The sequence below is a fragment of the Streptomyces sp. IBSNAI002 genome (assembly GCF_052244475.1).
GTDB lineage: Bacteria > Actinomycetota > Actinomycetes > Streptomycetales > Streptomycetaceae > Streptomyces.
Genome location: NZ_JBQPXG010000002.1, coordinates 8,381,598 through 8,439,268, shown reverse-complemented (window position 1 = coordinate 8,439,268; position 57,671 = coordinate 8,381,598). Strand labels below are relative to the sequence as shown.

49 protein-coding genes and 5 pseudogenes (1 of these 54 only partly in view) are annotated in these 57,671 nt (G+C 70.4%); 19 read left to right on the top strand and 35 right to left on the bottom strand.

Translation table 11 applies throughout. From position 1 onward, the window contains the following. Positions 1–136 precede the first annotated feature (136 nt). Positions 137–586, top strand: coding sequence for a hypothetical protein (locus ACTVZO_RS39130; RefSeq protein WP_443302916.1), 450 nt, complete (start codon positions 137–139; stop codon positions 584–586). A 218-nt stretch (positions 587–804) separates the two neighbouring features. Next, positions 805–2,196 carry an MFS transporter gene (locus ACTVZO_RS39125; protein WP_443302915.1) on the top strand — a complete coding sequence of 464 codons (1,392 nt, stop codon included), beginning with the start codon at positions 805–807 and terminating at the stop codon, positions 2,194–2,196. Between the two features lie 742 nt (positions 2,197–2,938). Here ACTVZO_RS39125 and ACTVZO_RS39120 read toward each other — a convergent pair. After that, on the bottom strand, positions 2,939–3,832 hold the full coding sequence (locus tag ACTVZO_RS39120; protein WP_443303411.1) for a YncE family protein: 894 nt from the start codon (positions 3,830–3,832) through the stop codon (positions 2,939–2,941). Between the two features lie 617 nt (positions 3,833–4,449). On the opposite strand from ACTVZO_RS39120, the gene ACTVZO_RS39115 reads away from it, so the two are divergent. Then, positions 4,450–5,268 carry a class I SAM-dependent methyltransferase gene (locus tag ACTVZO_RS39115; RefSeq protein ID WP_443302914.1) on the top strand — a complete coding sequence of 273 codons (819 nt, stop codon included), beginning with the start codon at positions 4,450–4,452 and terminating at the stop codon, positions 5,266–5,268. Positions 5,269–5,335: 67 nt separating this feature from the next. Beyond that, positions 5,336–5,770, top strand: a complete 435-nt coding sequence (locus ACTVZO_RS39110) for a VOC family protein (RefSeq protein WP_443302913.1) — start codon at positions 5,336–5,338, stop codon at positions 5,768–5,770. Between the two features lie 87 nt (positions 5,771–5,857). Here ACTVZO_RS39110 and ACTVZO_RS39105 read toward each other — a convergent pair whose 3' ends face one another. The 3 genes from ACTVZO_RS39105 to ACTVZO_RS39095 all read right to left on the bottom strand — a co-directional run bounded on the left by ACTVZO_RS39105 (position 5,858) and on the right by ACTVZO_RS39095 (position 9,141). Then, positions 5,858–6,619 (bottom strand): SDR family NAD(P)-dependent oxidoreductase, encoded by a 762-nt coding sequence (locus ACTVZO_RS39105; protein WP_443302912.1) that lies wholly within the window; start codon positions 6,617–6,619, stop codon positions 5,858–5,860. Positions 6,620–6,659: 40 nt separating this feature from the next. Then, positions 6,660–7,817, bottom strand: coding sequence for a serine hydrolase domain-containing protein (locus ACTVZO_RS39100; RefSeq protein WP_443302911.1), 1,158 nt, complete (start codon positions 7,815–7,817; stop codon positions 6,660–6,662). 220 nt (positions 7,818–8,037) lie between these two features. Continuing rightward, on the bottom strand, positions 8,038–9,141 hold the full coding sequence (locus ACTVZO_RS39095; protein ID WP_443302910.1) for a hypothetical protein: 1,104 nt from the start codon (positions 9,139–9,141) through the stop codon (positions 8,038–8,040). Between the two features lie 466 nt (positions 9,142–9,607). Here ACTVZO_RS39095 and ACTVZO_RS39090 point away from each other — a divergent pair, with 466 nt between their 5' ends. From ACTVZO_RS39090 to ACTVZO_RS39080, 3 genes are all read left to right on the top strand, one after another. Then, positions 9,608–10,912 (top strand): MFS transporter, encoded by a 1,305-nt coding sequence (locus ACTVZO_RS39090; protein ID WP_443302909.1) that lies wholly within the window; start codon positions 9,608–9,610, stop codon positions 10,910–10,912. A gap of 194 nt (positions 10,913–11,106) precedes the next feature. Further along, positions 11,107–13,152: a PIG-L family deacetylase gene (locus ACTVZO_RS39085; protein WP_443302908.1), complete on the top strand. Its 2,046-nt coding sequence runs from the start codon at positions 11,107–11,109 to the stop codon at positions 13,150–13,152. A 172-nt stretch (positions 13,153–13,324) separates the two neighbouring features. Beyond that, positions 13,325–13,462, top strand: coding sequence for a hypothetical protein (locus ACTVZO_RS39080; protein ID WP_443302907.1), 138 nt, complete (start codon positions 13,325–13,327; stop codon positions 13,460–13,462). A 5-nt stretch (positions 13,463–13,467) separates the two neighbouring features. On the opposite strand, the gene ACTVZO_RS39075 is transcribed toward ACTVZO_RS39080, so the two are convergent. Then, complete coding sequence (locus tag ACTVZO_RS39075; RefSeq protein WP_443302906.1) at positions 13,468–14,343, bottom strand: hypothetical protein; 876 nt, start codon at positions 14,341–14,343, stop codon at positions 13,468–13,470. A 268-nt stretch (positions 14,344–14,611) separates the two neighbouring features. Here ACTVZO_RS39075 and ACTVZO_RS39070 point away from each other — a divergent pair, with 268 nt between their 5' ends. Beyond that, positions 14,612–15,850, top strand: a complete 1,239-nt coding sequence (locus ACTVZO_RS39070; protein WP_443303410.1) for a sensor histidine kinase — start codon at positions 14,612–14,614, stop codon at positions 15,848–15,850. 596 nt (positions 15,851–16,446) lie between these two features. Here the strand turns inward: ACTVZO_RS39070 and ACTVZO_RS39065 are convergent. The 8 genes from ACTVZO_RS39065 to ACTVZO_RS39030 form a co-directional block, all read right to left on the bottom strand. Beyond that, positions 16,447–17,616 carry a hypothetical protein gene (locus ACTVZO_RS39065; RefSeq protein WP_443302905.1) on the bottom strand — a complete coding sequence of 390 codons (1,170 nt, stop codon included), beginning with the start codon at positions 17,614–17,616 and terminating at the stop codon, positions 16,447–16,449. A gap of 117 nt (positions 17,617–17,733) precedes the next feature. After that, positions 17,734–19,272 carry a class I adenylate-forming enzyme family protein gene (locus ACTVZO_RS39060; RefSeq protein WP_443302904.1) on the bottom strand — a complete coding sequence of 513 codons (1,539 nt, stop codon included), beginning with the start codon at positions 19,270–19,272 and terminating at the stop codon, positions 17,734–17,736. Positions 19,273–19,275: 3 nt separating this feature from the next. Next, positions 19,276–19,599: a hypothetical protein gene (locus ACTVZO_RS39055; RefSeq protein WP_443302903.1), complete on the bottom strand. Its 324-nt coding sequence runs from the start codon at positions 19,597–19,599 to the stop codon at positions 19,276–19,278. A gap of 17 nt (positions 19,600–19,616) precedes the next feature. Further along, positions 19,617–20,615 (bottom strand): D-2-hydroxyacid dehydrogenase, encoded by a 999-nt coding sequence (locus ACTVZO_RS39050; RefSeq protein WP_443302901.1) that lies wholly within the window; start codon positions 20,613–20,615, stop codon positions 19,617–19,619. Continuing rightward, on the bottom strand, positions 20,606–21,439 hold the full coding sequence (locus ACTVZO_RS39045; RefSeq protein ID WP_443302900.1) for a thiamine pyrophosphate-dependent enzyme: 834 nt from the start codon (positions 21,437–21,439) through the stop codon (positions 20,606–20,608). Before ACTVZO_RS39045 ends, ACTVZO_RS39050 begins: the two co-directional genes overlap by 10 nt. After that, positions 21,436–22,539, bottom strand: coding sequence for a hypothetical protein (locus tag ACTVZO_RS39040; protein WP_443302899.1), 1,104 nt, complete (start codon positions 22,537–22,539; stop codon positions 21,436–21,438). The genes ACTVZO_RS39045 and ACTVZO_RS39040 overlap by 4 nt, the downstream gene beginning before the upstream one ends. Then, entirely contained in the window at positions 22,536–22,769 is a 234-nt protein-coding gene (locus ACTVZO_RS39035; protein WP_443302898.1) for a 4Fe-4S dicluster domain-containing protein, read from the bottom strand. Before ACTVZO_RS39035 ends, ACTVZO_RS39040 begins: the two co-directional genes overlap by 4 nt. Further along, positions 22,766–23,347: a 2-oxoacid:acceptor oxidoreductase family protein gene (locus ACTVZO_RS39030; RefSeq protein ID WP_443302897.1), complete on the bottom strand. Its 582-nt coding sequence runs from the start codon at positions 23,345–23,347 to the stop codon at positions 22,766–22,768. The genes ACTVZO_RS39035 and ACTVZO_RS39030 overlap by 4 nt, the downstream gene beginning before the upstream one ends. A gap of 140 nt (positions 23,348–23,487) precedes the next feature. Here ACTVZO_RS39030 and ACTVZO_RS39025 point away from each other — a divergent pair, with 140 nt between their 5' ends. After that, positions 23,488–24,207: a TetR/AcrR family transcriptional regulator gene (locus tag ACTVZO_RS39025; RefSeq protein WP_443302896.1), complete on the top strand. Its 720-nt coding sequence runs from the start codon at positions 23,488–23,490 to the stop codon at positions 24,205–24,207. 511 nt (positions 24,208–24,718) lie between these two features. On the opposite strand, the gene ACTVZO_RS39020 is transcribed toward ACTVZO_RS39025, so the two are convergent. Then, positions 24,719–25,486, bottom strand: a complete 768-nt coding sequence (locus ACTVZO_RS39020; protein ID WP_443302895.1) for a type 1 glutamine amidotransferase domain-containing protein — start codon at positions 25,484–25,486, stop codon at positions 24,719–24,721. A gap of 377 nt (positions 25,487–25,863) precedes the next feature. Between ACTVZO_RS39020 and ACTVZO_RS39015 the strand changes: the two genes are divergently transcribed. Further along, a complete protein-coding gene (locus tag ACTVZO_RS39015; protein ID WP_443302894.1) occupies positions 25,864–27,486 on the top strand; it encodes a hypothetical protein in 1,623 nt (540 codons plus the stop codon). A 155-nt stretch (positions 27,487–27,641) separates the two neighbouring features. Then, a complete protein-coding gene (locus ACTVZO_RS39010) occupies positions 27,642–29,048 on the top strand; it encodes a PIG-L family deacetylase (RefSeq protein ID WP_443302892.1) in 1,407 nt (468 codons plus the stop codon). Here ACTVZO_RS39010 and ACTVZO_RS39005 read toward each other — a convergent pair. Then, positions 29,018–29,212, bottom strand: a complete 195-nt coding sequence (locus ACTVZO_RS39005; RefSeq protein ID WP_443302891.1) for a hypothetical protein — start codon at positions 29,210–29,212, stop codon at positions 29,018–29,020. The genes ACTVZO_RS39010 and ACTVZO_RS39005 overlap by 31 nt on opposite strands. Positions 29,213–29,887: 675 nt before the next feature. Here ACTVZO_RS39005 and ACTVZO_RS39000 point away from each other — a divergent pair. The 4 genes from ACTVZO_RS39000 (at position 29,888) to ACTVZO_RS38985 (ending at position 32,740) form a co-directional block, all read left to right on the top strand. Then, a complete protein-coding gene (locus tag ACTVZO_RS39000; RefSeq protein WP_443302890.1) occupies positions 29,888–30,208 on the top strand; it encodes a GYD domain-containing protein in 321 nt (106 codons plus the stop codon). Between the two features lie 180 nt (positions 30,209–30,388). Further along, a complete protein-coding gene (locus ACTVZO_RS38995) occupies positions 30,389–31,123 on the top strand; it encodes an isochorismatase family protein (protein WP_443302889.1) in 735 nt (244 codons plus the stop codon). A gap of 148 nt (positions 31,124–31,271) precedes the next feature. Then, on the top strand, positions 31,272–32,054 hold the full coding sequence (locus ACTVZO_RS38990) for a hypothetical protein (RefSeq protein ID WP_443302888.1): 783 nt from the start codon (positions 31,272–31,274) through the stop codon (positions 32,052–32,054). Next, positions 32,051–32,740, top strand: coding sequence for a class F sortase (locus ACTVZO_RS38985; RefSeq protein WP_443302887.1), 690 nt, complete (start codon positions 32,051–32,053; stop codon positions 32,738–32,740). The genes ACTVZO_RS38990 and ACTVZO_RS38985 overlap by 4 nt, the downstream gene beginning before the upstream one ends. A gap of 51 nt (positions 32,741–32,791) precedes the next feature. On the opposite strand, the gene ACTVZO_RS38980 is transcribed toward ACTVZO_RS38985, so the two are convergent. Continuing rightward, the gene (locus ACTVZO_RS38980; RefSeq protein WP_443302886.1) at positions 32,792–34,519 is read right to left on the bottom strand and encodes an FG-GAP-like repeat-containing protein; all 1,728 of its coding nucleotides are present in this window, start codon (positions 34,517–34,519) and stop codon (positions 32,792–32,794) included. Positions 34,520–35,042: 523 nt separating this feature from the next. Between ACTVZO_RS38980 and ACTVZO_RS38975 the strand changes: the two genes are divergently transcribed. Then, positions 35,043–35,975, top strand: coding sequence for an NADP-dependent oxidoreductase (locus tag ACTVZO_RS38975; RefSeq protein ID WP_443303409.1), 933 nt, complete (start codon positions 35,043–35,045; stop codon positions 35,973–35,975). A gap of 47 nt (positions 35,976–36,022) precedes the next feature. Next, entirely contained in the window at positions 36,023–36,325 is a 303-nt protein-coding gene (locus tag ACTVZO_RS38970) for a putative quinol monooxygenase (protein WP_443302885.1), read from the top strand. Positions 36,326–36,387: 62 nt separating this feature from the next. Here the strand turns inward: ACTVZO_RS38970 and ACTVZO_RS38965 are convergent, their stop codons facing one another. From ACTVZO_RS38965 to ACTVZO_RS38890, 16 genes and pseudogenes are all read right to left on the bottom strand, one after another. Then, positions 36,388–37,350 carry a hypothetical protein gene (locus ACTVZO_RS38965; RefSeq protein WP_443302884.1) on the bottom strand — a complete coding sequence of 321 codons (963 nt, stop codon included), beginning with the start codon at positions 37,348–37,350 and terminating at the stop codon, positions 36,388–36,390. A gap of 301 nt (positions 37,351–37,651) precedes the next feature. Beyond that, positions 37,652–38,110, bottom strand: coding sequence for a YbhB/YbcL family Raf kinase inhibitor-like protein (locus ACTVZO_RS38960; protein ID WP_443302883.1), 459 nt, complete (start codon positions 38,108–38,110; stop codon positions 37,652–37,654). A gap of 52 nt (positions 38,111–38,162) precedes the next feature. Beyond that, on the bottom strand, positions 38,163–40,349 hold the full coding sequence (locus ACTVZO_RS38955) for an FUSC family protein (protein ID WP_443302882.1): 2,187 nt from the start codon (positions 40,347–40,349) through the stop codon (positions 38,163–38,165). Between the two features lie 206 nt (positions 40,350–40,555). Next, on the bottom strand, positions 40,556–40,864 hold the full coding sequence (locus ACTVZO_RS38950) for a hypothetical protein (RefSeq protein WP_443303438.1): 309 nt from the start codon (positions 40,862–40,864) through the stop codon (positions 40,556–40,558). 178 nt (positions 40,865–41,042) lie between these two features. Next, positions 41,043–41,730, bottom strand: a pseudogene (locus ACTVZO_RS38945) (IS256 family transposase); the annotation flags it as partial. A 126-nt stretch (positions 41,731–41,856) separates the two neighbouring features. Further along, positions 41,857–42,175 (bottom strand): annotated as a pseudogene (locus ACTVZO_RS38940) (IS5/IS1182 family transposase); the annotation flags it as partial. Between the two features lie 28 nt (positions 42,176–42,203). Further along, complete coding sequence (locus ACTVZO_RS38935) at positions 42,204–43,292, bottom strand: ISAs1 family transposase (RefSeq protein WP_443302881.1); 1,089 nt, start codon at positions 43,290–43,292, stop codon at positions 42,204–42,206. 696 nt (positions 43,293–43,988) lie between these two features. Further along, on the bottom strand, positions 43,989–45,797 hold the full coding sequence (locus ACTVZO_RS38930) for a hypothetical protein (RefSeq protein ID WP_443302880.1): 1,809 nt from the start codon (positions 45,795–45,797) through the stop codon (positions 43,989–43,991). Between the two features lie 86 nt (positions 45,798–45,883). Then, entirely contained in the window at positions 45,884–46,441 is a 558-nt protein-coding gene (locus ACTVZO_RS38925) for a hypothetical protein (protein WP_443302879.1), read from the bottom strand. Between the two features lie 173 nt (positions 46,442–46,614). After that, on the bottom strand, positions 46,615–47,910 hold the full coding sequence (locus ACTVZO_RS38920) for an ISAs1 family transposase (RefSeq protein WP_443302878.1): 1,296 nt from the start codon (positions 47,908–47,910) through the stop codon (positions 46,615–46,617). Between the two features lie 226 nt (positions 47,911–48,136). Continuing rightward, on the bottom strand, positions 48,137–49,693 hold the full coding sequence (locus ACTVZO_RS38915) for an IS1380 family transposase (protein ID WP_443302877.1): 1,557 nt from the start codon (positions 49,691–49,693) through the stop codon (positions 48,137–48,139). Between the two features lie 118 nt (positions 49,694–49,811). Further along, positions 49,812–49,964: pseudogene (locus tag ACTVZO_RS38910) on the bottom strand (transposase); the annotation flags it as partial. Positions 49,965–49,996: 32 nt separating this feature from the next. Next, entirely contained in the window at positions 49,997–50,947 is a 951-nt protein-coding gene (locus ACTVZO_RS38905) for an IS3 family transposase (RefSeq protein WP_443302876.1), read from the bottom strand. Beyond that, positions 50,923–51,222 (bottom strand): transposase, encoded by a 300-nt coding sequence (locus ACTVZO_RS38900; protein ID WP_443296350.1) that lies wholly within the window; start codon positions 51,220–51,222, stop codon positions 50,923–50,925. The genes ACTVZO_RS38905 and ACTVZO_RS38900 overlap by 25 nt, the downstream gene beginning before the upstream one ends. A gap of 18 nt (positions 51,223–51,240) precedes the next feature. Then, entirely contained in the window at positions 51,241–52,560 is a 1,320-nt protein-coding gene (locus ACTVZO_RS38895) for an IS30 family transposase (protein ID WP_443302875.1), read from the bottom strand. A 67-nt stretch (positions 52,561–52,627) separates the two neighbouring features. Further along, positions 52,628–53,304, bottom strand: a pseudogene (locus tag ACTVZO_RS38890) (IS3 family transposase); the annotation flags it as partial. An 87-nt stretch (positions 53,305–53,391) separates the two neighbouring features. Here ACTVZO_RS38890 and ACTVZO_RS38885 point away from each other — a divergent pair. Continuing rightward, positions 53,392–53,640: pseudogene (locus ACTVZO_RS38885) on the top strand (DUF6444 domain-containing protein); the annotation flags it as partial. Positions 53,641–53,895: 255 nt separating this feature from the next. Then, entirely contained in the window at positions 53,896–55,662 is a 1,767-nt protein-coding gene (locus tag ACTVZO_RS38880) for an IS1634 family transposase (RefSeq protein ID WP_443302874.1), read from the top strand. A 252-nt stretch (positions 55,663–55,914) separates the two neighbouring features. On the opposite strand, the gene ACTVZO_RS38875 is transcribed toward ACTVZO_RS38880, so the two are convergent. The 3 genes from ACTVZO_RS38875 to ACTVZO_RS38865 all read right to left on the bottom strand — a co-directional run. Beyond that, complete coding sequence (locus ACTVZO_RS38875) at positions 55,915–56,820, bottom strand: amino acid ABC transporter permease (protein WP_443302873.1); 906 nt, start codon at positions 56,818–56,820, stop codon at positions 55,915–55,917. After that, entirely contained in the window at positions 56,817–57,491 is a 675-nt protein-coding gene (locus ACTVZO_RS38870; protein WP_443302872.1) for an amino acid ABC transporter permease, read from the bottom strand. The genes ACTVZO_RS38875 and ACTVZO_RS38870 overlap by 4 nt, the downstream gene beginning before the upstream one ends. A 78-nt stretch (positions 57,492–57,569) precedes the next feature. Beyond that, a protein-coding gene (locus ACTVZO_RS38865) for a glutamate ABC transporter substrate-binding protein (RefSeq protein ID WP_443302871.1) crosses the window boundary here: on the bottom strand, positions 57,570–57,671 show its end. It continues 750 nt past the right edge of the window; only the last 102 of its 852 coding nucleotides appear in the window; its start codon lies beyond the right edge, outside the window — the gene reads right to left on this strand; its stop codon occupies positions 57,570–57,572.

Sequence of the window (57,671 nt, the reverse complement as noted above, 5' to 3'; positions counted from 1 at the left end):
ACCGGCGGGACGCCGCGCGTGTCTGCTCCCGCCTCACGGACGCGGTGTGAAAGAGCTGGCTCCCGACAGGCAAGCCGACGAAAGGATCCGGATCGTGTTCTCTGCTACCCAGCGTGGTGCCGCGGCAGCGGTAGTATTGTCCGCCGCCGTTCTCGCGTGGCCCGCGGTCGCGGCCGAAAGCGGGCCGGCCGCGGACAAGGACAAGCCGCGCACCGAGGTGATCAGGCTGACCTCGACGCCCGCGACGACCACGCGGATCGACCTCGGTCAGCCGACGGGCATCGGCAACCAGATCATCAACACCGCAGACCTCCTCAGGGACGGCCAGGCCTACGGGACCGAGGCGACGCTGTGTACCCAGGTGTCGGCCACGCCGGGCGCGGAACTGTGCTCGGGCTCCTTCCGGCTGCCCGACGGTGAGGTCACCTGGCAGCACCTCGAGCCGTCCCACACGACGCCGCCCACCGACGTCGACAACGCCATCACCGGCGGAACGGGGGCCTACTCCACCGTCCGCGGCTACGCACACATCACCCGTACCTCCATCGGAGGCCCCGGCGAGTACACGCTGTACCTGGTGCGCTGAGAGGGCGTGTTCCGGACCAGCTGCGTGGACGTTGCCGCCTCCCGTGGCGGCAGCCTCCCGCCGCTGCCCCGACGCGGAGAGGAACCGCTGCACGCAGGGCGCGCGGGCTCTCGATCCACCGGGTGAACCCTCCGATCGGAGGACCAGACGGGACCGCTTTCCTGGCTAGCTGGAGGCAGGTTTGACCGTTTGATTCACCTAGATCCGCGGGGTAGGCCATGACTGACTACATGAGGGCGCCGTCCACGGTTCCCTCCTCCGAGGGCACTGAGCAGGGGCGCATGCGCCGGATCAGCGCTGCCAGCTTCTTCGGCACGGCCATCGAGTTCTACGACTTCTACATCTACGGCATGGCGGCCGCCCTCGTCTTCAACCACGTGTTCTTCCCGGACCTCTCCACGACGGGCGCCCTGCTCGCCTCGTTCTCGACGTTCGGCGTCGCCTTCGTGGCCCGGCCTTTGGGCTCGATGCTGTTCGGACACTTCGGCGACCGCCTCGGGCGCAAGTCCGTCCTGGTCATCTCACTGCTGATGATGGGTCTGTCCACCGCGTGCGTCGGCCTCCTGCCCGGCTACGCACAGTGGGGGATCGCCGCGCCCCTGGTCCTCGTACTCCTGCGTTTCGTCCAGGGCGTCGGACTCGGCGGCGAATTCGGCGGCGCCGCGCTGCTGGCCGTCGAACACGCTCCGCCCGGGCGCCGCGGCAGGTTCGGCTCCGCCGCACAACTGGGCGCGCCGCTCGGCCTGCTGATCGCCACCGCGGTGTTCTGGGCCATGTCCTCCGCCCTGCCCAACGGCGCGTTCATCGAGTGGGGCTGGCGGATACCGTTCCTGCTGTCCTTCGCCTTCACCGCCGTCGGCCTCGTGGTGCGGCTGAAGGTGGCCGAGACACCCGTCTTCCGGGCGATGGCACAGGCGCAGGGCCTCAGCCGGGTCCCGGTCAAGGACGTGCTGCGCAAGAACCCTCGGGAGCTGCTGCTGGGTGCCGGCGCCATGGTCGTCGTCTTCTGCACCTTCTACACGGGCTCGGCCTTCTGCCTGTCCTACGCCACCGGTGCACTGAAGATCGCACGCGGCGACATGCTCGCGATCTCCCTGATCGGCTGCCTGACGTTCGCCGCAGGAATCTGGGTCTCCGCCACGGCATCCGACCGCATCGGGCGCAAGCGGATGATGCTCGTCGGAGCGGCCGTGACCGTGCCGTGCGCCCTGGCGGTGTTCCCGATGATGGACACCCGGCAGATCGTCCTGATCGCGCTGGCGCTCGGCGCACTGAACTTCTGCACCGGCCTGACGTACGGGCCGATCGGCGCCTACCTGCCGGAGCTCTTCGGCGCGTCGGTGCGGTACACCGGAGCGAGCCTCGCCTACAACCTCGGCGGGGTGCTCGGGGCGGCGGCCGCGCCGCTGATCGCGACCCACCTGCAAGCCTCGTTCGGCTCGTTCTCCGTGGGCCTCTACATGGGTGCGGCCGGCCTCGTCTCCCTGGCCTGCATCTGCTTCCTCCCGGAGACCAGTCGGCGCGGTCTCGGCCACCGGCCGGAGACGGCCGGGCCGGTACCGGAGCAGGAGAACGAAGGCTCTCCGGTCCGCGCCACTGCTTCTCGCTGAACATGGCGGTACCGCAATGACCGCCGCCCAACACCTCGCCGAACCGGCCGGACGGCCGGCAGCACGTGGACGTGCCGGCCGTCCGGTGTCGCGGCTCGCGCGGGGGCGCGGTGCCGCTACGGAGCCGCGGGGATCAAGACGGGCGGCCCCGTGACGACGAAGGTGAAGATGCTGCCGGGGGGACCAGGCGGGCCCGCAGGTCCGGCTACTCCCTGGGGTCCGGCGGGCCCGGCCGCTCCCGGGGTGCCGGCCGGGCCGGCGACACCCGGAGTGCCCTGGGCTCCAGAAGGACCGGGGGCACCCTGGGCTCCAGAAGGGCCGGGGGCTCCCGCCGGCCCGGCCGGTCCGGGAGGACCGGGGGGTCCAGGAGGACCGGGAGGAAACGGCGGTCCTCCGTGGTGGGGCTCGCACGACTCGGACCACGGCGGTCCGTCGGCGCATTCCTCGTGCGGCGGAGGCGGATTCAACGTCACGTGCGGCGGAGGAGGATTCAACGTCACGTGCGGCGCGTCCGCCGGGTCCTGCGGTGTGGCGGCGGCTGCGGGCGCCGCGAAGCCGGCACCTGTGAGGACCAGGGAGACAAGGGCTCCGGCGACCCATCCGGTCCGGCGTGGCGGACCGCTCCGACGCGTTCCCGCTGTGCTTTCAGACGACATGCACTTCGCTCCTGATCATTGTCCGCTGGAAGTGGATCCGGGCCCGTGGGCAGCCGGCGGCGGCCCCTGGGCCGTCCGCGAGGCGGTCACGGCGTGGCACAGACGGCATGCGGGGTGAGGGTGACGTCGTCCCGCGTCCTGTTCTGCCCGCTCACCTCCCAATCGTTGGTGCCCGGTACCGGCCTGCTGACGAGCTGATCTGGCGCGGGTCCCCTAGATCCGAAGCCGCCGCCCGTCAGCACGCTGCCGACCGGGCAGGACACCTTCGAGGTCCCCGGCACCGAGCCCAGGTCGATCCCGATGAACGCGCCTTCGGGGCTGTCGATGGTCGCGGAGACGGAGTTCGTGGCGAGGTCGATGACGGACACTGCGTCGTCGCCGTTGGGGTGGCTGACGTAGAGCCGGGCTCCGGTGGGAGAAACCGCCATTTCCGCGGGATCCAGGGAGGTCGGGATCGAGGTGACGACGCTGTTCGTGGCGGCATCGATGACGGTCACCCGGCCGTTGTTCCGCTCGGCGACATAGACGCGTCTTCCGTCCAGCGAGACCTTCACCCCGTCCAGTCCCTGGTTGAGCGGAATCGGCACCACGACCGTGTTGGTGGCGGTGTCGATGACCGACACCTCGCCCGAGGTGTTCTCGGTGACGTAGACACGTGCCCCGCTCGGCGAGATGGCCACCTTTCGCGGTGCACCCGGACCGACGTCCACCGTCGTGATCAGCGTCATGGTCGCGGAGTCGATCACTGCCACCACATTCCCGCCCCGGTAGGCGACGTAGAGGCGCTTCCCGTCCGGGGATACCGCCAGCCCGTTCGGGAGGGTGTCCGCCCCCGTCTCGAGCGTGCCCACGATGGCATCGGTGGCGGTGTTGATCGCCACCACACGGTTGGCCAGTCCCTGACCCTCTACCGTGACATAGGCTCGACTGTCGTCCGGCGAGATGGCCACGCTCTCCGGAGTGCCGTTCCCCGTGGGGATTTCGGCCCACCACGGTGTTGGTGAGGGCGTCGATCGCCGACACGGCGCTCGAATCCCGCTCCGTCACGTAGACCTTCTTGCCGTTCCGGGAAGCGGCCACTTGCAGGGGCCCGCTGCCCACTCCGGTGTCGATGCTCGTGACGAGGGCATTGGTGGCCGTGTCGTACACCCGGACCGTGCCCTGACCCGTGTTGGCGACGTACGCGTACGTGCCGGGTGCGGCAGGAGCCGCCTGGGCGAGGGACGGCGTCAGAACGACTGCCGCAGCGAGTGCCGTGCACGATGCCTTCCAAAGGCCCTGCTTCGACGCATGCCCCCAGACGCTCCCCGCAAGCGGTTTCCCGCGGACGGCGAAGTGCTGCATGGATCCTCCTCGAACGACTCGGTCAGGGGATGTCCCTGTTCGAGTTGTGAGGAGAGTCATAGTGGTACGTATTTACGATTATCAACTACCAGATGTCGCTAATGCCTCAAATATCACCATCTGGCCCATCAGAACGGCCAACCCTCTGGTCCACCGATCGGATGAGCGGGCAGCGGCATGACCGGGACCATGCTGGACATGCGACCACCCGCCTCGGCCCAGCCCGGGCTTCGACGAGCGAGGACTTCGACTGATGAGCACGGCATGCGAAACGCAGTACGCCTTCCACGGAGCGGTGGAGGTGAACGACCAGCTCGACGCGCTGGAGACCATGCTGGACCCCGGGACCGCCGAGTGTTTCCGGGCACAGGGGATCCCGGCAGGAGCACGGTGCTGGGAGGTGGGCGCCGGCGGGGGCTCGATCGCCCGTCACCTCATGGCGCTCACGGGCCCCGGTGGTCGCGTCGTGGCCACCGATATCGACACGTCACGGACCGTGGCACCCGGCGCGGAGATACTGCGGCACGATGTCCGACGGGACCCGGCTCCGCCCGGCGGCCCCTTCGACGTGATCCACGCCCGATGGGTCCTCATGCACCTGCCGGAACGCCGGGCGGTGATCCGTCGGCTGGTCGACGCGCTGGCCCCCGGCGGACGGCTGATCATCGAGGAGAGTGCGGTGACCTCGGACGGACTGCCCGTCCTGACCGGTTCCGGCCCGGCTGACGCCGACCTGTTCCGCCGGTTCACGGGAGCCGTCGTACGGATCCTCGCCGACGTCGGCGCCGACCCGCAGTGGGGGGCGCGTGACCTGCACGCCGCCATGGTCGAATCGTCACTGCAAGACGTCCAGAGCATCCACCGCGCGGAGAGCTGGACGGGCGGCGGCCCGGGCAGCCGCCTGCACGACATCCACACGCGCCAGCTTCGCGAACCCCTGCGTTCGCTGGGTTTCACCGACGGCGACCTCGCCCGGGTCCGGCGCATCGCAGCGGACCCGGGCTTCAGCGCCATGTGGTACCCGCTCGTGTCCACCTGCGGACGCAAGGCGGCTCGCGGCGGTCAGCACTGACCGCACCGGCCCCGGCGGCCTTGAGCGCCTCACGCCCTTACGCCCCTCGAACAGGTAGAACAGGATCATGCTCAAGCATTTCGACCATGTCACCGTGGCGGTGAGTGACCCTGCCGCGGCCATCGACTTCTTCGCCCTGCTCGGATTCGAACCCGACAAGGACGTGGTGATCAAGGGTCCGGAGATGGACCAGTACATGGGGATCGACGACCTCGAGGCACGGCACATCACACTCGTACTGAAGCATTCGGACCCGCGGCTGGAGGTGCAGCTCCTGCACTTCCTGAAGCCGTCCGTGGAGGCGGCCGGCGACACGGCCCGGCTGGACCGCATGGGTTTCAACCACATCTGCTTCGCGGTCTCCGACATCGACGACCTGATCGAGAGGGTCACGGCCGCCGGCGTGCGGGTCCGCAACCAGCCGATGACCTTCCACGACCGCAAGCTGGTGTTCCTCGAGGGGCCTGAAGGCATCACCGTGGAACTCGCCGAGTGGACGTGAGAATCCGGTCACGGCGGTCGTCGGACAGGACGGGGGCGCGCGAGGCCGCCGAGGCGACTGCGCGCACCCCCTCGTCTTGCCCGCTCGTCAGAGGAGCTGACCCGTCGGCCGGACGAGCAGCTCGTTGACCGCCACGTGGCCGCTGCGCGTGACCGCGAACACGATCGCCTCCGCGATGTCGCGCGGCAGCAGCGGCGCGTACTGCATCTCCCGCAGGATCCGGTCGCGGATCTCGGGAGCGACGTGGTCCGCCAACTCCGTGTCCACGGCCCCGGGCTCGACCACGGTCACCCTCACCTGGCGGCCGGCCAGTTCCAGGCGCAGCGCTTCCGACAGGCCGACGACCCCGTATTTGGTGAGGGCGTAGACCGCGCCCCCGGCGACCGCCTTACGCCCGGCCACGGAACTGATGTTGACCAGGTCGGCGACGCCCCGGCCCCTGCGCGCGGCCGCCTCGACCAGATGAGGCAGCGCCGCCCGCGAGATGTTCAGCAGTCCGTCGACATTGAGACCGACCATGCGGTCGGACAGCTCCGCCGGAGCACTGCCGAACTCTCCCAGCAGCATCTGCCCGGCGTTGTTCACCACGATGTCGAGGCCGCCGAAGCACTCCACGCTCCGCCGTACCGCGTCCGTCGCGTCGCCGCGATCGGTGATGTCGCAGGGGACCGCGAGTGCACGGCCGCCTCCCGCCTCGATCTCCGCCGCCAACTGCTCCAGGCGGTCGGCCCGGCGCGCCACCAGGGCGACCGTCGCGCCTTCGGCGGCCAGCGCCCTGCCCGTCGCCGCGCCGATTCCGCTGCTGGCTCCGGTGACCAGTGCGACGGTCCCGCTCAGTTGTGCACCCATGTACCTTCCTCGCTCCTGACGGGCCCGGCTCGCCGGGGACTCAGACCGCACCGACGGCGTCGAAGACGGCTGCGACGTAGGCCTCCGTGCGGTCCGACCCCACGACACCGGCGCCCATCTTGTTCATCGTGTAGGACAGCGTCATCCGGCGCTCCAGGTCCATGCAGACCACCGAGCCTCCCCAGCCGCCCCAGAAGCACCTGCGGCCCTGGGGTACGTAGGGGAACGTCTCGGTCCCGGGGAGCGCGAAGCCGATTCCCCACCGCATCGGAAGCCCGATCACCAGATCGACGCCGCAGGCCTGCTCCTCGAAGATCAACTCGATCGTCTCGGGCGAGAGCAGGCGCTGGCCGTCCACCGTGCCCCCGCGTGACACCACGGAGAGCAGACGGGCGATCCCGGCCGCCGTACCGTGGCCGTTCGCCGCGCCGATCTCGGCACGCCGCCATCCCTCGGTGCTCACCACGTCCGGGCCCGCCAGAGGACTGGTGAGGGTTTTGTACATGGGGCTCTCGGGGTCGAGCGAGTCGAGGGCGTGGGGATCGACGGGCGGCGGCACGAGGTCCGCGATGCGGTTCCAGACGGCCGGCTGAGCCCCGATCTGGAAATCCGCTCCGAGCGGACCGGCCAGTTCCGTCGCCACGAAGGAGCGCAGCGAGTGTCCGGTGGTCCGGCGGACCAGCTCGCCCACGAGGTGGCCGTAGTTCAGACCGTGGTACCCGGAGGCGGTTCCCGGCTCCCACCACGGGGCTTGTTCCGCCAGCCGCGCCGCCGCCTCGCGCGACCGGTAGATGTCTTGCAGCCTGCACGGCTTCTCCCAGCCGGACACGCCCGACGTGTGCGACAGGACGTGCCTAACGAGGACGGACTCCTTGCCGTTGGCCCCGAATTCCGGCCAGTAGGCGCTCACCGGTGCGTGAACGTCGAGCAGACCTCTCTCGACGAGCACCAGGGCGGCGAGCGAGGTGACGGCCTTCGTCGTCGACCACACGTTGGTGAGCGTGTCCCTCGTCCAGGGCTCGCTGTGCGAGACGTCCCGGTATCCGCCCCACAGGTCCACGACCGCCTCACCGTCGATGTCGACGTAGAGCGAGGCTCCCAATTCCTCCCCGGACTCCAGCCGCTCCTCCAGGGCGCTCCGCACCGTCTCGAACCGTGCGTCGCACGTACCGCTGACCGTGGCCAATGTGTGCTCCATTCCGTCTGGACGCTTCAGCAACAGCCACAAACTAGGCAAACCGGCTACGGCATCGCCATCCACCGGACGGCGACGCGTCACGAGCCCGTCGGTGTAGACCCGGGGCACTCCCCGCCTCCGCAGCGCCCGTCTCGGACCTGCGCGGCCGTCGCCGGTGCGGTGAGCGGGACACCGTACCGGCGACGAGTTCCTGCGTTGTGCGGCCGGGTCGGCCGGCGGGTCAGAGCGACTTGGTGACGCCTCCGCCCGAGAGCGGGCACAGCGAGGGGTTCGCTAGCTCCGCCGCCGTGAGGGGGACCTCGTCCCAGGTCAGGCCGTCCGACCCGTCGGCAACGGCCTGCTTGACGGTCCACGGCAGGCTCGTCACCGCACCGCCGTCGTTCATCTGCGCCCACGCCGAACCCGAGAGCACTTGGAACACCGGGGTCTTGTAGAGCACGCTGCGGGTCCTCGGAGGAATGCTCACCGTGTCCTGCTGCTTGAAAGTCGTGGTGTTCGTGGTGGAGTGCCCGTACCTCTGGGCGAATGACGCCTCGATGCCGGTCTTCAGGTCGCCGAATTCGAGCCCGATGGTGAGCTTTTGCCCGTACTCGGTTTGGAACGACTGCTCATTGGCCACGCTCGTCTCCCACCACAGCGCCCTGGTCTGAACGATGGACGTGCAGTTGCTGCTGAACGCCACGGCCTTCGACTCACCCTGGACGATCGACGCTTTGGTCGTCTGGTTGAGAGTGCACTTCGCGGTTCCGTCCTTGCACGCCTTGGCTGCCTCGGCCTGGGTCGGCGTGGGGTAGTACGAAATCGAGGTGATCTGGTTGAAGAGGGCGGTCCCCTGGTTGTGCCAGCCGATCGGACGGGCGTGCCCCACGTATCCGGTCCGGTTGGGGTGCTCGGCCGGGCTCACCTGGCAGATGTTCATCCCTATCTCGGAGTTGACCCGGTTGTCGAAGTTCGGATCGATCTGGTGCAGGTTCATGATCGCCGGCCTGGGCATGTCACCCCTGCAGCCGTTCGCGGCTATGGAGAGCACGCTCCCCGACCAGTCGGGGTTGGAGAAATGCATGGACGACAGGTACGGATTGGCCTGTTCCATCCGCCTGGTCAGGGCAGTCAGCGCCGCCTGCCCGCTCGGAGCCGTGAGGGGCCCGTCCTGCACCTTCCCGAACGTCGCGACTTTCACGAGTGCGCGGAAGTCCGCCACGCAGGTGAGGGTGCCGTTGTAGTGGCAGTAGCGGAGCGAAGCGGCGTCTGCCGCCTGCGCCACACCGAGGGGGGACAAGACGGTCAGCGCGGCGAGCGCCGAGACAGCGGTCTTGCGGCTCAAGGATGCTCCCGGGGTGTCAGAGGATCTGTGTCTTCCGGATTTCCTGGGCGGTTTCGCGTGCCGGACCAGACCCCCGGTCGCCTCCGACGGCTGCCGGTGTGCGAGCTGAGTTTGTGTCAAGAGCGGCTGCGACGGCCCGATTTGAGAATGCAGCCCTCTGCCGCGCGGCGAGAATAGGCCAGAGGTCGCGCCATTGGTTCTAGTACTCCGGCCACCCGAACGGGGCCCGCGCGGATCGGTCGCCGCATCCATCCGGTCGACGGCCCCGGAACACCGCGACGGCCTCGGCAGCCGCCCCTCCGGCCCGGGCCCCGCGGGCCCGGTAGGACGGCCGTCAGTCGGCCGACCGGTGAGCGGGCACTCGTACCCCGCGGGTGCCGATCGGTGGATGATCCCCGCTTCCCGTCCTGGTGCCCTGGTGGAGACGTGAGCATCCGATGTGACACCGAGCGGGAATGGAAGACCCTTGACGACGCACACAGGATCTACGATCGAGCGCATCAGCGTCCGGGGGCTCGCGGTATGGGGCACGGGAGCGCTGATCTACTTCATCGCCGTCATGCACGGATCGAGCCTGGGAATCGCCGGCATCGAAGCGGCAGGCCGTTTCCACGTGCACGCGTCGGCCCTCTCCTCGTTCTGCCTGGTCCAGGTCTTCGTCTACATGGCGATGCAGGTGCCGGCGGGGATGCTGATCGACCGGCTGGGCGTGCGCCTCGTGCTCCTCCTCAGCCTCGTGCTCCTCACGGCGGGGCAGCTGGGATTCGCCTTCTCGTCCTCCTATGCCGAGGCGCTGGCCTCGCGCGCCCTGCTCGGCCTCGGGGACTCCATGACGTTCATCTGCGTTCTGGAGCTCGGCGCACGATGGCTCCCAGGGCGGCTCTCACCCGTGGCCGCCCAGACCGCGGGGCTGCTGGGAATGGCCGGAAACCTGGTCAGCACGTCCCTCCTGGCCCCCCTGCTGCATTCCCTCGGCTGGACCCGCACGTTCGCCGGTACGGCGGTCTTCGGAGCGTTCGTGCTCGTACCGCTGCTGGTACTGGTGAAGAACCGTCCGAAGGCCGCTTCCCGGCAGGAGACGTCCGGCCTCGCCGGCCCGGCCGTGCGGAACGGCTCGCTGGCCTCCCTTCGCGCCGCGTGGAGGACGCCCGGCACAAAACTCGGAATGTGGGTCTCGTTCACCGCCCAGTTCTCGATGATGGTGTTCCTGCTGCTGTGGGGCATGCCCTTCCTGGTGAAGGGCGAGGGGCTGACGCGTTCGCACGCCTCGTACCTCCTGAGCCTCCTGGTCGTCTCGGCCATGATCTGCGGCATCGTGTTCGGTTCCCTGCTCACGCGCCGCAAGTCGCTGCGGATCCCGGTGGTGGTGGCGGTGGTCGTCGTCAACATCGTCGGCTGGATCGCGACGATCGCCTGGCCCGGTGCTCATGCCCCGTTGTGGCTCCTCACCGGTCTCTGCCTCGCCCTCGGCGCGGGCGGACCGGCGGCCACGATCGGCTTCGACTACGCCATCACGGCGAACCCGCCGGAGCAGCAGGGCGTGGCCACGGGCATCGTGAACATGGGCGGCTTCGTCGCGGCGATCATCGCGCTCGCGGTCATCGGAACGGTCCTCGACGCCACGCGGAACGACTACCGTCTCGCCTTCGCCGGTGTCGTGGTCATCAAGCTGGGCGGGCTGGTCCAACTCGTGCGGCACCGGCGTGCGTCGGCGAGCGGCGTTCCCCGCCGCAAGCTGATCCGCCTGGACCGCCTCGCTCCCGCGTCCTGATGACTCGCCGCCTGCCCGGCGTTCGGTGCCGGGCGTGGCGCCCGCACGCTCCCGGCAGCCCACGGACGGTGGAGGCCCGCTCCCCCGTCGCCCGGGCCGATCGGCGGCTGCCGGACCCATCGTGCCCGCCCTGTACTGGTGAGGGGCCCGCATCTGGCGCGGGATCCCGCGAACGATCCCGGAGGACCGCCCCGATGATCCCGTCCCTTCCGCGCAGCCCGGCCCGCGTCAAGGGGCTCCCGGCACTCGTGGCCCTGCTCTGCCTCGCCGTCACGCTGGTCATGGTCATCACCGTGCCGGCGGCCTCGGCACAGGCATCGGCGCAGGTGCAGCGGGCCGCCACCGTGGCCTCACTCTCCGCGGGCCCCACGCGGGTCGTGCAGATCGTCGCGCACCCGGACGACGACCTGTTCTTCATGAACCCGGACGTCCAGCAGGCGGTCTCCGACGGGATCCCGGTGACGACCGTCTACCTCACCTCGGGCGAGGCCGACGGCGTCAACATGGACGGCAGCGAGATCGCGGCGCTGCACCGGGAAGGACTCGTGCCCGTCGGGGACCGGCCCGTGTACTCCGAGGCCCGGCAGAACGGCATCCGCGCTGCCTACGCCCTGATGGCCACCGGCAAGCGCACCAGCCCCTGGCTGCGCACCGTGATCGGCACCGCGGGCGGCGGGCAGGCCGAGCTCGACGTGCTGCGGGCGAAGCCGTCCGTACAGCTGGTCTGGCTCGAGATGAAGGAAGCCGAGTCCGTCAGCGGTTACGCGCCGGTCAGCCTGCACGGTCTGTGGGACGGTGTCACGCGCCGGATCCCGTCCATGCTCACCTCCGGCACCCCGGTCCACAAGCCGTTCTCGTACACCCGCGCCCAGGTCGTCTCCACCCTCGTGGGCGTGCTGGAACGGTACCGGCCGACCCTGGTCCGGACCCAGGACCCCACTCCGGGCAAGTACCCCAGCGCCGACCACCAGGACCACGTCTACGGCGCGAGGTTCGTCCAGGCGGCCCTCGCCCGGTACGCGGCCGTGGTGCCGTTCGGGCAGCGGCCGCACTTCACGGTGGAGAACTACCTGGGCTACCAGACCGACAATTACGCCGAGGTTCTGGACGCTGCCGCCGCGGGGCTCAAGCTGCGCACTCTCGCCGCGTACGCCTGGAGCGACGGGATCGACGACTGCGGCAGCCCCGCCGGCTGCGGAGACCGGAAGCTGGCCACGAGTTTCGACATGAACCACTGGGGCGACGACATCCGCTACGCACGCGGGGGCAGCACGTCCTGGCTGGCGGCCGGACCGGACGGCACCACCTGGGCCTTCTCGGTGCTCGACGGACAGCTGGCCGTCTGGCACGGCACCGCCCGGGGCGCGTGGAGCGACACGCGGCTGCTGCCGGGCACGGGCATCGACCAGGGGGCGGACGCGATCACCCTGCCCGACGGGAGGATCGCCGTCTTCGCCACCCGGACGGTCCTGGGTGCGACCGCCGCCGACTACGGCCGCCATGTCGTCTACACCGTCGAGGAGAAGCCGGGCGGCGAGGGCTTCACGCCCTGGCAGTCCCTGGGGGCTCCCCCCACGGACAACGTGAACGGCACCCTCGACTTCAGCGCCCCCGCGGCGGCCGTGGACGCGGACGGCCGGATGAGCGTCTACGTACACGACGGCGATTACACCCTGCGGGGCCGGACCCAGGCCGCGGACGGTTCCTGGACCCCCTGGGAATCCCTCGGCGGGACGGGCATCTCCGGTGACCCGGTGACCGCCACGGCCTCGGACGGCACGCGATACGTCTTCGCCGCCACGCCCACGTCCGTGACGGCATGGACCTCGCACGGGCCGGACGGAGTGCTCGGTCCCCCCGTCGCCACCGGCCTGCCCGCCACGACGCTGCCGCTGACCGCCGCGCCGAGCGGTGACGGCGTCGGACTCTGGTTCCGCCGGCCCGTCTCCGGCGAACTGCTGCGGACCGTGGCGACGACGGGGCCCGAGGGGCTGCGGCTGTCCCCCGTCTCCGACGCGGGTGGCGGTGCCGGCGGCTACGGTGCGGCCGCCTCGTGCGCCGGCGGCCTCACGGGCCGCGGGGCGGGCGGTGTCCTCGGGGCGGGGGCCGCGAGCGGCCGGTCGTGGAGCCGTAGCCCCCTGCCCTTCGTCGGCGGGCCCTCCGACGTCTGCCGGGCCGCGGGTCCGGTGGTGGCCGTGATCGGCTGGGATGCCCGGCTGCACGTGGCGAGCTCCACCTGACGGCCCCGTCGCCATGGTCCGCCCGCTCCACCGATCGGGGTATGAGACCGCCTCCGAAAGCCGCGTACAACGGAAGGACGTTGTCTCACCGAAGGGCGGCAAGGACATGATGCCGGAGTACGGATACGCAGGTCAGGGTCAGGGAAGCGGCGCGAGTGCGGTACCGGCCCCGGTGGAGTACGAGCGCCCGGCGGCCGGGGGGCGTCCCGTCGGCGCAGACCTCCGCAGCCACGCGGTGGAGGCGGCGTACGACTTCATGATCGAGTCGTACGGTGCGGACGCGGGTTCACCGGCCGGCCGGGCGGCCTGACCGCCTCACGCCAAGGGGATGCGCGGCGCCGGCGAGAGCGGCTCGTTCCTGCTGCGCACGAGGCGGCAGAACCGTTCGCCCGTGTCGTGCAGGGTCCAGTCGTAGCGCAGGCGCGCGGCGACGGGTTCCCCGGCGGCGGTGGCACCGTTCCAGTCGAGGTCGATGCCCACGGTGTACAGCCCGTCGTGGTCCGCGGCCACGTGGAACGCCTCGACCGTGTGCCGACTGGTGCCGGCCGCCACCCGGTGCGAGGACTCCGCCAGCCATCGCGCCAACTCCTCGCGGCTCGTGATCGTCGCCGTGCCGAGCACGAGGTCGAGCTCGGCGTCCTTCCCCAGGAACTCGTCATAGGCGTTCCCGCCCAGGTCAGGGGCCTCGACGAGGGAAAGGAACCGGTGGATGACGGAGAGCGCCCGGTTGGCCGGATAGGCATCGGTGAAAGCCGCTTCCGCCAGCCGGTCCACCACGGTCATCTTCAGCGTGGTGAAGAGCGGCTCGAAGTCCACCGAGCCGATCAGTTCGCCCTCGTAGGCGATCGTCGCGCCGGTGGCCCGGCCCGACGCGTCCAGGCGTTCGTAGCGGACCTCGGCGTCCAGCCTCAGGCGGTGCCGGTCGATCTCGGTGATCGTGAGGTGCCGGACGTGGTGGGCGTGCCGTTCCTCCGGCCCGTACGCGGTGATGCCCTCCCGGTAGGCGTCGCGCGTGGTGATCCGGCCGCCGTCGGCGGTGGTGATCTCGAAGCCGTCCGCGAAGAGCCGGAGCTGGCGCTCCACGCGCTCGGCGTCGCGGGGACGCTCGTACAGCTGGAACCAGCGGTGGAACTGCGCGGTCGCCGCGTGCCGGCGGCGCGAGAGACGGTGCAGGTCGGACGGGTCGTTCAACGGAGGCTCCTTCGGGGACGCGGACCGGACCCCTGTCTAGCGGACCGGGGCCGCCGGACCACTCGCCCGATCGGACCGGGATCGGTCTAGTCCGGCGGCGGGCCGCCGTGCCCGGACCCCACGACGGCCCGGGTTGCGGTTCGCGCAAGGGGAGCAATGCTGGGGAGAGACGTGTTAGGGGCGATGGATCATGGCACCGTTCAGCCGTCCTTCCCATCCGGAGTCGTTTCCGAGGGACCTTCCGAGCCCGCCCGAACGCGTGATCCGGATGCAGCGGATGCTCGCCGTCCGGATGCAGTGCCTGTTCAGGATCGCCGTCATCCTCTTCCTCGGGGTCGAGCTCGTGCTCTACCCGCCACGGGAGCATCCGGGCGCGTCGATCGCGATCGTGTCCGTCTACGCGGTGTGGGCCATCCTGCTGTGGATGTCGGCGCCACAGCGCGGGCTCGGCATCCAGGTGGTCTGGTGGACGGTCATCGTGGACCTCGTCGCCCTGACCGTGTTGCTGACCGTGTCCGGATCGTTCTCGGACACGTCGTGGTCCTCACCCCTCATGGACGATGCCCTGGCACTCGTGCCGGTCATGGCCGCTTTCCAGTTCCGGGCACGTTTCACTCTGGCGATCACCGTCTGTGCGGCCGTCCTGTACGTCGTCGGCATCGGGATCGGCCAGGGCAACGCCAACCCCTACTGGGACTACACCAGCTCCCACGCCCTGTTCATCCTGTTGCTCGGCGCCGGGTGCGCCCTGCTGTCCCTGGTGCAGCGCAAGCGCGTGAGGCTCATCGGTGCCCTCTTCCAGCACCGGGCGTGGCTCCTCGCCCGGATCATGGACGCCGAGGAACGGGAACGCGACGAGCTCGCGGAAGCGCTGCACGACGGCGCGCTGCAGACGGTGCTGGCCGCCCGGCACGACATCGACGAGGCCGTCGCGGAGCATCCGAGCGACGCCCTGTTGCGTGCCGAGAGGGCCCTGGAGGACGCCACGGCGCAGCTCCGCTCGACGGTCACCTCGCTCCACTCCGAGATCCTCGACTCCCAGGGCCTCGCCGTCGCCCTGCGCTACCTCGCCGAGCGCACGGCGCAGCGCTCCGGGCTCGACGTGCGGGTCGAATGCGAGATCGCCTCGGCCGGAGCTGCGGACAGGATGCTGCACCGGGCCGCTGTCGAGCTGCTGAACAACGTGGTCAAGCACGCCCGGGCGAACGCGGCCCGCATACGGTTGAGCTCGCCGCGGGAAGGCTGGGCCAGGCTCGAGGTCTCGGACGACGGCATCGGTATCACCGCGGACATCCTGCGCGACAAGGCGGCATCGGGACACCTGGGGATCAGCTCGCACCGCGGGCGGATCGAAGGGGCGGGGGGCACGTTCACCCTGCGCAACAACGTGCCCACGGGGACCTCGGCCGAGGTGCTGGTCCCCATGGACCAGAGCGACTTCGAGGGGTCTCCGCTCTCCGCCCTCATCGAGGAGGAGAGACGTTCGGGGATTCGGTCGTGGAGCTGAGATCCGGCGGACGGCCTCTTCCTGGATCGCCGGCCGTCCGGACGGGTGCGCGGTGTGTGGCGCGGTCCGCGCAGGAGGCTGTCCTTGGATCTCCTGCGCGGACCGTCCGTCCGGCCGCGGGCCTGTGCGGACCCGGCCGGGGAGGCAGCGCTCCGGCGCCATTGACGGCCGCTGCCTGAATCGAGACTAACCACGCGAACCGGCATTGTGGTGGGGCCGACCCGCACGGTGCCCCTTGGGCACTCCGCTCGGCCCGTTCGGGCAGCGCGGCGGCCGCACCGCGCACGGGGCCGGACCTCCGGGCTCCCCCACCGGGCATGCGGGGACTAGACCTTCGGACCGTTCTGCCGCCGCGACTCCCCATTGCGGCTCCGTCCGCTCTAGGGTCGGAGACAGCCGACCGGGATCCGGTCAAGGTACTCCGCGTGGGGATCCTGGTCGGCGCCCAGTTGGCCGTACCCATGGGTGAGGGACGGCCACGGCGCGCGAGGCCGCACGACCCGTCACTCCCCCCTGACGGTGTGCCGCCGACCGCCCCCGCCGGGCCCCCTCTCCCCCCGAGGAGGGGGCCCGGCCCCTTCGCCCCGGCCGAGCCGTCACTGGACGGTGCAGCCGGGATTCCAATTGCTGCGCGGCGCGTCCCATTCCGTCACCGGCTCCCCGCCGGCCTGGTACACGGCAGGCGACATGCCCCCGGCGTCGAAGACGACGAACGTGTCGAAGCCCCAGGCCGTGTGCCAGTCGGCGAGCTCCAGGGGGCCGATGACGGCCCTGCGTCCGCCGCCCAGACCGGCGTCGATGTAGCTGATCTCTCCGCCACGGCAGATCACCGTGACACCGTGGCCCACTCCGAGCCGTTTGCCGGTCATCTCCACGACCCAGACGCCGCCGTCGCGTGCCTCGGCACGGCGCTGGAAGTATCGGAGCAGCTTGTCGTGGCCGCTGAGCTGCCTCCCCGTGCCGTAGGTCTCGGCGGTGGCGTGCTCGGTGTACCGGTACTCGGGGCCGGGGATCTTGGTGGGGAGCGTCGCGGTTCCTTTGAGACTGGCCACCACGCTGTGGTTGAGGAGAGCGCATCCAGCGCCCTCGAAACCGAGGTCCATGGCCTTCTTCCTGATGGTTCCGATGATCAGCTCGGGTGACCCCCACTGTTCCGGGAGCGGGTCCGCGACCGGACCGCTGTGCTCCAGGATGTACGCCTCGGCCTGTGTGGCCTGCCAGGAGTCCACCAGCTCGTCGAGCCACTCGTACAGGTCTCGTACGGTGGCGTTCACCGCGGTGAAGTAGGTGTCCAGCGCCGCCCAGGCGAACTCGTCCCGGAGGGACCGGGCGGTGGTGTCGAGTTCGAGTTCGCGGCACGCCGCCCCGACCCTTTCCGCGGCGGTCTCGCACCCGCACGCGGAGCCGCGGGCCACGTCGCGGATCCGGCGCAGGGAGGCGCGCGTCTGCCCCGGATCGTCCGAGGACGTGTGCGGGCTCTGCGCCAGGCCGTGCAGGAAGAGGGAGACGGGCTGGAAGGACTCTTGCCAGGGATCGCCGTTCAGGGGGTTGAGCCCGGACCACCAGGTGCCGCATTCCCAGAAGTCGCGCAGGATCCCCTGCACGGTCTGGGCCGGCTGCGGCGGCGTGTCCGGCTGTAGCAGCGACGTGCGGCAGGACCAGGCGTCGAGTTCCGACTTGAGCCGGTCGTACTCCGTCCAGTGCTCGTCGAGCCGGCTCCACCAGTAGGCGGCGAGTTGTTGATGTCGGGTACTGAATCGGGCCACGGGTCACCTCACTTGTCGGTTTCTGCGAGGCAGGTTGCCGTGGCCCGCTCCCGGAGAGGACCCGGGTCCGGGCCAGGAGAACGGGCAGAACCACGTGCCCGTGCGCCCACTCGGGCCCTATCCGTGCGCCGCCGGCCCGTTCGGCCCGCGCGGCGGGGGCGGTGCGGGCGTCTGGAGCATCGCGCGGACCTGCTGCCGCCTGGGCTGTCCCGTCGCCGCCGTGCGCGGGAGGGCGGGCGCCGCGCGCAGCAGACGGGGATGCTTGTGCGCGGCGAGGCGTCCCCGCAGGTAGTGGCGCAGTTCGTCCAGGCCCGGAGGGTCGGCTTCCGGGTCCTTCGGCACGAAGAGGCAGGCGACGACCTCGCCCCACACCGGATCCGGCAGTCCCACCACGGCGGCCTCCGCGACCGCCGGGTGTGCGGTGATGGCGGCTTCCACCTCGGCGGGGGCGACCGTCTCGCCCCCGGTCCTGATCAGGTCACCGGTCCGGCCGAGGATCGTGAGCCGGCCGGAGCCGTCTTGTTCGGCCAGGTCGCCCGTGCGGTACCAGCCGTCGGTGAAGGCCGCTTCGGTGGCCTCGGGGTCGTCGAAGTAGCCGTGGAACAGGAGCGGGCCGCGGACCAGCAGCTCTCCCGAGGCGTCGAGGCGGATCCGTACGGACGTGCCCGGGCGGCCCGTGCTGTGGGGGTGGGCGAGGAGTTCCTCGCCATCGATGGACGTGACGTTGCCGGCTTCGGTCGAGCCGTAGAACACGCGCAGGTGTGCGTTGGGGGCGGCGGCCCGGATGGCGCCGAGGAGTGCGGGGGTGACCGCGGAGGTCCCGCTGTCGGCGAAGCGGAGCGTGGGGAGGGGGTCCGCGGCCGCCTTCAGGACTCGGTGCCAGACGGCGGGTACGCAGTACAGACGGGTCGCTCGGTGGGCGGTCACGGCCGCGCGGATGGCGGCGCCGTCGGCGCGCGCCAGGTAGACGACCGTGTCCCGTGCCTGCCACTGCTGGAGGGATATCGTCCACGCGGCCATGTGGAAGAGCGGGAAAGTGCACACGGCCGCGCCGCGCGGTTCGAGCTGGGAGCCGGGGTACGACCGCAGGACGCCGGCGCGGTGGGAGAGGACGATGCCCTTGGGCCTGCCGGTCGATCCCGAGGTCATGAAGATCGCCTGCGGGTCGGTTTCGAGGAGGTCCGGGGTGTCGTAGGGCGCCGGCGGTGGCGGATCCTGGGGTCCGGCGGCGGCGATGAGCTCCCGCAGGCCCGTCACGAAGCCGTCCGGTGCGCCGGCGTGTAGGGCCGGGGCCGGTGGCAGTGCCTCCCCCGCCACCACGAGCGCCGGTCGGAGCGAAGAGACGACGTGCGCGGCTTCTGCGGGTCCGAGGGTGCCGGAGACCGGGGCGAACACGGCTCCGAGTCTGGCCAGGGCGGCGAACAGCACGACGAGGTCCAGGTCGGTCCCGGACCAGCAGGCGACCCGGTCGCCCCGGCGCAGGCCTCGGTCGTGGAGCAGGGCGGCGAGGCGGTGGGCCCGCCCGTCGAGCTGCCCGAAGGTGATCGAGCGCTCGCCCAGCACCGCCGCGGGCCGGTCGGGCACCGCCCGGCCCGCGTTGGCGAACACGTCGCCGATCAGCAGCTGGTCCTGCGCGGCGGTGGGGGGACGGTCCACGTCTCAGGCCTGCTTCAGCTCGACGATGACCTCGAGGTAGGGCTGTCGCCCGGTGTTGACGGCCGTTTCCACGCCACCGGGGCCCACGGGGATCACCGCTCCCGGCACCACCTCGGCCTCCAGGTACTCGCTGTAGGGGCCCTCGGTGTCGGGTTCCGGGCGGACGGCGATGCGGTCGCCGGAGATCTGGATGAGGATGTGGTCCAGTTCGTGCCGGTGCACGTCGCTCTGTTCGCCCGGTGCCAGGCGCAGTTCCCAGATCCGTACCCGCTCGTCCTCGAAGAGGATGCTGGTGCCGATACCTCCGAGTTGCCGCTCCACTGCCATGGTCTTCCTCCTTGATGTCAGTACCCGAGTGCGGGGTCGACCTCGTTGATCAGCGGGCGTCCGTCCAGGAAGCGCACGAGGTTCTCCCGGAGCAGGCCGTAGAGGCCTTCGAAGTGGGCGTCGGCGGCCGTCGCGCAGTGCGGGGACACGGCCAGACCCGGCACGTCCCACAGCGGGCTGTCGGCGGCGAGCGGTTCGCCGCGGGCCACGTCGATGGCGGCTCCGCCCAGGTGCCCGGCGCGCAGCGCCGCCACCAGGGCCTCCTCCACGACGGCCGTTCCGCGGCCGACGTTGCAGAAGAAGGATCCCGGGCGCATCGCCGCGAACGCCGCGGCATCCATCGCGTCCACGGTTCCGGCCGTGTCCGGGAGGCACGCGACGACGGCGTGGCACTCGGCGAGCATCGCGTGGAGGTCCGGCAGGCCGAACACCCGGTCGACGCCCGGGGAGGGCAGGCCGGTACGGCGGCGCACGGCTGTCACGCGCATCCCGAAGGCACGGGCTCGGAGGGCCAGTTCGGAGCCGATCGCCCCGGGCCCGAGGATGCCCAGGGTGCGTCCGCTGAGCTGGGTGCCGTGGCGGGGGCTCCAGTGGTGCTCCCGTTGCAGCAGGGCCAGTTCGTCGAACCGCTTGAAGTGGGCGAGGACCCGCGCGAAGGCGAACTCCGCCACCGCCACGGCGTTGACCCCGGAGCCGGACGTCACCCGGATGCCCGCCTCGGCCAGGCCCCCGGACAGCAGCCGGCCGACGTCGGCCCCCAGGGACTGCACCCAGCGCAGGCGGGGTGCGATGCGGGTGACGTCCGGGGGCAGGGTCAGGGCGACCGCGACGTCCAGCCGCGCGGCGGCCACACCGGCGGGCTGCGACGACGGGCGGGCCAGTGAGCAGTGGCCGACGACCACGCGCCGGTCCACGGCCTCCAGGGCGCGCACATCGCGGGCGATCGTTCCGGGTGGCCGGCGGTCCCAGGCCGCCGGATAGGCCAGGCCCACGACGATCTCGTCCTTCAGTGCCACTCCTGACCCTCCTCCGGTACGCCGTCCAGCTGCTCCACCTCGTCCTTGAGCACGCCCGGGCGGTGGACCTCCGCGTGGTGGTCCGCCAGGTAGCCGGGGGCCTGGGTGGTCTCCACGAACCAGCCGGTCGGGCACATCGTCAGCACCTCCACGAACGAGAAGCCGTACCGCTGGGCCCTCAGCGCGCGCAGGACCATCCGCTTGGTGCGGCGCACGTTGGCGCCGGTGTCCACGGAGCCCCGGGCGACGTAGACGGCGCCCTCCATGCCTGCCAGCAGGTCGGCGAGCCGGATCGGGTGACCGTGCCGGGCCGCGTCCCGGCCGTCGAGGGTGTTCTTCGTGCGCTGGCCGAGCACGGTGGTGGCCGTCATGTGGCCGCCGGTCTCCCCGAACACCCCGTTGTTGAGCATGATGCAGGTGATGCGCTCGCCCCTGGCCGCCGCGTGCAGGACCTCCTGCAGTCCTTCGCTGACCATGTCGCCGTCGCCCTGGACGGTCACCACGGTCAGGTCCGGGCGGGTGCGCTTGACGCCGGTGGCCACGGACGGCGCACGTCCGTGCAGGGCCTGGACGACCTCCATGTCGAGGTTGTTGGAGAACGCCGTGTAGCAGCCGATGCCGAAGACGGCCACGCTCGAGCGGGTCAGGCCCAGCTCGGCGACCGCCTCGACGACGGTCCGCATCGCGATGGGCTCGCCGCAGCCCGGACACAGCTGGTGCGCACCGACGTCGATCAGGGCGGGCGTGAAGTCGTGCACGAGCCTGGCCGCGCAGGCGGGCGGGCCGTCGGTCGGGACGACGGGCAGCGTGCGGCGTTCGGTCATCGGGCCGCCTCCCGCCCGAGGCGTTCCGTGATCCGGCGCGCCATCGCGTGCACGTCCAGGTCCGGTGCCACGCCGAAGCCGGACGGGTCCGTGGACAGCCCGCCGATGAACTCGACGGGGACCCGTCCGTCGACCGCGAGCCGTACGTCCTCCACCGCCTGTCCGGTGTTGTTCTCGTACACCGCCACGCGCCGGGTGCCCTGTGCGAGTCGCGCGATCCGGTCGTAGGGGAAGGGAACCAGGGTGACCGGCCGCGCGTACCCGACGCGCAGGCCCCTCGCGCGCAGGTCTCGGACCGCGGCACGGACGTACGCGGCGGGCGTGCCGTACGCGATGACGAGCAGTTCCGCGTCCTCGACGGCTTCCGCCTCGACCCGGGGCTCGATGGTGCGCAGCATCTCCCGGGTACGGGCGGCGCAGGCGCGGTAGTGGACGGCCAGGTCGTAGCCCGCCTCTGCGCCCCGGGCGTCGCGTTGTTTGACCGAGCCGAGGGGCGAGAGGAGCTTGGCCGCGCCGGTCCCGCCGGTGCTGCCGTCCAGGGCCCAGGGCGGCGGGAGGGGCGCGGGCGCGGGGGGCGGGAGGTCGACGGACCGGTGGGTGTGGGCCAGGTAGTAGTCCCCCTGGACCAGTACGGGCGTGCGCCAGCGTTCGGCCCACTCGAAGGCCAGCGCCACGTGTTCCACCGCCTCCGTCACGTCGCGGGGCGCCAGGACGGGCAGGCGGTAGTCGCCGTGGCCGCCGCCCCGGGTGGCCTGAAAGTAGTCGCCCTGGCCGCGCGCCATGTGCAGGACCACCAGGGGCAGCCGGGCGAGCGTCATCTCCGCGAGGGACTCCTGCATCAGGGCCAGGCCCTGGCCGGTCGATCCGGTGGCGGCCCTGGTTCCGGTCGCGGCGGCGCCCCAGCACATGCCGATGGCTTCGATCTCGCTCTCCGCGTTCATGCAGACACCTCCCACGTCGGGCAGGACCCGTGCCATGGCTTCGAGGACCTCGGTGAACGGGGTCATCGGGTAGCCCGCGAAGAAGCGGCAGCCCGCCGCCGCCATCGCGGCCGCAAGGGCGTCGGACCCGGCCATCAGCCGGGCGGGGCCGCCGGTCACCGGGCCGCCTCCGCGGGCCGGTCATAGCGGTACACCTGGAAGACGAAGTCGGGGCAGATCGCCGTGCAGGCGTTGCAGGCGATGCACCCGGGCAGCAGGAGCGGGTAGCGGTGGCCCCGCGTGTTGACCTCGTCGGCCGTCATGAGGAGCACGCCCGGCGGGCATGCGGCGATGCACAGCTCGCAGCCCTTGCAGGCCTCGGTGTCGATGACCAGCGTCCCGGCGCTCATGCCGCGGCCCCTGCCCAGGCGGGGCTGCGCACTTCGGGCACCGCGCCGTAACCGGCGTGCAGCGCGCGGACGTTGACCGCCACCGAGTCACGCCGGTAGGCCGGCAGGACCTCGGGCAGGGCCCGGTCCAGGGCCTCGAGCCCGACCACGTCCGTGGCGCGGACGTAGGCCCCGAGGGCGACGAGGGTGGCGGCCGCCACGGAACCCAGCCCGGTCGCGACGGCGGTCGCCGGTACGTCGAGGACGGCCACGCGGTGGGCCGCGGCCTCCTCGGCCGGCCCGCACAGGGTGCTGTTGCGCACCACCAGGCCCCCCGGGCGGATCCGGGCCGTCAGCCCGGGCGCGTGGGCGTCGTGCATCACGATCGCGGACCAGGCCTGGGAGACGGTCGGCGGGCTCTGCACCTCCTGGTCACCGGCGACGAGCGTGGCCTCGGTACTGCCGCCGCGCATCATGCCGCTGTAGCTGCCGAAGAGCTGTACGTGACGGCCCTCGGCCGCCATGGCCCGTGCCAGGAGGTGGGCCGCCAGCTGGATGCCCTGTCCCCCGATGCCCGTCAGCAGCAGTTCGCGTTCCATCGCACCACCGGTCCTCGTCGCCGCCCGCAGTTTCCATCTGATGACCCATCAGAACACTGTTCTCACCATAGGGACGGCCGTTCCGTACCGCCAGAGGTTGTGCCAACATCGCTTGTACGGTTACGAGTTGCGGAGGGGCCATGACGGGAGAAGCGATCGAGCAGGGGCTCGTGGCGCGGGCCGTGGACCGGTCCCTCGCCGAACGCAGCCGGGCTTCCGCGCGGGACGTGCGCCGCCTGGTGGAGGCCGCGTACACGGTGGTCGAACGGACCGGCGCCCTCGACCTCACCATGCGGGACCTGCTGCACGAGGCCGGTCTGTCCAACCAGGCCTTCTACCGGTACTTCCGCTCCAAGGACGACCTGTTCATCGCGATGCTCGACGACGGGCGCCGGCGGATGGCGGCGCACTTGCGCCGCCGGATGGCCGGCACGGGGACACCGGCGGAAGCGGTGCGGGCGTGGGTGGAGGGGGTCCTGGCACAGGCGTCCGATGCCCGCAGCGCGGCGCGCACGCGGCCATTCCTGGCCCACGCCGACCGGCTCGCCTCGCGCTTCCCCGAGGAGCAGAGCGCCTCCGAGCACGCCATGATCGAGCCCCTGGCCGAGGCACTGCGCGCCGCGGCCGTTCAGAGGACGCTGCCGGGCGCCGGGCCGCGGCCCGCCGATGCCGCCCGCGGGGCGCGGACGGTCTACCTGCTGACCGTCGCCGCCCTGCACCAGCACCTGCGGGCGGGGACCGTGCCGACCCGGGCGGACACCGACCACCTGGTCGCCTTCGTCCTGGGCGGACTGGGCGGACCCGGCGCGGCCGCACCGGCCGGCGCGGAAGGCGCCACGCCGCACGTCCCGGGACCGTGAGCCGTACGGCTGGAAGCAGGCGGCCCGCCCGCTACCCCCCACGGGCACATGGGCGCGGCCGCCTGCCGTTCGTGTGGACGACGCGGGATCGATCGCGTCGCCGTGCCGGACCAGCCGGTCCCCTCACCCTAAGCGGGTTCATGCGCCCGATCGGGGACCCACCGCGAGGTCGGTCCGATCGGCGGACCGGGCTCCGGCCGTCCGGTGGAGGTCTTACGGAGGCCGGTCCCGGCCGTTCGCCGGGGCGGCGTCGTCCCCGGGACGGGATCGCGGCCGCGGTGTTCCCGGGACGACGGCGAACGCCTAACGTGATCTTCACCCGGCCTCGGGGACTTCCGTCCTGCGAACTCCCGGGTCCCCTCTCCCCGCTGCCGGGGGAGAGGGGCCTCCCGCGCTGCCGTGTCGCACACCACCGACCCGGCAACCGCGCGAGCGGTCCGGTCCCACCCTTCCCGGACGCTCCGCGCCGTACCGCCCCGCCGGCGCCGATCGCGCCGGTGCGGCGGGGCGGCTACCGGGCCGTCGCCCGCGCCCGGTGCGCCTCCAGCACGGTCAGGTAGTCCGCCGCCAGCCGGTGGCAGTCGCCCGGCCAGCGTGCCGAGACGTAGTTGCCGTCGGTGACGGCGAATCCGCGGCCGGGCCGGGCGGCCGTGTCACGCAGGGGCAGCACCGGGCCGGGCAGGAAGTGGCCCGGGTCGGCAAGGGCCTCGGTGACCTCCTGCTGCACCGTGGTCCGGTACGTGCGGTAGTAGCGTCCGAGCCAGAGCCTGGTCAGGTTCCAGCCGGTCAGTTCCAGGAGCGCGGTCAGGGCCGTGGTCCGTCGTCCGTGGAGCACCGAGCGCCCGGTTGCGGGGTCCTTGGCGCGGGCGGCCAAGAGGACGCCGTGGCACACGGCCCCCACCGGCAGACCTCTGGTGAAGACCTCGGCGAACAACCGCTGCGCCGTGGCGTTCTCCAGCAGCGTGCGCATGCCCGGAGCGTGGCCGCCCGGGACGAACAGACCCGTGAGGGCGCCGGGATCGACGTCCTCGTACGCCATGGGCGCGCGGAACCTCCGGTCGCCGGTGAGCCGCCGGTACGTGCCGAGTTCGGCGCGACGGGTCATCAGCCAGGGGGAGAGCCAGGAGAATCCGGTGTCGGTGAGCCGGGGGTCGGCGAGCGCGACGTCGCCGTCGGGCGTCGCGAACCGCACCTCGTGGCCCGCCTCCCGCAGCGCTGCCCACGGCACCGCCGCCTCGGTCGGGTCGTAGTCCCCGGCGGGGAGCAGGAAGACGATCACGGTGTACTCCTCAGGAACCGGTCGGGGTGCGGCACGGGCAGGACGGGGGGTCCCGGGGATCCTCCCCGTGCCGCAGACCGACCCTAGGACCGGGCGGGCGAGGGCGTCATTCACCCCGGCGGCCACGCACTTGACTTCCGGGTACCGTGCCCGGAACCCGGGAAGGCGCGGCCGACGCACGGCACTCCCCCGTTCCCGCTCCCGCTGTCCCCCGCCGTCTCCCTCGCAGAGCGGACCGGGCACCGGCCCGATGGCCGCGGACCGCTGACCTGACCGGGCGAGTGTGCCCACGCGTCGCACTTCGAGAGGGGGCCGACCAGGCAGGCTTGCGGGAAGCGGCGTTCCCGACCGTGTTCCCAGCCATGAAGGGCCCTCCCTTGACCGTCCCCCTGGCCTGTGCCCTGGCGTCCGTGCTCGCCCTTTCCGTGCCGGGCGGCGCGACTCCCGGAGCCCCTGTCGCGGCCACGCCCTACGACGGCCAATCCCTGCGCGACACCGCTCTGTTCAGCATCAAGGCGCCGACAACGGAGAACGAGCCGATCTCCTGGCACGGAGCCACCTCTTCGGTGCCGAACTCCCTTACCAGCTGGAGCGACGACGGAGCCCACGGGGGCGGCCGGCCCGCCTCGTCCCGGCGGCCGGCGTTCCACGCGGAGCCCACCGGCAGCGAGCGGTGCGGCGAGGCGGAGCAGTGCTACGTCCCCGCCACGGCACTCGCCGCGCGCACCTCGGGGCTGCTCGGCAACGGCAGCGCCACGGAAGCCGTGCTGCCCACCGTCGCCGCGGGCGCCGCGTACGTGGCCGACAGCAACGTGCTGCGCCTGCCCTCCGGCCGCTGGCGGTACTTGCCGCCGGGAGCGGAGACCTCCGTCGTGGTGCCCGCCGACGAACCGGGCGCCCTGGCGCAGATCGCCGAGAGCCGGCGCTGGCTCGCCACGGGTACGGTTCCGGGTACGACGGAGGCCCAGCGTGCCGCGGCGCGGCGCGGCCTCCTGTCGATGCGGGCCCTGCTCCAGCCCAACGGCGCCCACGCCGCGGCATGGTCACCGGCATGGCAGAACTCCTGGCCCCGGGACGGTGCCTTCGCCTCCGCGGCGTTCGCGGCGACCGGCCACGACGAGGAGGCGTACCGCATCCTGCAGTACGACGCCCGCACGCAGCGGGCGGACGGAACCTGGGACGCCCGGACCAAACTGGACGGCAGCGGTCCGCCGGACGGACGCGCCTGGCAGCTCGACGCCAACGGCTGGGTCCCGTGGGCGACCTGGCAGTGGTACCGGGCGGCACCGGCCGCGGACCGCGACGACCGGCTGAACACCCTGTACCCCATGGTGCGCGCCGCGGCCGACCGCGCCGCCCGTTCCCTGGGTTCCAACGGGCTCCCGCCCGCCTCTCCGGACTACTGGGAGCTGTCCACCAGCACCACCAACATCGGCACCTCGGCACCGCTGCTCGCGGGCCTGAACGCGGCCGCCGATCTCGCCCGCCGGCTCGGGCAGGACGCCGACGGCGCGAGGTGGTCCGCCGCCGCCGGACGGCTCTCCGCCGGCATCGCCCGGCACTTCGCCCCCCTGGGGTACCAGCGGACCATCGACGGGCTGCACGGCCAGGACAGCGCGGCCGCGATGATGGCTCCCCCCTTCAACCAGGCCCCCGCCGATCTGCCGGCCGCACTGGTCTCCACCTACCGGGCCCTGCTCCAGCCCAACGGCGGCCTGACGCCGGGCAACGACCCCGGCGCGCCGTGGGGTTCCTACGCTTGGACCCCCAGCACCGGCTTCTTCGCTCTGGCCTGGGCCCATCTGGGCGACACTTCCAGGGCCGACGCGGTGCTGGGCTGGCTGCTCTCCAAGCGCAACGGCCTCGGCGAGTTCCCCGAGACCGTCAACGGTGCGGGCGACCCGTCGTCCGTGGCGCCGCTGGGCTGGACCGACGCCCTGGTGGTCATGGCGCTCCGCGCCCGGCAAGGCGATCCGCTGCCCACTCCGCCCCTCGGATAGCGCGACGTCCGGCCCCGGCAGTGGTCATCCGGACGGCCTGCCCGTGTCGCAGCCGGTCCGGGACCGCTCATAGCATCGGGCTCATCGCACCGGCAACACCCGTGCCACGCGCGGCACGGGTGACGCGGCGCGCCGGGACGGCCGAAGGGTGCAGTGTGAAATCCGAACGGCAGGACAGCAGCGAGCCCACGGGGCCGGTCCGGACACCGGCCCCGTCGCGCCGGGCACCGGGGAGACGCCGGCGCCGGGCGCTGGTGGCCCTCGCCCTGCTGCTCGGCGGGATCTCGCCGGTCTCGCACGGGGGCGCCCCCCTCGCCCGCGGTGCGCAACCCTCCGCGGCCCACGGGGGCGCCGAACCGGAAGGCGGGTGTCGGCCCACCCTGGCCGGCGTGGCGCACCAGGACGACGACCTGTTGTTCATCAGCCCCGAGATCCATCGGCTGATCCGCGCTCGGTGTCTGGTCGGCACGGTCTACGTGACCGCCGGCGACGGCGGGCGGTCGTTCACCGCAGACCCCTACGTGCGGCGCAGGGAGGAGGGCCTGCTGGCGGCCTACGCAAGGATGGCCGGTGCCCCGGACCGCTGGACGCGGACCGATCTCACCGTACGGGGCCGCTCCCTGGTGTCCTACGTACTGACGGGCCGTCCGGAACTGCGGCTGGTCTTCCTCCGGCTGCCCGACGGGGGGTTCCCGAAGGGGACTGGCACCCCGCACTACACGGGACAGAGCCTGCTGAAGCTGTTCCAGGGCCAGATCCCTGCCATGCGGCCCGTGGACGGCTCGGCGCCCTACACGGGGGAACAGCTGGTCTCCGTACTCTCCGAGGTGATCTCGCAGCTGGGGGCCGAGCGCGTGCTGACGCTCGACTTCGACAGCACCACGTTCGGGGTCGGCCCGCCGTATCCGGCGGATCACAGCGATCACGAAATCGCCGCCCGGTACTTCAGAAAGGCCGCCTTCCGCCAGTCTCCCCCGCTGGACGCCACACCGTACGTGGGCTACGGCCTGTCCGTACTGCCGGCGAACCTGACGCCGCAGCAGCAACGCGACAAGCAGGCCGTCTACAACGCGTACGCCTCGTCCGCGGCCTGCTTTACGCGCCCGTGCCCGGTCAAAGTTTTCCTCAACCGCAACTTCCGGCTGTGGATGGACAGGGAGCACCGCAGGCCGCAGCGCGCTCCCCGTCCCGGGGAGATCGTGTCCGCGATCGGCCGTACGGGGGCGCGGACCGCCATCGAGCGCTGTCTCGCGCGCGGCGGGCACCAGGCTGTGGCGGACTCCGTCGTGACGGCCGACTGCGACGGGGGCCGGGCCCAGCAGTGGGTGTTCCTCGACGGCGCCGTCAGGTCCGCCCCGGACGGAGGCTGCCTCACCACCGGCGCGACGGTCACGGTGTCCCCCTGCGACGGCTCCGGCCGCCAGGCCTGGTGGCGTGACGCGGAAGGAAGGATCGGATCGGGGGTCCTCTGCCTCCACCAGGACGACCTGGCAGTACTGGAGCCCGTCCTGTCCGTGCGCGCGTGCGCTCCCTATCGGCCCGAGGTCCGCTGGCAGTGGTAGCCGCGGTCGTCCCGCCCCTCGGGGCCGGTGAAGGGTCTGCCGCGCTCGGCCGGGGGCTCCGGGGTCTGGGGACCGGGCCACCACCCGCTCGACAGGGCCAACGCCTCGAAGAGGGCGCGGCCGAAGGTCTGCCTGGTCGTGCCGGGCTCGACGGGGGTGTTCACGGGTTGCTCCGTTCGCTTCGGGTGTTCCCCTCAGCCTGGCTTCCGGGCGACCGGCGGCTCCTCCCCCGACCGGCGGACCCGGGGTGCCGCCGAGCGGGCCGACCGGGGGACCGCGACGCCCGCCGGGGCCTCGCCCGACCGGGGCCTGTCGGCCCCTTGCCGCCGCCCGTAGCTTTGCTCGTAGCCGCCAACCAGCGGAACAGGACAACAGGACAGGCGACTCGGTATCAGGACGGTCCGTGACATGAGGAGCGTGCGCGGCCGATGCGGCATCCACTCTCCCGGGGTGTGAAGACCCGGCAGTAACCAGTCTGCGAGTGGTCCCGTACGGCACAGTCCCGATCCCCGAGCGCCGGCCCCGACACGCAGCAGCGCCTCACCGCCCGCAGTCGTGGAGAAGGCTCTCCGGATGCCGATCCCGGCCGCGTCCGGCATGATCGGCAGCAGCCCCACCGCCCCGGCCGTCCGCCGTGGCGGCCCCGGGCAACGCTGTCGGCACCGCCGACCTCTCAGGGCGGTGCCGACGCCCCCGTCCACGGACGGGGGCGTCGGGACCGGGCCCCTCTCTAAGGGGCCCGGTGACGTGAGACGCGTGCGCTGCGCGTCACCGGTGGATCTGTGTGTCCCGCGTCGGCCATGGTTGCCGGTCCCGTCGAGAGCACCAAGGGAGTCATCGTGCCCAAGTACCTCATCCACGTCACGTACACGAGCGAAGGCCTGAAGGGTCTGCTGGCCGAGGGAGGCTCGGGCCGGCAGCGGGCCGTGGAGGAAACCCTCGCTTCCGTCGGCGGCACTCTGGACGCCATGTACTTCGCCATGGGCCAGGACGACCTGTACTGCCTGGTCGACGTACCCGACCAGACCACCATGGCCGCTGTCGCCATGGCCGCCCGGGCCTCCGGCGCCGTCGTGTCCAAGGCCGTTCCGCTGCTCAGTGTCGCCGAGATGGACCAGGCGGCCAGGATGGCCGTCAGCTTCCGCGGCCCGGGGGCCTGAAGCACCCGCGGCCGGGGCCGGGGCCGGCCACGTCCACGTCCCGCCGTACCGGCATGTGCCGCAACACCACCGGACGAGCCTCCGCGCGCCGTCCGGGCCGATCCGAGGGAGCGGGCGTCATCCCGTACGTCCGCCAACAGGACCATGCCCCGGCCACGCGGCACGGCGACCATGGACCGCATGACCCCTCTCCGTATGACAGCCGCCCCGAAGCAACCCCCGCCCCGCCCGGCCACCCGGCCCCGGACCGCGCCCGTGGGCGGCCGGGGCCCCGGCACGGGCTTCTTCCTGCGGGCGGAGGACTACGACGTCACCCGACTGCGGTGCCCGCTCGGGGGCCCCTCGTGGGCCATCGATCCCGCGCGGGCGGCGGTGCTCGTGCACGACATGCAGCAGCACTACGTCGACGTGCTCTCCCCCACGTCCGCCCGCGTGCTCCTCGGGCAGGTGGAGCGCGTGGTGGACTGGGCCGACGCATGGGGTGTGCCCCTCCTGGCCAGCGGGCTGCGGGTTGCCTCGGAGCCTGCCCAGCGCGGCCTCCTCGGTTCCTGCTGGGGCATCGGCCTCACCGCTGAGCAAGCCGCTGAGACCGCCCTGCCCCGACTGCGCGCCGCCGACGTCACCCGCATCGCCAAACGCAGCTACAGCGCCTTCCACGCCAGTGATCTGGAGACGGAGCTGCGGCGCCGAGGCCGCGACCAGCTCCTGATCGTCGGGGTCTACGCCAGCCACGGGATCCTTGCCACGAGCGTGGACGCCATCGGCCGGGACATCCGTGTGTTCGTCCCCTTCGAAGCCACCGCCGACTACACGGCCGGCCGCCATTCCGCCGCCCTGGAGCTGATCGGAACCATGAGCGGGCGCGTGCTGGCCGTCGACGACCTGCTCCGCGAGGTGCCGATCCCGTCCCTGTAGACGGGATCCCCCGGCCGGTCCACCGATCGGCCCATGCCCGGGGGGTGGCCCACGGGCCACAGTGGGCAAGGCGTTCCCGACCGTCTTCCGCCCAATGGAGTGGCGCGGCCGGTGAACCCCCACACGCACTCAGCAGAGGAGACCGGGCATGAGGTCCATCATGGTGACGGGCATCGCCGTCACAGCAGTCGGAGCAGCGGCCCTGGGAGTCGGGAGCGCCGCACCGGCGTTCGCCGCACCGTCCGCCCAGCACCCCGTCGTGACGGCCACGGCAACACCGACACCCACGCCGACACCGACACCCACGCCGACGCCGACGCCGACGCCGACGCCGACCGACTCACCCGCCCCCGTCGTGCCCGGCTATGTGAACATCCAGGTGACCGACCCGCCCAAGGGCGTTCCGGCCGACAGGGCCCCCCTCCTGAGCCCCGGCGAGGTCACCATCACGGGCATGTGCCCCTCCAACGCCACGGCCATCCCCGACAACGCCATCACCTCCCCGGCCTTCGAGAACGGCATGGCCCAGCTCGGCCCGGCGCCCGGCATGTCGGCCGGATCCCCCGGGATCAAGTTCACCGCCAACGCGGTGGTCAAGTCCGGGCTGAGCCCCGCGTTCTACGACCTCAACGTCGCGTGCACCGGCGGGCAGCCGATCACGACGCAAATCTGGGTCCAGCCCGCCACACCGCCCACGCCTCCCCCGGCTCCCCCGGCCCCGCCGGCACCGCCAGCCCCGCCGGCCCCTCCGGCTCCCCCGGCCCCTCCGGCGCAGCCCCACATTCCCAAGGGCGCGCCGGACACCGGCGTCGTGGCCGCGAGCGGACAGAGCCCGCTCGTCCAAGCCGGTGAGGCCCTGGGGGTCGCCGCAGTGCTGGGCGCCGGCGGATTCTTCGGTCGCCGCCGCTGGCTGCGGACGCACAAGCGATGAGCACCTACCGGCTGCCGCCGTCGCCCCACCCGGGCGGCGGCGCCCGCCCGGCGCGCAGCCGGCGGCGCACCGTCTGGCTGTGCGTGGGCGCCGTAGTGGTGCTGGCGCTGCTCTTCCTGTCGGCGATCACGGTGACCCGCTACCTCGAACCCGACTCCGCTCCCGCGGCGGCGACGGGCCAGAGCACGACGACGGACCAGGTCACGGCGGCGCCCGCCATGAGCGCGTCCGCCCCGAAGCGGATCGAGATCCCCTCCATCGGGGTGGACAGCCCGGTCATGTCCCTCGGACTGGCGGCCGACGGCACCGTCCAGGTGCCGCCGATCGCCAAAAAGGCCCCGGCGGGCTGGTACCGCCACTCCCCCACGCCGGGTCAGAACGGCGCCAGCGTGATGCTGGGCCACCTCACGGTCGGAAAGTTCGGCAACGGCGTCTTCTACCGCCTCGGCGAACTCCATCCGGGATCGCAGATCAAAGTCGACCGGGCCGATGGCAGCACCGCCGTGTTCACCGTGACCAGGACGGCCGAGTACGACAAGTCCGACTTCCCGGCGAAGGAGGTCTACGGGGCCACGGACACGCCGCAGCTGCGGCTGGTCACCTGTACGCGCCCGGCAGGTCCCGAGGGCAGCGGGTACCTCGCCAACCTGGTGGACTACGCCACCCTCACGTCATCCACGACCTGAGCGGAGTCGTGGTCCTCGACACCGGGACCGGGCGACCGGTGGCCGAGTACCTCACAGCAGGAGTTCCCCGGCGGGGTAGCCCGCACCGACCCTGGACCGCGGACGGTACGAGCCGGCTCCGTCGCCCTGGTACAGCCACAGCACCCCCGACCCGTCACGCGCCAGGAGGTCGCGCCGCCCGTCCCCGTTGACATCGCCGGGCGCCAGCAGCGCGTTGTAGATGTTCCAGCCGCTGCCGACCCGGACACGTGGTGCGAAGCCGCCCGCACCACTGCCGCGGAACAGCCACAGCACCCCTCCCGGGTCACGGGCCAGGAGGTCCGGCAGGCCGTCCCCCGAAAAGTCTCCGGGCGCCAGCACGGCGCTGTACGTCTGCCATCCGGCGGCGATGCGCACCGGTGCGGCATAGGTGGCCCCGTCCGCCCTTCCGGCGTGGAGCCACAGGCCGCCCGCGGTGTCACGGCCGAGGAGGTCGGACAGGCCGTCGCCCGTGATGTCACCCGGTGCGAGTACCGCGTCGTACCCCTGCCAGCCGCTGCCGGCCCGGGTCCGGCCGGCGCCCGAGTAGGTACCGGCGGCGTCGGCGGTGTAGCGCCACAAGTCGCCGGCCGCGTCGACTCCGAGGAGGACGTCGGTTCCCGGCGGGCGGACGACGTGCCGCATGATCTGCCACCCCGTGCCCACCTTGCAGGCACCGGAGAAGGTCCCGTTGCCGTTCCCCGTGACGCGGAACAGGGCTCCGGCGGCGTCGCGGCGGAAGTACGCGGCCCGACGCGGGTCGAGCCGGCCGCAGTCGGCCCAGGCTGCCGCGCCCCGCAGTATCCGGTGATCCGAGACCAGCGGGTCGATGGGCCGTACATCGGCCGCGGGGTCCTTGAAATGGGCCGCGGTGAAGTACACGTAGTCCAGCTTCTTCTTCAGGGCCGGGACCGTGCTCTCCCCGGAGCGGCAGGCGCGGGTGACGCCGGGCGTGCAGGCCGCCGGGTCGAAGAAGTCCGGGTCGGACTGGTCGGCCTCGGCGAAGCGGCCCCTCGCACCGTCGCCCATGGCCCGGTCGTAGAACCGGGTGAGGGTGGAACTGCGGGGCGAGTGGTTGAAGTCACCGCCGAGCACCACCGGGACGCCCTGGTCCTCCCAACTGCGGACCCGCGCCGCCAGCCGGTCGGCCTCGGGGACGGCCAGCGTGCCGTCGTCCCAGTACAGGTGTACCGAGCAGGCCCAGTTGGTGCGGTACTGGGTGGCGCTCTTCAGACAGGGCACCCGGATCGGCTCGCTCTCGCCGCCGACCGTGAGGTCCAGGTCCAGGCTCTCCTGGACCTCCCCCTTCACGAAGACGGCGTTGCCGTAGTCGGCATTGCCGCAGATTCCCGGCCGGCCCAGCACCGTGCGGCTGAACAGGCCGCGGTATCCCAGCCCGCGCAGCCGTGCCAGGACGGCGTCGTACTGCGGCCGGCACACTTCCTGGAGGAAGATCTGGTCGGCGTTCCACGTGGTGACGCCCGCTTGCGCCACGATCGTGTCGATGCGGCGCTGGTTGTCGTAGGAGGCCGAACCACACATGTTGCCGCAGATGTTGTAGCTGACGAAGCGCACGGGCGCCGCGTTGCCGGGCGTCACCGTGTCGGCCGGCCGGGTGGACCCGGGCCTGTCCCGCACCGCGGTGTGCACCGGACCGCCGACCGCGGCGGACGCGGTGGCCGCGGCGGACGCCGACGTGCCGCCGGCCACCAGCAGGCACAGTGCTGCGGCGGTCCATCCGGACCTGGTCCTCCGTGACATCTGTCCTCGCGGGGTGCAGGGCGGCCCACCACGGCCGCGCGACGAGGCCACCGCATGCGTGGAACGCCGCGCGCGACCGAACGAAGACGATCATCGGACCATCCGAAGAACCGTGACGCGTGCAATGGCAGCCGCCCGGCACCCCGTTCCACCCGCATGGCGGCAGCTACGCGGCGAGTCGCCGGGACTAGGACCTCGGGCGGTCCGATGGGCGGAGGACGGGCAGGCACCTTCTGCCTACCTTGGGACGGCCGTCCTCCGACGCTTCCGGTCGCGCCCCGACCGGAGGACGGCGCGAGGTGCGAGGCGGCAGGTGCGGACCTTTGCGGTCCGCCGCCTCGCACCTCGGGGCGCTCCTTGCCCGTACCGTCCCTCCCCCACCGTCGCGAGGTCTAGGCCGGGCGGTGCGGTGAGCAGACCCGTAGTGCGTCTCACTGGTGGATGTGCCGCTGCCCCGCACGGCCGAGCATCACCGGGAGAAGCGCATCGACGGAAGGGAACCCCCGTGCCCGTGCAGCAGACGATGACAGCGGTGAGCCAGGACCGCCTCGGCGGACCGGAGGTACTCCGGATCATCGAGACACCGCGCCCCGACCCGGGCTTCGGTGAGATCCTCGTCCGGGTGAGTGCGGCCGGCGTGAACCCCATCGACGCCAAGACCCGGGAGTCGGGCGCCTTCCTGGGAGAACCTCCGTTCATCCTGGGCTGGGACGTCTCCGGCGTGGTCGAGGCGGTCGGGCCGGGTGTCCGGCTCTTCGCGCCGGGCGATGAGGTCTACGGAATGCCGTTGTTCCCCGCGCAGGCCGGGGCCTATGCACAGTACGTCGCCGCACCGGCCCGGCACTTCGCGCCCAAGCCCGACGGTCTGACCCACGTGCAGGCGGCGGCCCTGCCGCTGGCCGCGCTCACCGCGCGGCAGGCCCTGGTGGACGCGGGGAAGGTCGGCAGGGGCGATCGCGTGGTGGTCCACGGTGCCGCCGGCGGGGTCGGTCACCTGGCGGTGCAGCTCGCCGTCGCGCTCGGTGCCCACGTGATCGCGACGGCCCGGTCATCCCAGCACGCCGCCGTGTGGGGCCTCGGGGCCGCGGAAGTACTCGACTTCGGCGAGGGCGACGTGCACGCGAGGATCAAGGATGCCGACTTCGTCCTCGATTCGCGCGGCGGGGAGGAGGCCTTCCGTGCTCTGGACACGCTGAAGGACGGCGGCGTCCTCGTCTCACTGCCGTCGCCCGAGGACGACGCGGTGGTCGCCGCGGCGGCCGAGCGCGGGGTCCGGGCCGGTTTCATGCTCGTGCAGCCGGACCCGGTGGGCCTTCACGACATCGCCGCGCTCGCTGCCTCGGGGGTACTGCGGCCCGTCGTCGCCGCCACGTTTCCGCTGGCGGAAGTGGCCAGTGCACACCGCTTCGCGGAGGCCGGCGGCGTCTTCGGCAAGACCGTGCTCGTCGTCGGCTAGATTTCGGCTCGCCGACGCCCCCGCAGATCATCCACCAGGAGAGAAGAATGTTCAGCCTGATCGCCCGCTTCACCCTCGCGTCCGAGGCCGCCGCGCGCGGGTTCGACGCCTTGGCCGTCGAACTGGCCTCGGAAGTCCTCCGGTCGGAGCCCGGCGTGCTGACCTACCTGTGCCATGCCGTGGCCGACGATCCGCTGGTCAGGGTGTTCTACGAGGTCTACCGGGACCGGGAGGCCTTCGAGGCCCACCAGGCGACGGTTCACGCGAAACGGTTCTTCGCCGCCTACGAGCAGTACGCCAGCCACCTTCACGTCGACATCCTCACTCCCCTGGAGGCCGGCACCCCGTAGCGGGACAGCGCACGCGGCGGAGCACGCCCCGGCCGGCCATGCGGCCGTCGGGGCCTGAGCCCTCACTTGCGCAGCCTGCTCCACACCTCGTCGCTGAGCAGCTTCTGCAGCGCCCCCCGATCCACGTCGACGTTCTGCGGCTGGGCTACGAACTGGGCGAACTCCGCCTTGTCGGCCAGGATCCCGAGCTTCACCGCGACGCGCAGGATGGCTGCGAAGTGGCGGCCCGTGGGCTGGTAGGTGCCGCTGTGGTTGTCGATGTAGGTCACCTTTCCCGCATCGACGGTGATCTCACCGGCACAGGCGACCTGACCGTCGATCTGGGCGTGCGACTCCAGCGCGCGGTATCGCATCCCGTCCTTGCCGGCTCGCCTGGAATCCTCGGCACTGATGTGCTGGTCCACGAAGATCGCCGCGCTGTTGTCCTCCTCGACCGTCACCACGTACCGGACCGGGGTCCCTGCGGTGTGGATCGCGTACTGGTTGTCATAGGTCATGAGGCGCCCGTCGCCGGAGATCACCGCTCGGAACTTGCCGGCGTCCACCGGGCTGACATCGGTCGCAAGCACCCTGGGCTCGAGGTCGAGGTGCTGGACACCGCAGTCCTCCTCCAGTGTGGCTCCGAAACTCCGCGTGCCACCGGTGGCATGGGAGGGCCCGGTCGAGCCCGCCCCTTGCGGGGCGATCCTGATCGCGGAGGACCGCGGATTCCCGAAGGTGGATTCCTCGTCGGAGGACGTCCCCGAGTAGTGCGAAGGTGAATACGTGAACTTCTCGGGGAAGCTCCGCTTGACGAACGCGTTCCACGTATCCGCAGTGAGAACTGCTTCGGTGGCGCTGACCAAGCGGGCCATGACCGCGGCGGAGAGGATCTCCTGCATCACCGACTCGGCGGTGACCAGGCCGACATCGAGAGCCTGGGCCACCCCCGCGTAGAGGATCTGGTGGGCGTCCTTCACAGACAGCTCATCCAGGTACTCCCAGGTGTCCGCGGACAAGTAGTGCTGCAGAAGCGTCGGGTCCATGGGAACGATCGCGTTCCCACCCGCGTTGCTGGTTGGCAAATCCATCGGGAATTCCATGAGTCCTCCTGCTTTCGGCCGGGCCGCGCACGGCCTCATGCTCGGGTACGCCGTCATCCGCGAGCGCGGATCGCGAGGCGTGAGGCTGTTCGCCGACGAGCTGTGTCACCCCGCACGGAGATTCTCGGTGCGGGCGCCGAGCCGCACAGCAGCCGTACGGGCAGCGTCGGAGGCAACAACCGGGGAAGCGTGCGGCAGCACCGGGGGGGGCGGCCACCGCCTCCTCGGGCACACTCCCCGGGACTCACGCGCGCTGGAAGCGGCCCATCAGCACGGCCTGCTCCAGCACGTGCCCGGCGATGGCGTTCTCGAGTTCGGGCCGGCCGCAGGAGTCGGAAAGGTCGAGCAGCGTATCCAGGGCGTACAGCGTGAAGAAGTAGCGGTGCTCACGGTCGCCGGGCGGCGGCGCCGGGCCGATCCAGGTGTTCGTTCCCCGCGTCGTCCTGCCGACCACCCCGACCGGGCCGTCGTGCTCGGTCAGCCGGCGGTGCGCCGCCGGGATGTTCCACACCACCCAGTGGTCGAAATTCCCGTCGGCACGGCGGTCCCGGGGGACGTCGGGGTCGTGCACGACCAACGCCAGGCTCACGGCCGCGTCCGGCACATCCGAGAACTCCAGTGGCACCTGGGAGTCGCTCCCGTCGACCGTGTGCTCGACGGGGATCGTGCCGCCGTCCCTGAAAGCAGTGCTTTCGATCCTCATACGTCCATACAACGCCGGTCCGGCCCCGCGGGCGCGCCGGGCCGGATCCCGCTCAGGAAAGCCGCCGGGTCAGCTGCTCCACGCGCACGGCGATGCGCTCCAGGCGCTCGACGAGGGGCCCCGTCTCACGAACGGCCCTGCGGACCGGCGTGTCCTCGGGTCCCCGGCCGTCCGCGAGCTCGAGCTGCCGCCGCGCGTGCAGTACCTCGACATGGAGGCGCATCTCCTCGAGGGCTCCGGTCAGGGCGGCGGCGTCCGCCGCGCGCCGGGCCGCGTCCGGACCGGTCAGCGCGGGCGCGGCGTGCGCGGTGAACGCGGGCAGCCCGGGAACGTCCGCCGCATCCGGGCGAGGGCCGGTCAGGGCGGTCAGCGCGGTGACGTCCCAGACCAGGTCGTACAGGTCGGCGATGACCGTCGCGACGCGGTCCGTGGCGGCGCGGTCCGGCCGGGGTTCGCGCCGGGCCCGCCGTTCGGCGTCCGCCGCGGCCTCCAGGGCCTTCTCGGCGTCCGCCCTGGCCCGCGCCGTGCTGTCCGGTGCGGGTGCGGGCCCGTCCGGCGCACCGGCGGGCAGGAGACGGCGCAGCCCGGCGTCGAGGTAGGCGGCGGTCGCGGCCGTGGCGCCGGCGGTCCGCCCGGCGAGCCCGCCCCGCTCCCAGGTGGGCCAGAGCAGGTAGCCGCCGAGGAGCGCGGCGGCGCTGCCCAGCACGGTCATGGCGATCCGCTCCAGGGCGGACCGCCAGTCGCCCGGCTGTGACACGTCGCCGATGAGCAGCACCAGTGGCGTTCCGAAGAGGACCCAGAAGGCGTAGTTGACCGGCCTCAGGGCGAATCCGATGGTGATCACGGCGAACAGCAGGGCGGCGAGGACGGCCGGGTCGTGGATCCAGGCGATGGCGAGTGCGGCGCACGTGCCTCCGACCAGGTTGCCGACGACGCGCTGTCCGGCCCGCTCGATGGTGTCGGCGTAGCGGGGGCGCATCACCCTCAGGACGGCCAGAGTCGCCCACTCCCCGTGGGACAGGTCTAGGGCCCAGACCGCGGCGAGGACGGAGGAGGCCACCACGGTCACGCGCACGGCGTGCCGGGCCGTGGGTGAGCCGGCGCTGAGCACCGTGCGCAGGGCGGTCCGGTCGAAGCCTCGCCGCGGGGTGGGCGCGGCGTGGGCACGGGTGGTGCGCAGCGATTCCGACACGCCTGCCGCCCGTACGTGCGCCGAGTCCGTCTCCTGGGCGATACGGGTCAACAGCCGGCGGTGCCGGGACGCGCTCACCAGTGCGGAGTACGCCTCGGCGCCTGCCACGGCCCGGGAGCGCAGGAGGTCACAGGCGCGGGAGAGCCGGTCGAGGGCCTGCCGGGGCGACGATGCGGAGACCGGGCGGGTCGGCGGCACGTGCGCGAGCAGGGCAGCGGTCTCCGTGAGCCTCTCCGCGAGCGCGGTAGCGGCTTGCGCGCATGCGGCGGCCGCCGCGGGCGGTGGAGAGCCGGTGGTGTGGAGGGCAGCGGTGAGGTCGGCCAGCGATGCGGCGCCGTTGAGGAGGGGCTCCAGCCGGGTGGCGAGGTGCTCGTCCCCACCCTGACGGCGCAGTGCGGCGACGGCTGCCGCCGCGCGTGCCTGTGCCCCGGCCGCCTGCGCGTGGTCCTCCGGCGTGGCGGGCTGCGCGGCCGCGATCCGGGCCAGGCGGTGGCCCGTCTGGCGGTAGGGCTCGGCGAGCGCGAGCAGGACCGGGCCCAGCCGGGGTCCGGGGGTGAGCAGGGCGGTGGCCGCCGCGTACCAGAGGCCTCCGGACAGGACGAGCAGGGCCGTGCCGGCGGCGGTGCCCTGGTCGGCCGTCATGTTCCCCGCCCCGGCCAGCAGGACGGTGGCGGGCATGGTGCCGAGCCGGCCCGCCACGGGGTGCAGCGGGTCCCCCAGACCTGCGACGAGCACCAGTGCGGCGAACAGGACGAAGGTGAGCGGCCACACGCCGAAGGCCGGCTCCCCGAGGGCGAAGGCGGCCGCATTGACCACGGCCGCGACCACCAGTCCGAGGGTCCGGCTGCGCCGCGGGCCTCCCTTGTTCGTGAACGCCGCGACGTACGCGCCCAGGCAGGCCCAGGCTCCGCTCACGGGGTGCTCGAACACGATCCCGACGGGCAGCGGGAGCCCGACGGCCACTCCGTTGACGAGTCCGGCGACCACCGCGGGCCGGGTACCCGGCACCGGGACGAACAGGTGCGGCCCGCGTCGGCGCCGGGTCACCTCGCCATGACCACGGCGGTCGGCGCCGCGGGCCGCGGCCCGGGTTCCTTCACGGGCGGGGGTGTCACCGGCCCATGGTCACACGGGCGCCCCGGACGGGCGGGCTGCGGCCCCGCCCGGCGTGCCGCCGACGGCGGTCCGGGCGGGGCCGCGGGGCCCTACTGGCCTACTGGCCTACTGGCCTACTGGCCTACTGGCCTACTGGCCTACTGGCAGTACTCGCGGTCGAACGCGTCGGTGGCGAGACCCGCGTCCCGGCAGCGCCGCTCGTACCAGCGTTCCCGGAGCGCGGTCGCGGCATCCGCATCGGACACCCCGTGGACGCCGAAGTCCTCCTCCGCGCATCGCTGTACGTCGGCCACGAAAACCACCCGCGGAACGCCCGAGTATCCGCCCCGGTAGGCCCGTGTGACGCACCAGTCGGCGGCCGACACGAGCGCGGTCCACCGTTGTGCCTCGAGGGAGGGCGGTACCGCTGCACTGCGCCGCCGTCCCCACCATGATCGAACCGTCATCGCACCGCTCCTTGCCTTGTCCCCCGGGCCGCTTGCACAGCTCCATCCTGCGAGCCGGGCGGGCGCTCCCCCTCCCCCGATCGGGGGGCGGCACAGGCCCTTCCCTGTGCTGTTGACCTGCTCGACGGTCGTAGTGGGCGCCTGCTCCTTCGCACCGATCGCCCATTGCGCGAAGCGTGCTCCGCAAGACGCCCTTGAGCCCGTCGCAGCACACGATCAGGGCGTCGCGCAGGCCTCGGTTTTTCAGCTGGGTCGGGATGTGGAGCCGGAATTCGGCGCCCTCGTTGTCCATGCCCAGGAGTTCTTGATCCCGTCCACGTCCACGCCGATGACCAGGTGCGCGGCCTTGTTGACCACGTGTCCGCCGTCGCGGATCCTCACCCGCACCGCGTCGACGTACAGAACCGGGTACGTTTCGTCGACGGGCCGGTTATGCCACGCCTGGACCTCGTCGGTGATCACATCGGTGACCTTCGAGATGAGCGCCGGGGACACCGTGGCTCCGTAGACCTCGGCCAGGTGGGCGGTGATGTCCGGGTCGACATGCCCCGCGCGTACGGGGACAGGATCATCTCGTCGACCTGCCCCAGCCTCCGCCGGCCCTTGGGCACGATCACCGGCTCGAAGTCGCCACGGCGGTCGCGCGGCACGTCCACCGTGACCGGCCCCGCCGTCGTGGTCACCGTCTTCGGATGCACACCATTGCGATGGTTGCCCGACCCACGACCGGCCCGGTCCCCTGCCTCGTAGCCCAGATGATCGGCCGTCTCGACCTGCAGAGCCCGCTCCAGCACGGCCTTCATCATCTGCCCCAGCAGCCCCCCGGCCCCGTCCAGGCCCATCCCGGACTCCTTGGCGTCCCACATCAGAGCATCGATCGCCTCCGGCGACGACACCCGCGTTAACCGCCCGGCCGCCGCCTGACTGCCCTCCAGCTCCCGCCCCTCGTCCTGCTCATCCACCCGCATGATCGTCACAGCCTGTTACTCCCTGATGAAGAAGTCATCCTCCCCCAGACCGACAAGGGCCTCGTGCAGGCCCGGCGCCCATGTGGCGAGGACGGCGAGGGTCTTGTCGACGTACCGCCAGGCCGTCGCCTGCGGCACGCCGGCCCCCGCTCCCACCTGGGCGAACGTCTCGTTCTTGGGCGAGGTTGAGCAAGGCCTGCTTGAAACAACCGAGCTTGCGCCAGGGCGGCTTCACCAGGCGCCGGCGATGGTAGTTGAGCCAGGTGACGTGCTCCACGAGCGGGCACGGGACGTCGAGCGTGGCCGAATACGGGACCAACGAAGCCTCCCAGGGCTGATTCAAAGTCCGATGGTGCCGGTATCGTCGCAGGTCAGGGGAGTTTCAGCAGGTCGAGGGGGCGGGTGAAGGGGGTGTAGGAGACCTCCCGCAGGGCGGCGGCGATGCTGCGGTGTCCCGCTGAGCGCAAGGTGTTGATGGCGAGGCTCCGGATGGTCGCCATGTTCGTCGGCCCATGCCCGGAGCGGATCTTCGAGGCGTCCTCGGCGAAGGTGACGTCCCGGACGTGGTGGACTGCCTCGATGCCCCACTGGGATCTGGCGATCGTGTTGAGGCGGGTGGGGCGGGCCTGGTGGGAGGGCATGTCGGTGACCGCGTAGACCGTCTGGCGGGTGACCTTCCCGGTCTTGAGGTCGGTGCGGTGCCGGAGTAGTTTCACGGCCTGGACCGCGAACGGGTAGCCCAGATCGAGGTCGGTGATGGTCAGTGCCCGCACCGATCGGGTCTCTTTGCGTCCGTGGCCGCGGGTGCGATCGTAGGAGACCTGGCGGCACTGCTTCCACGGCAGTGATTTCAGTACCGCCCGCAGCGTCGGCTGGTTGGCCTTGACCACCAGGAAGTAGTGCGCCCTCTTGTCCTGGACGATGTACCGGGCCTGGTCGCGGGTGGTGTGCAGAGCGTCCGCGGTGATGACCTCGCCGGTCAGGTCGAAGGGGTCCAGCAGCGGGGCGAACGCGGTGACCTCGGTGGTCTTGTCCGGGACCGGGAGCTGGGAGATCACCTGCCCGTCGCCGGACAGCGCGGAGAGAAGATGCACGGCAGTACCGGTGTCGGTGCGCGAGCCTCGGGCGGTCTTGCCGTCGACCGCCACGGTCGTAGGGCCGGCCGGGGTGGCACCGAGCAGGTCCGCGAGCCCGCCGGGACACACAGCGTTGATCATGCGGCGCAGGGTCGCGGTGGACGGCGGTATCCGGATGCTGAAGGCGGTGGCCGTGCGGGCACCGAGCCGTGCCAGGGCGTCCTGAGGCGCGGCGGCGGCCCACTGGCCGACGGCGGTGAACGACTTCGCGCCGGTGAGCACCGCCGCACACGCGGTCAGCAGCACCGACACCAGGCTGTGCCGCCGGCCTCGGCGGTCACGAGGGTCGGGCAGGACCGCGAGCCTCGCGGCGAGGTCCGGCATCGAACGCTGAACAGGGGTCGGCGACTTGGCCAGACAAGGCATGCCAGACTGACGGCACATCGAAGCTCCGGCGGTTCGGGCGACTGGGAGGTCACCTTGATCGTCGGAGCTTCGTTGCATGCCGGGAGGATGTTCCGACGAGCCGCCACACTGCTGTGACCTGCGGGTTCATAAGACCACCGAGACTTTGAATCAGCCCTGGCACAGGGCCAGCAGCGCGCCGAGGCGATACCGGGTCTTCGAAGTTGAGCGGTGTGCGTGTCCATGTCATCTGCTGGGCGGGCCGCCGACATGGTGCGTCGCCGGTGCTATGACTGGCCCGACCGCCACCCTATCGACGACCCATCGAATCGGCATGGCCATGCCGCACCGCTTAACTTCGAAGACCCGCGATACCGGCGCCCCTGCCGCCGACGCGGATCCGGCAAGGTCTCCAGCACCTCGGCAAGATCGCCCAGCTCCTCGGACCCGACGGCCGGCAGGTCCGCTACACGGGCACGGTGGCAGGACAGGACTTCGACCATGGAAAATGGCATGCGGACGCGACCCCTGAACGATCAATGGCTTCGACACCTTGATCATCAGAGGTCGCGTCCTTCGTGCGTCCACCAGCCCCCATCAGGCCGAACACCCACAACCAGGGCCAACCACTCATCTCGCCAGACGAGAACGCTTCAGCCCTGTTTCAAGGAGCGCCTATTCACCGCCGGGGGCAATGTGCTGCGCGATGTAATTCATCATGTCATCAATCAGTTGCGCGTTTTCCTTGCCGTCCTCCCGCGCGAGAGCATCGGCGAAGGCTTGACGGGCCTCTTGATGGCCATCGACGACAATTCCAGAATTACCAATCAGCCTCAAGAGGGTCGGCCCTGCTGCCTTCAAGCGAACCGTTCTCCTATATGCATCGACGATCTCTAGTGCGTCATCGACCCGGCCCTCATGAATACACGCGCTGATCATTCCGAGGACCGTTCGGACAGTCGGAGCCTTGCGAGTCTCAGGAACTGACGACCCAGTCTCGGGAATTGACGCCTCAGCCTTGGTCTTTGCAGGTGACTTCGGGTTATTCTTCCGCTTGTCCACCGCCAGCCGAATTGTGAGGTCTTTTTCCCGCCACGCTTTCTGCTGCTCGCAAATAAACTCGAACAGTTCTGACACCTTGTCGATGCCTTCCTTGAACTGGAAAGGCCTATTATGATGCATTTCCGTTAGTGCGACTCCTAGCACCCGCTGCAGCTCGAGCATTTCCTTCGGGAGGAGCCCATGCTTTTGCGCTTCCTTGAGCGCCTTCGCGGCCTCTTTCTTCTTGCTTTTCCCTTCAAATACAAGGTAGAGCAATTCATTTACCGAGGGGGCGATGACCTCCCCAAAGACATCGCGCACAGCCTGGAACAGTTCAGCATCCGGGGTATCCAACTTGATCGGATTTTTCCCCTTGCTATTAAGATAGTGGATGAAGTTTTTGCGCGCGGGATAGTCACCATCCGTCTTGGTCGAGAGGAGCACCTGCACCGTGGCCAGCATGCTTTCTGCCGCGTCATTATCCCTTTTCAGAATGGCCTCAAGAATTGGAGCGAAAGCGATTTCTGGATTCTCGATAATCTTGTTCAGGTCATCGGGGAGTGCGTAGCCGTTTCCAGTCGCCGTAGCCTGCTGCGGCTTAGGATCAACCTTCGGATGGCGTTCGAGAATGCGCTTCTCGACCAGTGCCTTCATCTTCGGGTCAGTGCTGACCGCATAATTCCAGTTTCCGCCGGCCCAGACCTCGAAGTCCAGATCGATGTTTTCCTCGATCTTGTCCGGGAACAGTTTGTTGCCGGGCGAGAAGATATGCAGGCTGACCCTCACCTGGCGGCCTGTGCGATCCCCGATATGGTCGCCAGGCAGTACCGAGACGGTTACTTTGAACTGTTCCGCATTGGCATTGTAAAGTTCACCGCCACCCAGATACGCTTTCCAGGCGCCCACCTGTAGGTAGTTGGATAGCAAGGATTCCTTACCGATCGGAATGGGGGCGTATTCATCACCATTTTTCCGTGCGGCGGTTGCCCTGGCAAATTCATCTTGCACGTAGAGATCCCAGTGATCCTTGTATATGCGTTTGAAATTCGTAAGGTCAATATTCAGCACCATCGGTATTTGAAGCCTTGACTTTACAAGCTTCGTCCTGGATTTGAGGATCTCGGCTACGGCACTGTTCTCTCGGCCGTAAGTGGCTATCAGGTACTCTTTTTCCGCCTTGTACTTGAGATACTTCGCGCTCATGGCGGCAGCGAAAAATGGGTTGCTCGAGAGGGCGGAGACCCGATTCTTAACATACGTGAATTTGATCTGTATATTATCGCTACCGCTCAGGTCTTTGGCTCGGGTGACGTAGCATCCGTTACCGAAGGGGTCGGTAGTTATAGAGCCAATCACTTCGACCGGGCGGTCTTCCGGAATCAGGCTCTTGACGCCGCCCACTCCCTGAAAAAGTACCTGGGTGGGCTCGGTGGGGATTTCCATTTTTTCTCCTATTTGTTGTTGACTATGCGGGTATTACATCCCGGGCTGAACCCGGGCTCAGATGCGCCGAGTGGCAGTTTCTAGCCTTACGCACGCGCCTCCAGGTACCCTTTCTCCCCTGCCACCTTCTTGACGGCAAAGGGCTCTTGCCCATCGCATGCCGGCAACGTTTCCAAGACCTGCACCAGCCAAATACACTGCTCGGACGAGAGGTTGCCGTCGGTCTTTTCGAGCATCCCAATCGTCTGCGCGAACTGCATAAATTCTGGATCTGCACGAAGAGCTTCGAGGAGTTGATATGAATTCAGCTCCTCGCCCTCCGCGCCACGATTGCCCCCTGGATTTGCCTTAGTGGGGATCAGATCCAGATCTGCTCCATCCACATCAGCATAGATGCAAAAGACGGAAGGCTCCTGAGTATCCTGCGCCAGGTAGATAGGGGAATTCCTGTCAAGATACGTCGCGCCTATGGCGAGGTATTTGATTCCGCCGCAATCGACCCAGTACCATCCCTCATTGTCTCGCTTGACTGGCAGGGTCGGCCCGCTGCCCTGGCGGAGATGGATCTCGCAACCGCCGTGAACTGCGGTTCCGTCTTCTGAAACTGAGATGCTGTCATCGGTAACCAGGTTCAGTATCTGCATTTGAGGCTCTTTCCGTCGTGATCATGGTTCGCTGCCGTGCCGGACCCATTGCTGGCCGGCGGGTATCTCGTTGGGTCAGTACAGCACCGCCCCTTACACGCGCAGGTGTAGCGAACGGGCAGTGACGGGGGCAGAACCAGGGCCCCGGCGTTTGCCTGGATCGTCCGGTTTGATCATGTGATGCCGTAGAGGGCGAGGACGAGGGTGCGTTCGGTGTGGGCTCGGCGGCCGGCGGCGGTGTTGACGTATCCGGCGAGCTTGAGCGCGCTGCGGATCAGGTCGCGGACGGTGGCGAGGACTGAGGGTGTGTTGTGGGTCCTGACCTGGGATTTGTCTTCGTTGAAGGTGACATCTCGACACCAGTGAACGGTGTTCTCCACGGTCCAGTGTCCGCGAGCCCATGAAGCGATTTCGGCGGCGCTGGCCTCTTCGGCGGGCAGGTCGGTGATGGCGTAGACGGTCTCGGTGGACCACTTCTTCGCCCCGTAGAGGCGCCGTCGGCGCTGGATGCGCAGGGCCTGGGCCGCGTGGGGGAAGAGCAGGCCGCCCACGGTGACGACCTGTACGAGGCGTTGTTCGTGGCGGCCGTAGCCCTGGGCGTCGTCGCGGTGGATGACGGGGATCTTCTTCCAGGGCAGCGCGTGGAGTTGGCGAGCTTGCCCGCGTTGGTTGTTCTTGATGGTCAGCAGGTAGTGGGCGCCGCGTTCGTGCAGGTAGGCGGCGTGGTCGCGTTGGGCGTGGAGGGCATCGGCGGTGACGACGGCCCCGGCCAGATCGGCGTCGTCGATCTGGTCAAGCAGGGGTGCGAACTCGGGTATTTCGTTGGTCTTCGCGCCGATCTCGCGGGAGGCCAGAGTGATGCCGTCGCCGTGCCGGACGGCGGAGAGTACGAAGACCCGACTGCCGTCCGGGCGTTTCGCGCCGCGCAGGCATTTGCCGTCCACCGCGATGGCCCGGCGCCGGGAGCGCACCGGTTCGGCGCGGGCGGCCGCCCCGTGGGCACGGCGCTGCTCCCGCTCGATGCCACCGTCGGGCATGAGCGGCCCCGGCGGGCAGGGCCGGGTGGACAGCAGAGGCCGCAGGTGGTCGTAGCCGGCCGCGCCGACCTCGCCGGGATCCAGGCACCCCAGGACGGTGCGCAACGTCTTCTCGCTCGGGATCCGGTACCGGCCGAGCAATGGGTGGTAGGGCAGGCCAAAGGCGGCCAGCTCCTCGGGGGCAGCGCGTCTGCACCACTCCGCTGCCGCGGTGATGGAGTCATGGCCCGCCGGGGTCATCGCGCAGACCACCAGGGCCAGCAGCGACGAGACTCGATACCGCACCCCACACGCCCCGCGAGGATCGGCGACCGACTCGAACTGGGCTACCAGGCTGCGGACTTGGTCCCGCGTGTCACCCGAGCCGAGGGCTTCCAGGCGGGGTGCCGGAGAAGCAGGAGCGGTGGCAGTGGATGATGGAGGAACGAACACGGCACCCTCGTGGATCTTGAAGCGGAGAGAACTCCATGATCCACCGGCGCCGTGTTCGCCTGTTTCCGGGGCACGCCAACATGATCAAAAACCCCTAGGTCGGGGCGATTCAGGCAAACGCCGGGGCCCTGGGGGCAGAACTAATTCATAGTTGTGTTGATCGTGCTGCGTTGCAGCGCTGACCTCGATCCGTCAGCGGTGATCGCTACTTCGTGAGGTGGTCGGTTCACCCCGTTTTGTTCCCGTGGGTGTCGGGCGGGGTCTTCGCGTGACGCTGCGGGGGCTCCGGGTTCCACGGGCCCGGAGTGCTGCGGGTTGTTCTCCTTCCTGGTCCTTGTCGGGGCGGGATGGGGTGGTCAGGTGACCGCTGGAAGGGCGGAGAGCCTCTGCCAGGCCGGACGAACGCGCCGGCCCAGGGCCAGGAGCGGTCGATCCGCAGCCATCGGCTGCGGGCGTGCTTCGCGAGGCGGGCCGGGAGGTGGTAGAGGCGGAAGCGCATGGTGTCGGGCTCGGCGTCGGCCAGGCCCTCCTGATCGTGCAGGGTGAGCAGGCGGAGCCAGGCATCCAGGTCGGCGGCGAGGTTCGCGGTCAGCATCCATGCGGTGTTGATCGTCCAGGACTTCGACGGCAGGTTGTGCAGCCCCATTGCCTTGTTCGTCCGCACGTGGTCCTCGACGACGGCGTGGTGGCGGTGCAGGACGTCCAGCCATTGGATCTGATGGGAGCCTGGGATCCGGGTCATCTTGTTGATGTTGGTGGCGGTGATCGAGTACTTCCAGCCGGTCTCCTTCTCGAACGCGGTGAGGTCCTTCGTGTGCCGGCCGGACGGCTTGACCCGGCGGACGATCAGCCGCATCCCCTTGATCCAGCCCTCCCGGCGGTTCAGCCCGGTCAGCTCGGCGACGCAGTAGCCTTCCTGGAGACTGCCGTCCTGCTTCAGCGAGGTCTCCCAGGCTCTCTCGGGCAGGCGGGCGATGGCCTTCTCGTCCTCGTCGGTGACGGTCCAGCCGGTGGTGAAGCGGACCGTGCGCCGCATCGTGTTCAGGTCCCGCAGGTGTTCGTGCAGGCCATGAGTGGCGCCGGCACCGTCCACGCGCACCAGGATCTTCGCCATCAAGGCTCCGGGGACTTGGGCGAGCGCCTCGCCCAGCACCCGCAGGTGGTCGGCGACCGTGTTTGAGCCGGCGTTGCCCGCGCGCAGCAGCATCGCCAGACACTCGCCGGTATTCGCGCACCACGCGGCCAGGGGATGAAACCCGAACGTCTTCTTCCAGGTCGCCGTAGCGCCCTGCTTCTTCGACACTGCCGTGATGATCGTGGCGTCCATGTCGATCACCACCCAGCGGTGCAGTTGCTTCCCGGCGATCGTCAGCCACGGGAATCCGCCCGGCCGCAGGTGCAGCAGCGACCACACACCCCGGCGCACCTGAGCCCGCGCCCGAGCGATCTTCGCCAGGACGTCGGCGTCCATCGCCTGAAGTGTCCGGCGGGTCGTCGAGTCCGACACCGCCGGCCCGAACAGGCCCTGGTGATGGGCCTGCAACTGCTCGGCGTCCGACAAGTTCGCCGCCCCCAGCGTGATCGCTACGGCGAGCTGCACGACCACGACCGCGCGGTCCCGCCAGCCGTTTCCGGCCCCGGCGGGCAGCACGCCCGCCAACGCGGCCGTCAACCCAGCACGGTCGGCCAGCCGACGCAGCAGCACCGCCCCGGCATACCCGACCAGCCCCTTGCCGTCGGCGACCACGGACAGCCGCCGGTCCCACCCTGTAAGCTCGCTCACCAGATTGGTGCCCTGACTCTCGCATCGGATACGACCTAGACACTCGCATCCTTGCAGGCCAGCGGCACCTTTCTGCTACCGGGACGTCAGATCATCCAATTCCGCTGAATACCCAGGGTTAGCCGAGGAGGATGCGATGGCGGAGCAAGGTGAAGCCTGCTCGTCCGTGCATTTGGCGGGCCATCCGCTTGGTTTTGGTGTTGACGCCTTCGGTGGGGCCGTTGCTGTACGGAAGAGTGACCGCGGCGATCACGGCGTCGCGGTCTCGCTCGTGTCAATCCCCTGGAAACGTAGAGTCCTCTTCTATGCGGCTTCGGCCCTCTGGTGGGCTTGGCTGCGTTGCTGGCTGATCTTCTGTTCGAACTCCACGGGTGGAAGTCCGCCGGCACGGGTGTGTCGGCGTCTGGTGTTGTAGAAGTCGGCGATCCACGTGGCGATCTTGATCCGGGCTTCGGCGCGGGTGGTGAACCGGTGCCGGTGGATGTACTCGGTCTTGACGGTGGAGTTGAACGCCTCGGCGGCGGCGTTGTCGAAACAGGACCCCACGCGGCCCATGGACTGGACCACGCCGAGTCGGTCGCACAGGCTGTTGTAGGCGGCGGAGGCGTATTCGCTGCCCCTGTCGGAGTGGAAGATCACTCCGTCCACGTCGCTGCCGCGGGTCGCGGCGGCCATCTGCAGGGACGCGCTGACCAGGGCGGCGTCGTGGCGGGCGTCCATGGCGTATCCGAGGCAGCGGCGGGAGAACAGGTCGATGACGGTGGCCAGGTAGAGCTTGCCCTCGCCGGTGTCGATCTCGGTCATGTCACCCACCCAGAGCACGTCGGGAGCGATCGCGTCGAAGTGCCGTCCGACCAGGTCGCGGACTGCTTTCCGCTTGCCCTGGCGAGTCAGGCCCTTGCGCCTTTTCGGTTCGCGGCCGTACCAGCCCTCCTCGGACATGATCTCGGCGACCGTGTTCACGGACACTTGCCAGCCCTCGGCCCACAGGTCAAGCGTGATCCTGGGCGAGCCGTAGGTCCGACCCGACGCGTCGAAGAAGTGCTTGATCCTCTCGGTCAGCGCGGCCCGTCTGACCTCACGCTTCGTCAAATTTGCAGGCCTGCCACGCCATTTGTAGTACCAGGCCGGTGACACACCGAGCGCGCGGCAGGCCACGGTGTGCGGGATCTTCTCCTCGGTCCTGCAGTCGCTGATCACCCCGACGAGTACCGCCGGGTCCCAATCAGCTACTTCACCCACAGGACCATGCATCGCTTGAGGACATCACGCTCCATCCCGAGCTCGACGGTCTCCTTGCGCAACCGCTGATTCTCCGCCCGGAGCCGGGCCAGTTCCTCCCGCTCGGATTCCTCCAGAGGGCCGGTACCCGTCTCCGCGGCCCCGCGGGCCCGGCTCACCCAGGTCTGCAGCGTGCCCTCGTGCACACCCAGATCCCGCGCGACCTCCGCAGCCGGCTTGCCCGTCTCCAGCACGATCCGCACGGCCCCCTCACGGAACTCCGCGTCGTAGCTACGTCGCTTCCCCACCCTCAACTCCTTATCGGGTCACGACTCCACGCTACGAGGGGAAGCACACTTGCGGGGCCGGCTGTTGAGTGTGGCAGCGACCGCCTCGACATCCTCAGCCGCCCATCGGGAAAGGTCGGTTCCCTTCGGGAAGTATTGGCGCAGTAGGCCGTTCGTGTTCTCGTTGGTGCCGCGCTGCCAGGGGCTGTGCGGGTCGGCGAAGTAGACCGGGATGCCGGTCTCGATCGTGAACTGGGCGTGTGCCGATAGTTCCTTGCCGCGGTCCCAGGTCAGCGATCTCCACAGTTGTTCGGTCAGGGTGGCGACCGTTGCCGTCAGCGCGTTCTTCATCGTCACCGCCCCGTAGCCAGCCAGCGGTGGCCCGTTCTTGGCCCGGGGAACCGTGCCGTAGCCGTCCTCGCGGGGCAGGTGGACGAGCACCGTGAAGCGGGTGGTGCGCTCGACTAGCGTGCCGATCGCCGATCGCTCCAGTCCGATCAGAAGATCGCCCTCCCAGTGCCCCGGGACGGCCCGGTCGTCGGCCTCGGCCGGCCGTTCACTGATCAACACCTCGGGCGTGACGTGGGCCGACGCCTTCCGCTTGGATCGGGCTCGGGGCACCCGCAGGGCCCTGCCGGTGCGCAGGCAGGCGACGAGCTCGCGCTTGAGCTCTCCCCGGCCTTCGATGAAAAGGGCCTGGTAGATCGCCTCATGGCTGATCCTCATGGACCCATCATCGGGGAAGTCGACCTTCAGCCGGTTCGCGATCTGCTCCGGACTCCACGCCATGACCCACCGGCGGTCGCCGCGGTGCGGCTTGTTCCGGCCCTTCCACCGCGGGCCCTCCGGCCCCAGCACCGTCCCATCCGGACGGCTGACCTGGCCGGAAAGTCTTTCCTGGACGTAGTCCCGCAACCGGTCGTTCGCGGTCAGTTTCGCGGTCTTCGGGCGCCGGGCCACCAGATCGGCCTTCCACTGCGCGACCGAAGCCCGGTAGTCGAGTCGGCCGCCACGAGTCGCGGCATTGCGCCGCAGCTCCCGGGACACCGTCGAAGGATCTCGGCCAAGACGCCGTGCGGTCTCCCGGACCCCGATGCCCTGCGCTTTCAGGATCGCGATCTCTTCACGCTCGTGAAAGGACAGGTACCGGCCGGACTGCGGAGCAAGATCCATTGGTGGCATGCCGCCACCGTGGCGGAACCACCTTCCCCCTGCCGCTTGGGATACGCCGACCGCAGCTGCCGCCTCCTCCGGGAGCAGTCCCTTCGCAATCTCCCGCCAGAACTGACGTTCTACTTCCCGCCGAAGTGCCGGCGCACCCGGGGACTTCATCGGCGACCGCCCGGTCAACGCCGCCATCCACCCTGCTGGCCTGCCCATCAACACCTCCGAGGACGAGGTGTTGCAACGACCAGTTGAATCCGCCCTGGGCTCCGTGATCGCTGTGGAAGGCGGCGCCGGCCAGGCTGCCGCGGACATGGGCGGCTGCCCTGAGCGCGTCGGTGACCAGCGAGGTACGCATGTGGTCGGCGATCGACCAGCCCACCAGCCGGCGCGAGAAGCAGTCGATCACCGTCGCCAGATACAGGAACTCGCCGTCGCCCACCGGCAGGTACGTGATGTCGCCGACATACTTCGTGTTCGGCGCGCTCGCGGTGAAGTCGCGCCCGAACAGGTCCGGCACCGGGGTGGCGGACGGCTCGGGCACCGTGGTGACCTGGCGCTTGCGCAGCCGCAGCCCGGCGATACCGAACTTGCGCATCACCCGCCCGACACGCTTGTGGTTCACATGCTCGCCGTCCTCGCGCAGCTCGGCGGTGATCCTCGGGCGGCCGTAGGTGCCGTCCCACTCGTCGTGCACGGCCCTGATCCGCTCAGCCAGTGCCACGTCGGCCCGCTCACGCGCGGCCCGGGCCCCGCGGCCGGCCCGCCACTTGTAGAAGCTGGAGCGGGCGACCTCCAGCACCTGGCACAACCGCTTCACGCCGAAGCCGCGGCGGTGGTCCTCGATGAACTGGAAGCGGTTGGTCACCAGGTCATCTCTTGTGCGAAAAACTTCGTCGCCTTGCGGAGAATGTCGCGCTCGGTGGCGAGCTTCTGCATCGTAAGCATTCAGTAGGTGGTGGCGAGGTCGTGCTTGGGTTCCCTGTCTGACGATGTGACAGGACGTGGGTGGGTGCGGCAAGATCCATGGTCATGTTGTCGGGGTGGGAATCTGCGTCGCGTGAGGATCTCCTCCCGCTGATCGGGCTGCTCCAGCAGCAGAACGAGGAGTTGGCCGCGGCGAATGAGCGGTTGACGGCGCGGGTGGCGGAGCTGGAGCGCCGCTTGGGACGCAACTCGTCGAACTCCTCGATGCCGCCGTCCTCGGACACCTTCGGCCGTCCGGTGAAGAAGCCGCAGATCAAGGGCGGGCGTAAGCGGGGACGTCAGCCGGGTGCCGACGGCGGTGGGCTGTCGATGGCAGAGAAGCCCGATGTGGTCGAGGACCATGTTCCGGCGGCCTGTACGGGCTGCAGGGCGATGCTGGGTATGGCCTGCGTTCCGCGTAATTCGGGCGGTCTAGAGGGTCTGATGAGGTGAAGTGCCTGGTCAGCAGCCTCGGTGGTGCCGAGCGGGCTAGAAACGCCTAGAGAAACGCTTTGGCCCGACTGCCCATTAACGGCATGACTCAGGCGTGTATGGTCTAGAGCGATGTATGTGAAGACGACGAGTCGGAAGACCAAGAGCGGCACGGTCCGCTACCTGCACCTGGCCCACAACACGTGGGACGCAGCGGCGGGGCGGTCGGTGCCCAAGCTGCTGTACGGCTTCGGCCGTGAGGACCAGCTGGACACCGACGCGGTGCGCCGCCTGGTCGGCTCACTGTCCAGGCTGCTGGATCCGGCTGCCGCACTGGCGGCGACCGCCGAGGCGAACACGGAGCTGGACTTCGTCGAGTCCCGCCCCTTCGGCGGCGCGTATCTCCTGGACCAGCTGTGGCAGCGGCTGGAACTCCCTCGCATCGTGGCCGCGCTGGGCACCCGGGGGCGAGGCCGTCCGCGGAATGTTGAGGCCACCGAGCGCGCCCTGTTCGCGCTGGTCGCGAACAGGGCCCTGGCACCGTCCTCGAAACTGGCCGCTGCCGAGTGGGTCAACCACGACGTGCACATTGACGGCCTGGACCCCGTCGACGACGACGCCTGCTACCGGGCGATGGACTGGCTGCACCAGATACGCGAGAAGCTGGAACAGCAGGTCTTCGATGCGGCTGCCCACTTGCTCAACCTCGAAGTCGACCTGCTGTTCTTCGACACCACCAGCACCTACTTCGAACTCGAGGACGCCGACCTGCCCGTCGCCCGCGACGAAAACGGCCTCCCCCTCCCCGAAACCGGCGACGGCGACGGCGACAGCGACGGCGACGGCGACGGCGACGGCGACGGCGACGGCGACGGCGTGAGCATGGGAGGGTTCCGGACCTGGGGGAAGTCGAAGGACTCCCGCGACGACCTGCCGCAGATCGTGATCGGGATGGCGGTCACACGTGACGGGATCCCGGTGCGGGTGTGGTGCTGGCCGGGCAACACCGGCGATTCCGCGTTGATACGCCAGGTCAAGGACGAGATGCGGGACTGGACCCTGTCCAAGATCGTGTGGGTCGCCGACCGGGGCTTCGCCTCCGCGGCCAACCGCCGCTACCTCCGCTCGGGCGACCACCACTACATCATCGGCGAGAAGCTCCGCTCCAACTCGCCCGAGATCAAGGCCGCCCTCTCCCGGCAGGGCCGATACCAGGACATCTCACACAACATGCGCGTCAAGGAAGTGAAGGTCTCCGAGAACGAACGCTTCGTGATCTGCCACAACCCCGAAGCCGCCACCCGGGACGCAGCGATCCGTACCCAGCTGACCGCCCAGCTCACCGAGCTGATCGAAGACAGCGACGCACTCTCGGACTACAAACGCGGCGAACTGCGCGGGAGAATCGCCGCGAAGCCCGGCCTGAACCGCTATCTGCGGACCACCCCGGCCGGCAAACTCCGCATCGATGCCACCAAGGCCAAGGCCGAGGCCAACCTGGACGGCAAGTACCTCCTGCGCTGCAGCGACCCGAAACTCTCGGCCGAGGACATCGCGCTGGGCTACAAGCAGCTCCTGGAAGTCGAGCGCGGCTGGCGCGACATGAAGCAGATCCTCGACCTCCGCCCGGTCTACCACCGCCTCGAAGAACGCATCCGTGCCCACGTCATCCTGTGCTGGCTCGCCCTGCTGCTGATCCGCATCGCCGAGACCACCACCGAGACGACCTGGCCCACCATCCGCCGCGAACTCGACCGGCTCCACCTGGGCACCTTCACCGGCCCCGCCGGCACCTTCCGCCAGCTCACCGACCCCACCAAGGCGCAACGCGACCTCCTGGCCAAGCTCCGCATCCCCACCCCGAAGAAGATCATCGAGGCCAGCACCACACCCCGCTGACCAGCAGCGATACCCCCGCCTAGAGAAACGCCTCACCGGCATGCTCAGGCACGTTTCCCCAGCTCAGACCCACAATCAAGCCTCTAGCCACGCTGAATTATGCGGAACGCAGGCCAGTTGGACAAGACCTGTACCGACGGCCACGGCCGGGACGAGATCCGCCGGCTCAAGGCCGCCACCGTCACCCGAAAAGCGGCGGCAGCCGCCGTCCGGAGGGTGCGGACGGCGGCTGCCGGGGGGAGCGGGGCTGGGTCAGCGCCCCGCTGGTATTCCGGAGGGTGGCGGGCCGGCCAGCAGCGCACACTCCTCCGGGGTCACGTCACCGTCGGGCTCGGGAGTCCGCTTCGACGCGCGCAGTCGGCGTTCCAGCCGGGCGGCGAGGGCGGTGAGCAGGAAGTTGACGGCGATGTAGATCGCTGCGATGACGACCAGGGCGGCGATGGTGTTCGCGCCGTAGTTCGCCGGGATCGTCTGGTAGGCGGACAGCAGGTCCTCGACGCCGAGGAGGGCGCCGCCGAGGGCGGTGTCCTTGAGGATCACCACCAGCTGGCTGACCAGAGCGGGCAGCATGACCGTCACCGCCTGCGGCAGCAGTACGTAGCGCATGCTCTGGCCCTTGCGCATGCCGATCGCCTTGGCCGCGTCGGTCTGACCGCTGGGCAGGGAGTGGATGCCCGCCCTCACGACCTCCGCGATGACCGACGCGTTGTACAGGACCAGGCCCGCCACGACCGCGTAGAAGGGACGGAGGTCGGAGCTGACGTCGGTGAAGCGCACGAGGAGCGCGAATCCGAACAGCATGAGCATCAGGACCGGGATGGAGCGGAAGAACTCCACCACGGCACCGACCGGAACGCGTACCCAGGCATGGTCGGAGAGCCTGCCGATGCCGAGCAGGGCACCGAGCGGAAGGGCGATGACGATGGCCACGGCCGCCGCCTTCAGCGTCTCGGCCAGGCCGGGCAGGAGGAAGGTGGTCCATACGTCGCCGTCGGTGACGAACGGGGTCCACTTCTCGCTCGCGAGCTGGCCCTTGTCGGCCATGGCCTTCAGGACCCAGGCCAGCGCGCCGGCGAAGACCAGCAGGAAGACCGCCGTGTAGAGGAGGTTGCGGCGTCTGGCCCGGGGGCCGGGCGTGTCGTAAAGGACGGAGCTCATCGCTTCACCGCCATTCGATTGGCCACCCGGCCCAGGAGCAGGCCGGTCGGCAGGGTGAGCACGATGAACCCGAGGGCGAACACGGCGAACACCGCGAACAGCGCGTCGGCTTCGTTCTCGATCATTTCCTTCATGAGGAGCGAGGCCTCCGCCACGCCGATCGCGGCGGCCACCGTGGTGTTCTTGGTGAGCGCGATCAGGACGTTGGTGAGCGGCGCGACGACCGCACGGAACGCCTGCGGCAGCACGATGAGCGACAGCACCTGGAAGAAGGTCAGGCCCAGTGCGCGCGCGGCCTCCGCCTGGCCGGCCGGGACCGTGTTGATGCCGGAACGCAGCGCCTCGCACACGAAGGTGCCCGTGTAGGCGATGAGGCCGAGGACCGCGAGTCTGAAGCCGATGTCCTTGAACGTGCCCCCGCCCAGGGTGATGCCGAGGGTCTGCGACAGCCCCAGCGAGCAGCCGATGATGAGCAGCGTCAGCGGGGTGTTGCGGACGAGGTTGACGTAGGCGGTGCCGAAGGACCGCATCAGAGGGACCGGGCTGACCCGCATCCCGGCCAGCAGGACGCCCCACACGAGGGATCCGGCGGCGGACCAGAGGGTGAGCTGTACGGTCACCCAGAATGCTCCGAGCACGTCGTACTGCGGATTGTTGAGAAAGTCGAACACGTTGTTGCCCTGCGCTCCCGAGGAGGGTGAACTGGGCGCGCCGTCGGCGGCTGGCCGGCGGCGCGCCCCGTCACGGAATCAGCTGCCTTCGGTGACCTGCGGGGCAGGTGCGTTCTTGTAGCCGGCCGGGCCGAAGTTGGCCTGGACCGCGCGGTCCCAGGATCCGTCCTGGACCATCTT

Bases quoted from the DNA above. Each gene is read 5' to 3' on its own strand.
- ACTVZO_RS39125 (WP_443302915.1), top strand. From the start codon at position 805: ATGACTGACTACATGAGGGCGCCGTCCACGGTTCCCTCCTCCGAGGGC.
- ACTVZO_RS39115 (WP_443302914.1), top strand. From the start codon at position 4,450: ATGAGCACGGCATGCGAAACGCAGTACGCCTTCCACGGAGCGGTGGAG.
- ACTVZO_RS39110 (WP_443302913.1), top strand. From the start codon at position 5,336: ATGCTCAAGCATTTCGACCATGTCACCGTGGCGGTGAGTGACCCTGCC.
- ACTVZO_RS39105 (WP_443302912.1), bottom strand. From the start codon at position 6,619: ATGGGTGCACAACTGAGCGGGACCGTCGCACTGGTCACCGGAGCCAGC.
- ACTVZO_RS39100 (WP_443302911.1), bottom strand. From the start codon at position 7,817: ATGGAGCACACATTGGCCACGGTCAGCGGTACGTGCGACGCACGGTTC.
- ACTVZO_RS39085 (WP_443302908.1), top strand. From the start codon at position 11,107: ATGATCCCGTCCCTTCCGCGCAGCCCGGCCCGCGTCAAGGGGCTCCCG.
- ACTVZO_RS39070 (WP_443303410.1), top strand. From the start codon at position 14,612: ATGCAGCGGATGCTCGCCGTCCGGATGCAGTGCCTGTTCAGGATCGCC.
- ACTVZO_RS39055 (WP_443302903.1), bottom strand. From the start codon at position 19,599: ATGGCAGTGGAGCGGCAACTCGGAGGTATCGGCACCAGCATCCTCTTC.
- ACTVZO_RS39045 (WP_443302900.1), bottom strand. From the start codon at position 21,439: ATGACCGAACGCCGCACGCTGCCCGTCGTCCCGACCGACGGCCCGCCC.
- ACTVZO_RS39035 (WP_443302898.1), bottom strand. From the start codon at position 22,769: ATGAGCGCCGGGACGCTGGTCATCGACACCGAGGCCTGCAAGGGCTGC.
- ACTVZO_RS39030 (WP_443302897.1), bottom strand. From the start codon at position 23,347: ATGGAACGCGAACTGCTGCTGACGGGCATCGGGGGACAGGGCATCCAG.
- ACTVZO_RS39025 (WP_443302896.1), top strand. From the start codon at position 23,488: ATGACGGGAGAAGCGATCGAGCAGGGGCTCGTGGCGCGGGCCGTGGAC.
- ACTVZO_RS38995 (WP_443302889.1), top strand. From the start codon at position 30,389: ATGACCCCTCTCCGTATGACAGCCGCCCCGAAGCAACCCCCGCCCCGC.
- ACTVZO_RS38990 (WP_443302888.1), top strand. From the start codon at position 31,272: ATGAGGTCCATCATGGTGACGGGCATCGCCGTCACAGCAGTCGGAGCA.
- ACTVZO_RS38985 (WP_443302887.1), top strand. From the start codon at position 32,051: ATGAGCACCTACCGGCTGCCGCCGTCGCCCCACCCGGGCGGCGGCGCC.
- ACTVZO_RS38980 (WP_443302886.1), bottom strand. From the start codon at position 34,519: ATGTCACGGAGGACCAGGTCCGGATGGACCGCCGCAGCACTGTGCCTG.
- ACTVZO_RS38975 (WP_443303409.1), top strand. From the start codon at position 35,043: ATGACAGCGGTGAGCCAGGACCGCCTCGGCGGACCGGAGGTACTCCGG.
- ACTVZO_RS38970 (WP_443302885.1), top strand. From the start codon at position 36,023: ATGTTCAGCCTGATCGCCCGCTTCACCCTCGCGTCCGAGGCCGCCGCG.
- ACTVZO_RS38965 (WP_443302884.1), bottom strand. From the start codon at position 37,350: ATGGACCCGACGCTTCTGCAGCACTACTTGTCCGCGGACACCTGGGAG.
- ACTVZO_RS38960 (WP_443302883.1), bottom strand. From the start codon at position 38,110: ATGAGGATCGAAAGCACTGCTTTCAGGGACGGCGGCACGATCCCCGTC.
- ACTVZO_RS38950 (WP_443303438.1), bottom strand. From the start codon at position 40,864: ATGACGGTTCGATCATGGTGGGGACGGCGGCGCAGTGCAGCGGTACCG.
- ACTVZO_RS38935 (WP_443302881.1), bottom strand. From the start codon at position 43,292: ATGCCGGACCTCGCCGCGAGGCTCGCGGTCCTGCCCGACCCTCGTGAC.
- ACTVZO_RS38930 (WP_443302880.1), bottom strand. From the start codon at position 45,797: ATGGAAATCCCCACCGAGCCCACCCAGGTACTTTTTCAGGGAGTGGGC.
- ACTVZO_RS38925 (WP_443302879.1), bottom strand. From the start codon at position 46,441: ATGCAGATACTGAACCTGGTTACCGATGACAGCATCTCAGTTTCAGAA.
- ACTVZO_RS38905 (WP_443302876.1), bottom strand. From the start codon at position 50,947: ATGCATGGTCCTGTGGGTGAAGTAGCTGATTGGGACCCGGCGGTACTC.
- ACTVZO_RS38895 (WP_443302875.1), bottom strand. From the start codon at position 52,560: ATGGCGGCGTTGACCGGGCGGTCGCCGATGAAGTCCCCGGGTGCGCCG.
- ACTVZO_RS38880 (WP_443302874.1), top strand. From the start codon at position 53,896: ATGTATGTGAAGACGACGAGTCGGAAGACCAAGAGCGGCACGGTCCGC.
- ACTVZO_RS38875 (WP_443302873.1), bottom strand. From the start codon at position 56,820: ATGAGCTCCGTCCTTTACGACACGCCCGGCCCCCGGGCCAGACGCCGC.